The sequence below is a fragment of the Paenibacillus sp. NMA1017 genome, from assembly GCF_058895805.1.
Genome location: NZ_JBZXYR010000003.1, coordinates 692,060 through 749,730 on the forward strand (window position 1 = coordinate 692,060; position 57,671 = coordinate 749,730).

General features: G+C 43.7%; 39 protein-coding genes (1 of these 39 cut by a window edge). 33 read left to right on the top strand and 6 right to left on the bottom strand.

The window, feature by feature from the left end:
- A protein-coding gene (locus tag AC5ELV_RS11975; protein WP_493430360.1) for an S-layer homology domain-containing protein crosses the window boundary here: on the top strand, positions 1-1,132 show its 3' portion. The gene continues 20 nt to the left of window position 1, outside the view; only the last 1,132 of its 1,152 coding nucleotides appear in the window; its start codon lies beyond the left edge, outside the window; its stop codon occupies positions 1,130-1,132.
- Between the two features lie 71 nt (positions 1,133-1,203).
- On the opposite strand, the gene AC5ELV_RS11980 is transcribed toward AC5ELV_RS11975, so the two are convergent.
- Positions 1,204-2,622, bottom strand: coding sequence for a VanW family protein (locus AC5ELV_RS11980; protein ID WP_493430361.1), 1,419 nt, complete (start codon positions 2,620-2,622; stop codon positions 1,204-1,206).
- Positions 2,623-2,846: 224 nt separating this feature from the next.
- On the opposite strand from AC5ELV_RS11980, the gene ftsE reads away from it, so the two are divergent.
- The 9 genes from ftsE to AC5ELV_RS12025 all read left to right on the top strand — a co-directional run bounded on the left by ftsE (position 2,847) and on the right by AC5ELV_RS12025 (position 16,316).
- Positions 2,847-3,533, top strand: coding sequence for a cell division ATP-binding protein FtsE (gene ftsE / locus AC5ELV_RS11985; RefSeq protein ID WP_023990620.1), 687 nt, complete (start codon positions 2,847-2,849; stop codon positions 3,531-3,533).
- The gene (gene ftsX / locus AC5ELV_RS11990) at positions 3,523-4,440 is read left to right on the top strand and encodes a permease-like cell division protein FtsX (protein WP_013312238.1); all 918 of its coding nucleotides are present in this window, start codon (positions 3,523-3,525) and stop codon (positions 4,438-4,440) included. The genes ftsE and ftsX overlap by 11 nt, the downstream gene beginning before the upstream one ends.
- Before the next feature lie 86 nt (positions 4,441-4,526).
- Entirely contained in the window at positions 4,527-5,810 is a 1,284-nt protein-coding gene (locus tag AC5ELV_RS11995; RefSeq protein ID WP_493430362.1) for a peptidoglycan DD-metalloendopeptidase family protein, read from the top strand.
- A gap of 206 nt (positions 5,811-6,016) precedes the next feature.
- Positions 6,017-7,483: a S41 family peptidase gene (locus tag AC5ELV_RS12000; RefSeq protein ID WP_493430363.1), complete on the top strand. Its 1,467-nt coding sequence runs from the start codon at positions 6,017-6,019 to the stop codon at positions 7,481-7,483.
- A 164-nt stretch (positions 7,484-7,647) separates the two neighbouring features.
- Positions 7,648-8,964 (top strand): serine protease, encoded by a 1,317-nt coding sequence (locus AC5ELV_RS12005; RefSeq protein ID WP_493430364.1) that lies wholly within the window; start codon positions 7,648-7,650, stop codon positions 8,962-8,964.
- 177 nt (positions 8,965-9,141) lie between these two features.
- Complete coding sequence (locus tag AC5ELV_RS12010) at positions 9,142-9,699, top strand: class I SAM-dependent methyltransferase (RefSeq protein ID WP_061829955.1); 558 nt, start codon at positions 9,142-9,144, stop codon at positions 9,697-9,699.
- A 275-nt stretch (positions 9,700-9,974) separates the two neighbouring features.
- A complete protein-coding gene (locus tag AC5ELV_RS12015) occupies positions 9,975-10,358 on the top strand; it encodes a hypothetical protein (RefSeq protein ID WP_493430365.1) in 384 nt (127 codons plus the stop codon).
- A gap of 302 nt (positions 10,359-10,660) precedes the next feature.
- Positions 10,661-14,725 carry a glycosyl hydrolase gene (locus AC5ELV_RS12020; protein WP_493430366.1) on the top strand — a complete coding sequence of 1,355 codons (4,065 nt, stop codon included), beginning with the start codon at positions 10,661-10,663 and terminating at the stop codon, positions 14,723-14,725.
- Between the two features lie 193 nt (positions 14,726-14,918).
- Positions 14,919-16,316 (top strand): DNA-binding protein, encoded by a 1,398-nt coding sequence (locus AC5ELV_RS12025; RefSeq protein ID WP_493430367.1) that lies wholly within the window; start codon positions 14,919-14,921, stop codon positions 16,314-16,316.
- An 88-nt stretch (positions 16,317-16,404) separates the two neighbouring features.
- Here AC5ELV_RS12025 and AC5ELV_RS12030 read toward each other — a convergent pair whose 3' ends face one another.
- Positions 16,405-16,785, bottom strand: coding sequence for a helix-turn-helix domain-containing protein (locus AC5ELV_RS12030; protein ID WP_493430368.1), 381 nt, complete (start codon positions 16,783-16,785; stop codon positions 16,405-16,407).
- A gap of 255 nt (positions 16,786-17,040) precedes the next feature.
- Between AC5ELV_RS12030 and AC5ELV_RS12035 the strand changes: the two genes are divergently transcribed.
- Together AC5ELV_RS12035 and AC5ELV_RS12040 are read left to right on the top strand one after the other, a co-directional pair.
- On the top strand, positions 17,041-18,444 hold the full coding sequence (locus tag AC5ELV_RS12035; RefSeq protein WP_493430369.1) for a DNA-binding protein: 1,404 nt from the start codon (positions 17,041-17,043) through the stop codon (positions 18,442-18,444).
- Between the two features lie 261 nt (positions 18,445-18,705).
- On the top strand, positions 18,706-18,933 hold the full coding sequence (locus tag AC5ELV_RS12040) for a Spo0E family sporulation regulatory protein-aspartic acid phosphatase (protein WP_442435443.1): 228 nt from the start codon (positions 18,706-18,708) through the stop codon (positions 18,931-18,933).
- Positions 18,934-19,167: 234 nt separating this feature from the next.
- Here the strand turns inward: AC5ELV_RS12040 and AC5ELV_RS12045 are convergent, their stop codons facing one another.
- Together AC5ELV_RS12045 and AC5ELV_RS12050 are read right to left on the bottom strand one after the other, a co-directional pair.
- Complete coding sequence (locus AC5ELV_RS12045; RefSeq protein ID WP_013312222.1) at positions 19,168-19,983, bottom strand: flagellar motor protein MotB; 816 nt, start codon at positions 19,981-19,983, stop codon at positions 19,168-19,170.
- Positions 19,967-20,794: a flagellar motor protein gene (locus AC5ELV_RS12050; protein WP_493430370.1), complete on the bottom strand. Its 828-nt coding sequence runs from the start codon at positions 20,792-20,794 to the stop codon at positions 19,967-19,969. The genes AC5ELV_RS12045 and AC5ELV_RS12050 overlap by 17 nt, the downstream gene beginning before the upstream one ends.
- Positions 20,795-21,002: 208 nt before the next feature.
- On the opposite strand from AC5ELV_RS12050, the gene uvrB reads away from it, so the two are divergent.
- From uvrB to AC5ELV_RS12065, 3 genes are all read left to right on the top strand, one after another.
- On the top strand, positions 21,003-22,994 hold the full coding sequence (uvrB, locus tag AC5ELV_RS12055) for an excinuclease ABC subunit UvrB (RefSeq protein ID WP_493430371.1): 1,992 nt from the start codon (positions 21,003-21,005) through the stop codon (positions 22,992-22,994).
- Positions 22,995-23,166: 172 nt separating this feature from the next.
- Complete coding sequence (uvrA, locus tag AC5ELV_RS12060) at positions 23,167-26,028, top strand: excinuclease ABC subunit UvrA (protein WP_493430372.1); 2,862 nt, start codon at positions 23,167-23,169, stop codon at positions 26,026-26,028.
- 405 nt (positions 26,029-26,433) lie between these two features.
- Positions 26,434-27,645 carry a hypothetical protein gene (locus AC5ELV_RS12065; RefSeq protein WP_493430373.1) on the top strand — a complete coding sequence of 404 codons (1,212 nt, stop codon included), beginning with the start codon at positions 26,434-26,436 and terminating at the stop codon, positions 27,643-27,645.
- Positions 27,646-27,757: 112 nt separating this feature from the next.
- Here AC5ELV_RS12065 and AC5ELV_RS12070 read toward each other — a convergent pair whose 3' ends face one another.
- Entirely contained in the window at positions 27,758-29,383 is a 1,626-nt protein-coding gene (locus AC5ELV_RS12070; RefSeq protein ID WP_493430374.1) for a nitrite/sulfite reductase, read from the bottom strand.
- A gap of 359 nt (positions 29,384-29,742) precedes the next feature.
- On the opposite strand from AC5ELV_RS12070, the gene AC5ELV_RS12075 reads away from it, so the two are divergent.
- From AC5ELV_RS12075 to galU, 5 genes are all read left to right on the top strand, one after another.
- Positions 29,743-30,987: a S1C family serine protease gene (locus AC5ELV_RS12075; RefSeq protein WP_493430375.1), complete on the top strand. Its 1,245-nt coding sequence runs from the start codon at positions 29,743-29,745 to the stop codon at positions 30,985-30,987.
- A gap of 49 nt (positions 30,988-31,036) precedes the next feature.
- Positions 31,037-32,950, top strand: a complete 1,914-nt coding sequence (locus AC5ELV_RS12080) for a stalk domain-containing protein (RefSeq protein ID WP_493430376.1) — start codon at positions 31,037-31,039, stop codon at positions 32,948-32,950.
- A gap of 193 nt (positions 32,951-33,143) precedes the next feature.
- Positions 33,144-33,584, top strand: coding sequence for a GNAT family N-acetyltransferase (locus AC5ELV_RS12085; RefSeq protein ID WP_328800997.1), 441 nt, complete (start codon positions 33,144-33,146; stop codon positions 33,582-33,584).
- Between the two features lie 425 nt (positions 33,585-34,009).
- The gene (locus AC5ELV_RS12090; protein ID WP_493430377.1) at positions 34,010-36,520 is read left to right on the top strand and encodes a U32 family peptidase; all 2,511 of its coding nucleotides are present in this window, start codon (positions 34,010-34,012) and stop codon (positions 36,518-36,520) included.
- 195 nt (positions 36,521-36,715) lie between these two features.
- Positions 36,716-37,597: a UTP--glucose-1-phosphate uridylyltransferase GalU gene (gene galU, locus AC5ELV_RS12095; RefSeq protein WP_493430378.1), complete on the top strand. Its 882-nt coding sequence runs from the start codon at positions 36,716-36,718 to the stop codon at positions 37,595-37,597.
- An 83-nt stretch (positions 37,598-37,680) separates the two neighbouring features.
- Here the strand turns inward: galU and AC5ELV_RS12100 are convergent, their stop codons facing one another.
- The gene (locus tag AC5ELV_RS12100; RefSeq protein ID WP_493430379.1) at positions 37,681-40,134 is read right to left on the bottom strand and encodes an O-antigen ligase family protein; all 2,454 of its coding nucleotides are present in this window, start codon (positions 40,132-40,134) and stop codon (positions 37,681-37,683) included.
- 145 nt (positions 40,135-40,279) lie between these two features.
- Between AC5ELV_RS12100 and AC5ELV_RS12105 the strand changes: the two genes are divergently transcribed.
- The 13 genes from AC5ELV_RS12105 (at position 40,280) to AC5ELV_RS12165 (ending at position 57,634) form a co-directional block, all read left to right on the top strand.
- Entirely contained in the window at positions 40,280-41,062 is a 783-nt protein-coding gene (locus AC5ELV_RS12105) for an ABC transporter permease (RefSeq protein WP_493430380.1), read from the top strand.
- 12 nt (positions 41,063-41,074) lie between these two features.
- Positions 41,075-42,358 carry an ABC transporter ATP-binding protein gene (locus AC5ELV_RS12110; protein WP_493430381.1) on the top strand — a complete coding sequence of 428 codons (1,284 nt, stop codon included), beginning with the start codon at positions 41,075-41,077 and terminating at the stop codon, positions 42,356-42,358.
- A gap of 15 nt (positions 42,359-42,373) precedes the next feature.
- A complete protein-coding gene (locus AC5ELV_RS12115; RefSeq protein WP_493430382.1) occupies positions 42,374-45,679 on the top strand; it encodes a glycosyltransferase in 3,306 nt (1,101 codons plus the stop codon).
- Positions 45,680-45,691: 12 nt separating this feature from the next.
- Positions 45,692-47,041: a mannose-1-phosphate guanylyltransferase/mannose-6-phosphate isomerase gene (locus AC5ELV_RS12120; RefSeq protein WP_493430383.1), complete on the top strand. Its 1,350-nt coding sequence runs from the start codon at positions 45,692-45,694 to the stop codon at positions 47,039-47,041.
- 15 nt (positions 47,042-47,056) lie between these two features.
- Positions 47,057-47,800 carry a sugar phosphate nucleotidyltransferase gene (locus AC5ELV_RS12125; protein WP_493430384.1) on the top strand — a complete coding sequence of 248 codons (744 nt, stop codon included), beginning with the start codon at positions 47,057-47,059 and terminating at the stop codon, positions 47,798-47,800.
- A 17-nt stretch (positions 47,801-47,817) separates the two neighbouring features.
- Positions 47,818-48,366 carry a dTDP-4-dehydrorhamnose 3,5-epimerase gene (rfbC, locus tag AC5ELV_RS12130; RefSeq protein ID WP_493430385.1) on the top strand — a complete coding sequence of 183 codons (549 nt, stop codon included), beginning with the start codon at positions 47,818-47,820 and terminating at the stop codon, positions 48,364-48,366.
- 97 nt (positions 48,367-48,463) lie between these two features.
- The gene (gene rfbB / locus AC5ELV_RS12135; protein WP_493430386.1) at positions 48,464-49,483 is read left to right on the top strand and encodes a dTDP-glucose 4,6-dehydratase; all 1,020 of its coding nucleotides are present in this window, start codon (positions 48,464-48,466) and stop codon (positions 49,481-49,483) included.
- A gap of 1 nt (position 49,484) precedes the next feature.
- Positions 49,485-50,360 carry a dTDP-4-dehydrorhamnose reductase gene (gene rfbD / locus AC5ELV_RS12140; RefSeq protein WP_493430387.1) on the top strand — a complete coding sequence of 292 codons (876 nt, stop codon included), beginning with the start codon at positions 49,485-49,487 and terminating at the stop codon, positions 50,358-50,360.
- 112 nt (positions 50,361-50,472) lie between these two features.
- Entirely contained in the window at positions 50,473-52,695 is a 2,223-nt protein-coding gene (locus AC5ELV_RS12145; RefSeq protein ID WP_493430388.1) for a DUF6311 domain-containing protein, read from the top strand.
- Between the two features lie 221 nt (positions 52,696-52,916).
- Entirely contained in the window at positions 52,917-53,909 is a 993-nt protein-coding gene (locus tag AC5ELV_RS12150) for a glycosyltransferase family 2 protein (RefSeq protein WP_493430389.1), read from the top strand.
- Positions 53,902-54,300 carry a GtrA family protein gene (locus tag AC5ELV_RS12155; RefSeq protein ID WP_493430412.1) on the top strand — a complete coding sequence of 133 codons (399 nt, stop codon included), beginning with the start codon at positions 53,902-53,904 and terminating at the stop codon, positions 54,298-54,300. Before AC5ELV_RS12150 ends, AC5ELV_RS12155 begins: the two co-directional genes overlap by 8 nt.
- Before the next feature lie 283 nt (positions 54,301-54,583).
- Entirely contained in the window at positions 54,584-57,352 is a 2,769-nt protein-coding gene (locus AC5ELV_RS12160) for an LTA synthase family protein (RefSeq protein WP_493430390.1), read from the top strand.
- 204 nt (positions 57,353-57,556) lie between these two features.
- Complete coding sequence (locus AC5ELV_RS12165; RefSeq protein ID WP_354005523.1) at positions 57,557-57,634, top strand: putative holin-like toxin; 78 nt, start codon at positions 57,557-57,559, stop codon at positions 57,632-57,634.
- Positions 57,635-57,671: the final 37 nt, after the last annotated feature.

Genomic DNA, 57,671 nt, shown 5'->3' on the forward strand with positions numbered 1-57,671 from the left:
TACAGTTACAGGTGTATTGAGTACAGGTCTTATTCTTAGCGCATTCAGCGCAGCGGCAGCAGCTCCCCAAACTACAAATGGTCATTGGGCAGGAGATCAGGTGCAACGCTGGTCAGCCACAGGGCAATTGGACGGAGCGGTGAAACCGGATGCGGCGATCACACGCGCAGAATTTATTGTTCTTTTGAACCGCAGCTTGGGAACGTTCACACAGGAAACTCCAGCGGTGACAGACGTAACATATGCGGGTGGTGTGAAAGTAAACGGTAATGGAAGCAGAACGTTCACAGATGTTCCAGCTTCTCACTGGGCATACAACGAGCTGACAAATGCCGTGAATGCAGGTTACATAAGCGGCTATGCAGATAACAAGCTCAAACCAAATGGTAAGGTAACACGTCAAGAGGCTGCGGCTATCGTAGGCAAAGCTATTGGACTCACTGCGGGTAACGCAGCAGATGTTACTAAATTCATTGACTCCGACAAAATTGGATCTTGGGCGAAGAAAAGTGTAGCGGCAGCTGCGGAGCAAAAAATCATCAACGGCTATCCGGATGGTAAATTTCAGCCACTGAAGTCGCTGACTCGTGCAGAGGCGATTGCTATTCTGGACGCTGCTTCCGGCTACAACCTGAGCCCTGTCGATAATCTGACGACGACTCCTGGTGGAACGGTAACGGATTCCACATACAGCAACGTGACAGATTCCACTTATGGTAACACGTCGACTACTTCTGGCAGCGAAACAGAAGATAGCAGCACAAATACCAGCACAGATAGCACGACTACGAACAACTCTACAACAATAGATACCAACACAGATACCGACACAACTACGGATACGACTACAGATAGCACTACAGACACAGTTGCAACTACGGGAGCACTGAAAGTCAACGATGTGTATGACGGGGAAGGTACAATTACGGGGACAGCTAAAGCCGGTTCCACAGTAACCGCCTATTCCAACGAACTGCCTATCGGTAGTGCAGTAGCCAAAGATGATGGCACATTTAGTATCAGTGTGCTTACTCAAAAAGCGACAGTTAGACTGGTTATCAAAGCTAAAGATGCAGACGGCAATGAAAGTGAGCCTGTAGAAATCTCGGTTTTGGGTAAACGCAGCGAGTAATTTATAGCTAAAATCCCCCTTTCACTCTGTCTGGAACAAATCCAGCTGGCAGTGGAAGGGGGATTTTTCGTTTATTCGCTTATACCGTCCTCGACGATAGACTTCTCCGGTTCACGTGTTTGTGGCTCAGACGAGGTGCTACCGCCATAACTAGCTATAATGCGTTGCTGCGCTCGATACGTATCGCGGCTGATTCGGGTGCGATCTACGGTTTTTCCGTCTACCTTTTTTACCCGGAAGGTTTCTACCACATACCCTTCTTTGCCCTGCCGAAGTACTTGATAGAAGCCGGGGGAAAGTGAGTCATTACGGAGCTTCTTCTCCGGTATGGGAAGTACGCGAACCGTATGGGATTCCAGTTCATACGAAACATTGGACGGAAATGTACCAAAAAATTTTACGGTAAGTGTTCGGTTTTGGATAGCGGCACGAAGTAGCAAATGCTTGCCTGTATTGTTTTTAAAACGAAAATTAATGGACCCTGTAGCAAAAGTTGCATCTTGACCTTTGGGCAGATAGCTGACCGGCAAGGAATGGTTGCGGCGCTCAACAATGTCCAAACCGACTCGCAGCGCTGCATTATACACCGTGCTGGATACCTGACAAATCCCGCCGCCAATGCCGGACTCCAACTGACCGTTCACGATCACTGGGGCTTCACGAAAGCCATGAGTGCGCTCAGCTTTGGCAATCAATTGGCCATAGTCGAATATGTCACCAGGCTTGAGAATTAAACCATCAACGGTGCTTGCCGCTGAATTGACGTTATACACGCGTCCTTCTGAGCTGCTACCGAGACTGGTGGAGAACTGGACGATTTTGCGCTCAATCCCTTCGTTACGCAGACTGTCTACCGAAATTTTCGGCTCCAGCTGACGGAACGGTAATTCCACTCGTACCGGCTCTTCAGAAGCAGTAAAATCCTTGGGCAGCGCCTTTTCCAGGGCAGCGTCCAGTTTGGGCCAATCCAGACGTCGCGCAGAGCGCCCCGGAATATAACGTACCTGATCATTCCCGTCAATCTGACGCAGAGCATTGATAGGCATGCCATATCGTTGCTCCTCCCAATCGGCTCCGAATTGGGCCCTCAATGTCTCCTCCTGTCGGAAAGATGCGATAGACCATTCCTTTTTGAAGCTAAAACGTGTCTGTACACGAGTCCATAGATGCTCCGAGCTGAGCGCCTTCACGGCATTCCGAAATGCCTCCGCTTTATAACGAATCCCTGCTTCCCCGAGTGTAATTTTTATATCCTGTGCACTGCTGTCACTGTCCGTCAGAAGCAGTGGGCGTTGCTTCAATGCATCCAGTTTTTTATCCACCAGCCGGAGAGCGGCCGTTTTATCCATGCTTCCTACGTTGACTCCTCCGACCCTCACTCCCTCCGGCAGCGTTTGTCTGTCGGCGTACAGATGAAGTCCCCCCCACAACATGGCCAGCGCCAGAACACCAGACCATATCCAAATGACAGATAAATGAATTTTTTTCATAATGCAGATGTCTCCTGTCTGATAAGCTTGATAGCGTACTCGTGTGCCATAATATTCATATATATGTGCCAAAAGCAGAAAACTTTCGGTACTATTTAGGTAACAAATTTGTTACAATGATAAACGGTATGATGAAATAGAGAAGTTTTTAAAGGAAATGCATGGAATATGTCGAATGGATATTAGGTTATGCGTAATATGATTAAGCAACGGGAAGTGATCGAGTGATTGAAATGCAGGATGTGTGGAAGACCTATACTAACGGAACCCACGCACTTCAAGGAGTGTCGGTCAGAATTGACCGCAATGAATTTGTATACGTAGTCGGCCCGTCTGGAGCGGGGAAATCGACTTTTATGAAGCTTATTTATAGAGAAGAAGTACCTACCAAGGGGCAAATTTCAGTCAATGGTTTTAATATCGGGAAGCTCAAGCAGCGTAAAATTCCCTACGTTCGTCGTAACATCGGAGTCATTTTTCAGGATTTCCGGCTTTTGCCGCGTTTGACGGCTTATGAGAATGTGGCTTTTGCTATGGAAGTTATTGAAGCTCCCAAGAAGCTGATTCGCAAACGGGTACCAGAAGTGCTTGAACTGGTTGGCTTGAAAACAAAAATGAACCGTGAGCCTGCCCAGCTTTCTGGTGGGGAGCAACAGCGTGTAGCGATTGCACGGGCGATCGTGAACAATCCTTCCGTGATCATTGCCGATGAACCTACGGGAAATCTGGACCCCGAAACATCGTGGGAGATCATGCAGTTGCTGGACGAAATTAATTTTCGGGGCACGACCATTGTGATGGCGACCCACAATAAGGACATCGTGAACTCCATGCGTAAACGCGTGATTGCCATTGAAAATGGCAACATCGTAAGGGATCAGGTAAGAGGGGAGTACGGATATGACTTTTAACACCTTCTTACGTCATGTGCGGGAAGGTTTCAAAAACATATTCCGCAATGGCTGGATGTCCGTGGCATCCGTCACCTCGATTATTGTGTCATTACTTATATTGGGCGTATTTATCATGCTGGTGCTCAACGTCAATTCCCTGGCTGATCAGGCAGATAGTCAGGTGGAGGTTAACGTATTTCTGGAGCTAAATGTAGAGCAGAACATGCGTGAAACACTGCAAAAGGAAATCGCGGCGATGCCAGAAATCAGCAAAACGACCTTTGTGACTAAAGCTCAGGGTTTGGAAGAGCTGCGCAAAGATTTGGGCGACAGCGGCAAGGAACTGCTGGAGGGTTTTGACAAGGACAGCAATCCACTGCCGGACAAAATTGTGGTAGAGGTTATTGAACCAACAACGGTTCCATTTGTAGCTGAAAAGATTGAAAAGCTGAATACGTTGCATCCAGAGAAACCGATTTTAAAGGTTCGTTATGGAAAAGGCACCGTAGAGACGCTCTTTACGATTACGAAGCTCATTCGTAATGTAGGCTTTATTTTCGTTGCCGGACTGGCAATCATGTCCATGTTCCTTATCTCGAATACGATTCGCGTGACCATATTGGCACGACGCAGAGAGATTGGCATTATGAAGCTGGTCGGTGCGACCAACTTTTTTATACGCTGGCCGTTTTTTATCGAAGGCGCGCTTATTGGTCTTATTGGTTCCCTTATTACCGTAGGTATTTTATTTACTGGCTATCAGCGTTTGCTGACCGCTGTTCAGGGCGATATAGCTCTGAATATGTTGAAGCTTATGCCACTTGAAGGCATTTGGATTCAGTTGAGTGCATTGCTGATTATTCTGGGGATGCTGGTCGGAATTGTTGGCAGTACCCTGTCCATGCGCAAGTTCTTAAAAGTATAAAGAAGCGTTGGCTGGACGTCGTGGTCGATATAAATTAGTACGGGGAAGCCCGGTGTTATTTTGCGATAAAGGATGGGGAGTGCAAGTTGAAAAAAAAAGGATCTGTGTTGGCCGCTACCTTGGTAGCCGCATTGCTAATCCAGCCTTCTGACGGATATGCCAAAAACATGAGTGAAATCAATTCGCAGCTGAACCAATTGGAAAAGCAGGCCCAATCTGCCAAGCAACAACAGGAAAAGGCTGCTCAAGATAAACAGTATGCCCAACATTACAAAAATAAAACCGTGCAAAACCTGAAAATTGTGCTTGCTCAGATTAACAGCGTCAGTGATCAGCTAACTCGTGTTGCGGTTCAGATTGATCAAACGGAAGATAATCTGCGTGCAACTAAAAAAGATTTAGCTGAGGCCATTGATCGTATCCAGTCACGGGAAAAAATGCTGGAAACTCGCGTGCGCTTGATGTATACGGATGGAACTGTCTCATATATGGATGTGCTTATGTCTTCGTCCAGTTTTAGTGACTTTCTCAGCCGGGTAGATTCCCTGAAAACGATCGTGGAGCAGGATCAAATTCTGTTGGACGAGCATAAAAAGGACAAGGCACTGGTCGTAAGTAAGAAGAAGCAGCTGGACACAGAATATAAAAATGCCAAGAAGCTGTATGCGCTCAAGCAGGGCGCCAAAGCAGAACTGGATTCGAAGGAGAAAGAGAAGCAAAGACTGATTTCCAATTATGATCATGATATTGCGGAGTCAGATGAAATCAGCGAAGAGCAAAATGATATGCTGGTAGCCCTTGCGAATAAACGTGTGGGTCTGGTGCAGGAGAAGAACAAGCTCAGAGCGGAGCAGGCTGCCAAAGCCGCACGCGCCAGAGCGGCTGCACGTGCGGCTGAAGCCAAACGATATGCATCTTCTTCCTCAGGCGCCGCCTCGAATTCCAGCCATGCGGCAGCCAGTACGTATACGGGTGGATCAGGTACGTTGGCTTTACCTGTATCTCATTACAGACTCTCATCTACTTTTGGCATGCGGGTACATCCGATTACCGGCAAGCTTAAAGGCCACACAGGTATTGATATGGCGGCTCCGCAGGGAACCGATATTCATGCAGCTGAAGACGGTGTGGTCATTGTTGCCGAATGGTGGAGTGGCTATGGAAATACGGTTGTGATTGACCATGGAGACGGGCTATGGACCCTATATGGACACATTCGCAATGGTGGTACGGTGGTTCATACGGGACAGACTGTGAAACGTGGTCAAAAAATTGCAGAGGTTGGTTCGACGGGCAATTCCACAGGGCCTCACTGTCATTTTGAGGTGCGTGAAAATAACAAACCTGTAAATCCGATGAACTATTTATAGTAGATAAGGTAAGCCCTATTTATAGCCATTACGGTTGTAGATAGGGCTTTGCTGTAATGGTTAATATCCGATGAAGAACATGTGCATTGAGACACGGAGTAGGATACAATTAACATATTCCGTACAAGCTAGACGTATACTTCGTGGATGGACATGCGTTGTAAGGCAATAGGATACAAGATAATGAGAAGGCGGTGGACGATTAGATGTTGAAAAAAAGTACAGCGATACTCTTGATGGTGATCGGGCTGCTTGGCGGCAGTTTGCTCACTTTTGCCTATACTGGAACGACTACAGTAGGGAACAGCGCTCTGGGCGAAGGACTGCTGGCGAGTGTAACAGGTAGCAGTTCTACCTCCAGAAGTGATATCCGCAAAATCGAGACGGCGATGGACCTGATTCAGGGACAATATTATCAGGATGTGGATCGTACCAAACTGGTGGATGGAGCGATCAATGGTATGATGGATTCGCTCGGCGATCCATATTCCTCTTATATGGGTAAAGAAACTGCACAACAGTTTGAGCAGTCCATAGAGGGTTCTTTTACCGGGATCGGAGCCGAAGTAGCAGCCGAAAACGGGAAAGTAGTTGTAGTCACGCCAATTAAAGGCTCCCCGGCAGAGAAGGCAGGGTTACGCTCTAAGGATATTATTTTGTCTGTTAATGGTGAAACACTGGACGGATTGGATCTAAACAAGGCCGTTTCCAAAATTCGTGGACCTAAGGGCAGTCAGGCGAAAGTCAAAATTCAGCGCAGCGGCTCTCCTGATCCGCTCGAATACACGATTACCCGTGACAACATTGATATGGAAACTGTAACGGCTCATATGGAGAGCGACGGTGTAGGCGTCATCACGATCACCCAGTTCTCCTTGAATACAGCAGAACGTTTCAAGGAAGAGTTAGCGAAGCTCGAAAAACAAGGGCTTAAAGGGCTCGTCATTGACGTGCGTAATAACCCGGGCGGCGTGCTTTCCGTGGTCATTGATATTGCACAGCAATTTGTACCTTCTGGCAAAACGATTGTACAAGTGGAAGACAAGAATCAGAAGCGTGAAGAAGAGAAATCCAAAGGTTCACGCAAAAATTATCCTGTGACTTTGCTAATGAATAAAGGTAGCGCAAGTGCGTCCGAAATTCTGGCAGGTGCTCTCCAGCAATCAGCGGGCGCTGTGTTGATCGGGGAAAATTCCTTTGGTAAAGGTACTGTGCAAACCAGCTATGACAAGCAAATGGGTGACGGCAGCCTGCTCAAAATCACGATTGCCAAATGGTTAACACCAAATGGGACGTGGATTCATAAAAAAGGAATTAAGCCGAATATCGCGGTGGAACAACCAGAATACTTCACAGCAGCACCGCTGAACAAGGAAAAATCCTTGAAATACAATATGAATAGCAGTGATGTGAAAAATGCACAAATCATTCTGCAAGGATTGGGTTACAAACCAGGTCGCGAGGATGGCTATTTTGACAAAGTAACTGAAAGCTCAGTTATTGCTTTTCAAAAACAAGCGAAGCTGACCGCTAGCGGCATCATTGATGCGAAGACAGCAGCAGCGATGGAAGCCAAGCTGATTGAGAAAATTCGTGATCCGAAAAATGATAGTCAACTCAAGCAGGGGATTGAAGAGATTCGAAAGGAAATGAAGACAAGCGCAGCGAAATAATAATGAGGCTACAACAAGGGGGCTGGAAACAGCCTCCTTTCATATTGGGATTTATTTGCAGTCTGTCGGTTTGTCTTCCCTACGTTGGCAATTTCATATAGAATAAATGGATATGAAATGTACGTGATCCGCTATACAGCGGGCCAGGGGCATAAGGAGTGTGAATGGACTTGGAATGGGCATTACAATGGGGATGGAGCGTCTTGAATGCTTGCTTGTACCTGCTTTTGCAGCCGTTTTATTATATCTCGATACTCATTGTCGCACTTGGTTATCGTCGGCAGATGCTGCTGGAGCGCAAGCTATTTCATACCAAAATGCATAGCTGGGCTGCAGAGACCTGGCGTGTCGTATGGAGTGGTTTGCTTGCTGGAATGGCGCTATCTGCTCTGGGAATGTTCGTCAGCGTGCATCTGAACTCGGCTTCCATCGTGTGCCTGTGGGTAGCGACATTACTGCTCATGCTGGTACGCGTCCGTTACCTGTGTCTCGCTTATTCAGTAGGTCTGCTAGGTGTGGTTCAATTTTTTCTAAACGTGGCCAGTGGCTGGCAACCTGGGGGAGCGCTCGGAACATCAGTAGCAGCTATCCGCGGTTTGGATATTCCAGCACTGTTGGTGTTGGTCGCCGTGCTGCATGTGGCTGAGGCGCTGTTGGTTCGCTGGCAAGGGGGGAAAGCTGCCACTCCGCTGTTTGTTGAGGGCAAACGGGGAAGATTGGTTGGCGGTTATCGTATGGAAGACCTCTGGCCCATTCCGTTGTTATTGCTGGTACCGGCTCAGGGAGGATTCACGCTTCCCTGGACACCGTTGTTCGGCGGCGATGCCGGAACGGGGTATATGCTGGCAGCCTTGCCAGTCCTGATGGGCTTTAGCAGCGTGACACTAGGCCAGCTACCACGACAGAAGGCGGTACTTACTTCGAACCGCTTGCTCCTGTACAGTGTGGCTTTACTTCTGCTGAGCTTGCTGACCGCGTGGTGGAGTCCGCTGATATTGCCCGCAGCGTTATTCTCCTTTCTGGCTCATGAGGCGCTAATCTGGTATGGTAATATAGAGGAAAGTCGTCTTAGCCCAATGTTTATCCATCCAGAGCAAGGGATGCGTGTTCTCGCTGTGCTGCCAGACAGTCCAGCGACAGCCATGGGCATACTGCCGGGTGAGGCCATTTACCGCGTGAATGGAGTTGTTGTGAACACCCGTGCCGAGTTACACCAGGCCTTGCGGATCAACTCTGCTTTTTGCAAGCTGGAGGTACGCAATCTGCAAGGCGAGAGCAAGTTTGTGCAGCGAGGCATGTACGATGGTGATCATCACCAGTTAGGGGTTGTGCTTGCACCGGATGCAGACGCGAGCTGGGCCGTATCCATACAGCCGGCCTCCATCTATCGGATTGTTGCCATGCACATAGGCGCACGACAACGTAAAGCTGGACAGGCATCGCAGGCAGAGGGTACACATTTGGACACCGTAGACAAATAGATGTTGCAACAAGAGGGTAGTCATTATTTGATTAGAGTCGAATAAGGCTACGCTCTTTTTATATGCCGACAGTAGCCTGCTTGAAATCAATATTCTGATCGGTATACAATGAATATGTAATATGAAGCATTGATTAACCGAATGCCTATCATGTGTGTCAAGCAGGGAGAGAAGAAGATGAACGCGATTCACTTTATTCGAGAGTACATCAGGCATCCACGCAGCGTAGGCGCTGTTATACCCAGCTCAAGACAGTTGGCCAAACAAATCGCCACACCGATTTACTTTGACAAAGCATCGTGCATTATTGAATATGGTGCAGGAACCGGTGTGTTTACGCAAGAGCTGATTTTGAACAAGCGTCCAGAAACGCTACTTTTAGTGATTGAAGCTAATGAATCGTTTTATAAAACATTACAAAGCAAGTACGGACACTTGGAGAAGGTACACATCATTCACGGATCGGCTGAGCATGTAGCTCAGTATATACGACAGTATGAGGTCCCTAAAGTGGATTATGTTGTGTCAGGGCTCCCTTTCACCAGCTTACCCGCTGCATTATCCAGCCTCATTTTGGGACAAACGGCTGAGGTTTTAGGTCAGGAAGGCAAATTTATTACGTTCCAGTACAGCAAGGTCAAACATAATTTTTTTCGCACCTTTTTTGCTGACATTCAGATTAAAAAGGTAAACTGCAATGTCCCTCCCGCTTATGTGTTCACTTGCAGCCTGTAACCTTGCAGCTATGTAGAGGATTAGAATAAATACGAATGTGAATATACGGATAATTATGAGAAGACTTGGTCAGCGTCATTAAAATGCTGAAACGGTCTTTTTTTGTTGTACACTTTCATAGATATATAAGATAAGGGGATATGTTAAAAAGCAAAATTCATTTAAGGAATCATATTTTAAAATGGGGCTTAACCTATATATTACATAAGATGGAACCTGCTAGATTTTTGTAAGATTCATGATAAATCTGAACTTTTGTAAAAGGAGATTTATATATGGTAAAACCGCTAATATTCATGCGTTGGTGTGAGTACTATGAGTTAAGTGACCGTGAGACGGACTTTGTATCTTTTTTTATGATGAATTTCTCGGCTGCCCGTTCAGGCAATCAACCGAAGCTTAAGGAGCAGTTTGTTGAAATTCAGAAAAAAACCTTTCCTGAGTACCCGTTTGATATTACCCCGGAAGAACTGGATTACTCCAAATTCGAAGGCTTGATGAAGCAAGTGTTGAAAATTCATTTTGACACAGCCGAGCTGCTATACTCCTTTTATCTCCAAAAGCTGTGCGCACCTTTGGCAGAATACATTTTATCCACTGGAGAATCAGAGCCTGCACGCATCTATTATAAGCTTATTCAAAAGGATAAAGTACGGTAGGGAAGACGAGTGTGGATGAGCAAGAGCTATTGGGATACTCAAGCTATATGGTTATTTAAGAAATTAATACTAGTTAATTAAAATAATAGTTAAAAATGTCAATATACCTTTGTGTTAAGGTAATATTATAAATCCAGTTTCAAAGAAAGAGGGTGTTGTCTTCGGCTGGAACATTTAAAGCACGGATAGGACGCTGCAACGGAACGATAAGCTCGTTTGGGGACAGGGAAGGGGCCTTAAAGCCTCAAGGAGTGGCATTCGTATGGGTGCCGCTCTTTTTAAATTGAAGGGAGGAAAGCGGCATGAAGGCGAAAAATTGCAGGGGTATTTTGTCCAAGCGTTCCAAATGGCTGCCGGTCGTCATGGCATGCACGATTATGGCAGTGGGGGCTGTACCGGCTCCAGCTGTAGTTCACGGTCAAACGGCAAAGACTGTTACTATTAAGGTCGATACATCCAAGGATCGTAAGCCCATTAGTCCTTATATATACGGTACGAATCAGGACTTGGCCGGGGATGAAAATCTGACTGCCAGACGACTTGGCGGCAATCGAATGACCGGATACAACTGGGAAAACAATATGTCCAATGCAGGAAGCGACTGGAAGCAGTCCAGCGATAGCTATTTATGCGACAACGCCGGATTGACAAAAGCCGAATGTGAAAAGCCAGGTGCGGTCGCAACCTCGTTTCACGATCAATCGCTGAAGCTTGGCACATATTCTTTAGTCACACTGCCGATGGCCGGTTATGTGGCCAAGGATGGAAACGGAAGTGTGCAGGAAAGTGAAAAAGCTCCTTCCGCTCGTTGGAATGAGGTCGTAAACGCTAAAAATGCGCCGTTTCAATTGCAGCCTGATCTGAATGACAATCAGGTTTATGCCGATGAATTCGTCAACTTTTTAGTGAAAAAGTATGGCTCTGCTTCAACAAAAACAGGTGTGAAAGGATACTCGCTCGACAATGAACCTGCTCTCTGGTCGCATACGCATCCACGCATTCATGGTGAAAACGTCGGAGCGAAGGAATTGGTGGATCGGTCGGTAAGCTTATCCAAGGCTGTCAAAGCGGTTGACGCAGGTGCGGAGGTTTTCGGTCCGGTTCTTTACGGTTTTGGCGCCTATAAGGATCTTCAAACTGCACCTGATTGGAACTCTGTAAAAGGCAACTACAGCTGGTTCGTGGACTATTACCTGGATCAAATGCGCCTTAGCTCGCAAGCTGAAGGCAAGAGATTGCTGGATGTTTTCGATGTCCACTGGTATCCCGAAGCGAGGGGCGGAGATATTCGAATTACAGATGAGGTAGGGAATGACGAGACGAAGAAGGCCAGAATGCAGGCGCCTCGTACCTTGTGGGACCCGACCTACAAGGAAGATAGCTGGATCGCTCAATGGAACAGTGAATTCTTGCCTTTACTGCCTCGATTGAAGCAGTCGGTAGATCAGTATTACCCGGGAACCAAGCTGGCCTTGACCGAGTATAGCTACGGTGGCGAAAATGATATTTCTGGCGGTATCGCTATGACCGATGTGCTGGGTATCTTGGGCAAAAACGACGTTTATATGGCAAACTACTGGAAGTTAAAGGATGGTGCCAACAACTACGTTAATGCCGCTTACAAGCTTTATCGCAATTATGACGGAAAAAGCTCTACTTTCGGGGATATCAGCGTTAATGCGCAAACGTCGGATATTGTTAATAGCTCGGTGCACGCTTCCGTAACGGATGCATCCTACAAAGAACTGCACCTCGTTGTCATGAATAAAAGCATGGACAGTGCATTCGATGCCCAATTTAATCTTTCCGGTGAGACGACTTACGGTTCCGGTAAAGTATGGGGCTTCGACAAAAATAGCTCGCAAATTAAGGAAGCAGCGCCCATCACGCAAATTTCAGGCAACCGCTTTACCTATACAGTACCACCTTTGACGGCTTATCACATCGTGTTGACTGCTGGTAATGATACGTCTGTGCCACCTGTGGAAGGTCCTGATAGCTTTGCGCTGAGGGCTGAGGCGGGCGATGGGAAAGTCGATTTGTCCTGGGACGCTTCCAGCGGAGTTGTAGGTTACAGCGTACAGCGGGCAACGGTTGAAAACGGTCCTTTTGATGCTGTAGCATCCAACTTGGTCGAAACGTCCTATACGGATACGAACGTAACGAACGGTACTTCTTACTATTATAAAATAACCGCAAAAACAAAGACAGGAACGAGCGAATCCAATGTTTTGAAAGCGGTTCCGCGAACGCCTGTAGACGGACAGGATCGCTATGAAGCCGAAGATGGCACGCTGAAGGGAACCATTGTAGAATCCAGCGGGACCGGCTTCTCCGGTACTGGTTATGTAACTAATTTCCACAATGCAGGGGATTCCCTGACGATGACGATCCAGGCAGAGGCGGCAGGCTTGTACAAACTTACAATTGGCTACCGTTCTCCTCATGATGACAAACGCACGAATTTCTCTTTAAACGGCAAAGCGTCTGGCGAGCTGGTACTTTGGAAATCGGCTGATTTTAAAGAAACCTCCGGTGGTAAGGTTCTGTTGAATGCAGGGGCGAATACGATCGGTTTTGAAACAGGCTGGGGCTGGTATGATATCGACTACGTCAAGCTGGAGCCAGCTGCTGACCGTCCACCACATGCGGTAACCAAAACGCTCATCAATCCGAATGCGACAGTAGAAGCAAGAGCATTGATGAACTATCTGGTTGATCAATACGGGAAGAATATGCTTTCCGGTCAAGAGGAAATAAACGAAATTGATTGGCTTCAAGCGAATGTAGGTAAAAAGCCGGCTATTGCGGCACTTGATCTGATTGACTATTCCCCAAGCAGAGCGGAACGCGGTCTTAGTTCCACAGAGACGGAAAAGGCGATTGCATGGGATAAGCAAGGGGGCATTGTTACCTTTGCATGGCACTGGAACGCGCCGAAAGGTCTGATCGATACGCAGGGAAAAGAATGGTGGAGAGGCTTCTATGCCGATTCGACTACATTCGATATAGAATATGCGATGAATCATCCAGAGTCTGAAGATTATAAATTGCTTATTCGCGACATTGATGTGATTGCAGGGCAATTGAAGAAGTTGCAGGATGCTAAAGTTCCTGTCCTGTTCCGTCCTTTGCACGAAGCGGAAGGCAAATGGTTCTGGTGGGGCGCTAAAGGTCCTGAACCTGTTAAAAAATTATATATTTTGATGCACGACCGTTTGACAAATGTGCACAAATTGAACAATCTGATTTGGGTATGGAATTCTGTTGCTCCCGACTGGTATCCAGGGGATGAGTATGTGGATATTTTGAGCTTTGACTCTTATCCGCAAGCAGGCGACTACAGCCCGCAAATTGCAAAATACGAAGACCTTGTTACATTAGGCAAGGACAAAAAGTTAGTTGCCATGAGCGAAAACGGACCTATCCCGGACCCTGATCTGATGAAGGCGTATCAAGCTCACTGGAGCTGGTTCGCTACATGGTATGGGGATTTCCTGAGAGACGGCAAACAAAACAGTCTTGAGCATCTGAAAAAAGTGTATAATCATCCGAACGTCATCACGCTTGACAAGCTCCCGACGAACTTAAAAACGTATGGCATTACCGAGCAGCCATCAGTACCGGGCAGCTTCACGCTGAACGCAGCGGGCGAAACGGCGAAAGTAAAGCTGAGCTGGACAGCATCGGCGAATGCGACGAGCTATGAAGTGAAGCGTTCGACGGCTGAAAACGGCGCGTTCGCCACCGTAGCGAGCGATGTATACGGAAGCAGCTACACCGACACAGCTGTAACGGCAGACACGATGTACTATTACCAAGTCGTAGCGAAGAACGATGCAGGTCAAACGGTTTCGAACACGGCTAGCGCAGCGCCCAAAGCGGATACTCAGCAGCCGACAACGGGATTGGTGCTCCAGTATCGCACAGCGGATACAAATGTAAATGACAATCACTTGAACCCGCATTTCCAAATTTTAAACAAAGGTACAGCCTCTGTACCGATCAACGAGTTGAAAATTCGCTACTACTACACGATCGACGGTGACCGTGAGCAGACATTCAACTGCGACTATGCGATGCTGAGCTGCTCGAAGCTGAATGGTAAGTTGGTTAAAATGGATAAAGCCGTAACCGGCGCTGATTATTATTTGGAAGTCAGCTTTAACTCGGATGCAGGCGTGTTAGCACCTGGAGGAAGCACGGGCGGAATTCAAACCCGTATTCATAAAACAGACTGGTCGAACTATAACGAAAGTGACGATTACTCGTATAAAGGCACGCAGACTTCATTCGCCGATCATACGAAAGCTACGTTGTATCATAATGGCGTACTTGTTTGGGGAACCGAACCGGCAGCTAATTAAAATCATATAAATACCATCGCTGCAATGAGCAGGGGGATTTTGTATCCTACCTGCTCATTTTTTTGTACAAAAACCCTCCAAGAGATATGTTTGATTATTATATTCAGGTTTAAGAAATCACGAACTAAAATTACCTCATAATGTTAGAAGAGACGAAAAATATAATTTTTTAAGTAAAAAGAGGGGGATTGGAATGAAATATACACCTACGATCCGCTCGAAGATAGAGACAGAACTAAAGCAGAGAGGCTATACATTTAGCAGCTTCAGTAAAGTATCTGGAATTAACCGTGGTATATTTAGCACCATGCTTAACAGCAACCCACCCAAGCCGATCTCGGTTCGGCAGATGGACTTGATTACCAAGGCACTGGGATATCCCGAAGGCTGGCTGTATGAGCTATACATAGATGAATGCTTTTATGAGGGAAAAGGACACTGGAAACGGATTAAGCCTTTTTTATTACGTTGTGTAGAGTTAGGGAGGGAAGACTGTATTCAAAAGGTATTGTCGAGACTGACCGAGGACTTGTCCTATGTGTCGACGATATTTGAGCTTGCAGAAGAACTACACGAAGCAGGTAAGAAAAAGGAATCTATCCCCTTTTATGAGTGTGTAATTGAAAACGAAAAATATTACCACTCGGAGCGGTTGGCAATCTGCCAGTATCGTTTGTTTTGTTATTCTCTGAATACTGACTTGGATAATAATCGGCAAGCAACTATAAAGTTTGCACCGTTTCAGAGGAATCTTCCCGAGAATTACCAACTAGACGCGTTGTTAAAATTGACTAATGCATATTTCCAATTTTATGATTATGAGGCGGCTATACACTATGCGAAGGAACTTGAGGTACTAGTCACAAGCATTTATTGGCATCAAGCTCAAGCGAGGGCGAAAAAACGCGAAGTTACACGTTTAAATACAGAAAGACATCTAATCGTTTATTATGGTCAAGCCTATTTAATGCAGGGAAATTCCTTTGAAAAACAAGGACTATATGAAACTGCTATGAAGTTCATACCTTACTATGAAAATCTAACTGGATTTGAAGGTCTGGATGAGATTGGAATGATAGAGGCGCAGAAATTCGAAATATGGGGAATAGCAAACCGTTTGAATTTAGAAATTCTGATGGGGGATACGGCTAGTTTGCCTGCCTATGTTGAACTTATTAGAAATAATCCTCAGGAAATATTACTTGGACTATTGACCATTATAGAATCGGCCAATCATTACAGTTACTCAGTAGACGATACTCTGGTTCTTTTTGCTGAGAATATTAATGAATTTAGGGAGCTGCGTACAAATATTTCGTATTATCATACAAATAATGATCTGCTGACATATTCTCGTTTTTTTCTTGAGCTTAGTCGATACTATTTCAGTAAAGGAAGCTATACCGAGGCAATAGACAGTATGCTGATTAGTTTAAAAGCCTCCTCAGAGTTAAACGATAAGAATTACTTTATCAAGTCCATCACGCTATTGTTTGAGAAGTATAAGGATCACTCGACCGAAGAACAACGGACAGAATATAAAAAAGTGATACAAGCAGTGGAAATTAGTATGAGGCAAATGACCTCTTAGAGCAAAAAAAGGGCTATGTTTCTCTACCTAGAGTAGAAGAACACACAGCTCTTTTAATTTTTCGTGCATGTTAATCGAGTGAAATTTACTATTCCTCATGTGTATCAGGGGTGTCGGAGTTACTCTCCAAAAGCTCGCTTTGTGAAGAGGTGAACAGTTCCTTCAATATGCGATAAGCTTTATTTTGCCCCGCTTCATTCTGCTGGGAAAGGATATGAACGCATTCCCAAATCCAGGGTTGACTTTTGAGTTTTTCATATGGATTATAGTCAAAAAATGCGAATACGTTTGTGTCCAGTGCCTCGGCTATCTTCTCCAAAGTTTTGATCTGCACATTGACCTCACCACGTTCCAACTTCCCTATATAGGAGCCTGTTGAATCGGATGCTTCTGCCAGTTGCTCTTGTGTAATATCACGCAATTTTCGAAATTGGCGAATTTTCGTTCCTATGAGTTTCGTCGTTTCCATAGACCTCCACACTCCTATAGTATGAGTGTAGACAAAGGTAGATCAGGCGTGGAGGTAATTGAATTACCTGAATTATGTACCTTTTAGTCTTTGTGAGAACTATTTAATAAACATCAAATTCCAAAATATATTAAAACAGTGTAGAAAAGGGGTTGACCGTCATCCAATTTATTCATATAATTTCTAGTATATTGTAATTGATTGTCGAGGAGGGTGATTTTTTAAAATCATCTGAATACGCCGGGGGTGTTTTTATTGGAAAATGCAACCACGATCCGTTCGGAAATTGAGAAAGAACTAAAACTTGGTGGCTACACTTTTAATAGTTTTGGACAAGCTACGGGGCTTAACCGGGGCATATTTAGTGCTATGCTTAACGGCAATCCGCCTAAACCTATCTCGGTAAGACAAATGGACTTGATTACCAAGGCGTTTAATTATCCAGAGGGCTGGTTGTATGACCTGTATGTGGATGAATGTTTTTATGATGGAAGACCACATTGGAAAAGGGTCAAGCCGTTCCTAATTCGTTGTGTTGAAGTGGGAAACCTGCGATGCGTAGAGAAAGTGCTCTCACGCTTAATGGAAGATCTTAACCACATTCCAACAATCTTTGCTTTGGCAGAGGAGTTGTACGAAGGGGAGAAGCTGCAAGAGGCAATTCCATTCTATGAATGTGTCATTGAAAATGAAAAGTATCAGCATTCTGAGAGATTGGCGATAAGCCATTATAAATTGTTTGTTGCTTCTGTGGGTCAAGATCTGGAGAAAAATTTGGAATCTGTTCTGAGATTTATTCCTTATCGCAATCGCCTACCAGAGAGTTATCAGCTAGATGGGCTTTTAAAAATTATCAATATATATTTTTATCTACATAAATGGGACAGCGTAGAGAAGTATGGAGATGAGTTGTGTACTCTCGCCAAAACTGTTTATTTAAATCGATATGAAAATAATAATACTAAAAGACGTGTTAAGGACGAATTTAAAACAGAGAAAAATCTTGTTTTTTATTACGGATACGGATATTTATCTAAATCTACAGCTCTCCAAAAAATGGAGAAATTTGAGGAAGCACAATCTTATATTAAATATTATGCGGATTTAAGTTGGTTCAAAGGACTTAACTCAGAAGGCGAGCAATATGTAAAGATGTTCAGTCTTTGGGCAAAAGCAAACTCTTATACACTTGATATGCTTTTAGGAAAAAGAGATGTTTTAGTAGAATATATTTCTTTTCTCAATCAACATCCGGAAGAGAAATTATCTGGTCTTTTAACTATCTTGGAATCAGCTAACAAATATAACTTCTCGGTAGATTATGTACTTGAAAGTTTTTCAGCAGAGATTGATCAGTTCAAGTTTCTTGATGATGTAAAGAATAGAAACTATTATTGTTGTTTTTTATACCAAAGGGCAATTTATGAGTATAAAAGTAATAGCTTGGAGAAAGGAACAAACTATGTTCTGGACTGTCTTGCACTTTCATTAACTAGTCGGAATGATAGTGACTTTAAACAATGTGTTGCGTTGTTTGAGGTTTACAGAGAATTTGCTACTTATGAACAAACAAAGAGATACGAAAATATAATTAAGGAGGTGAATATCTATGAAAAAAGGTTATTTGGTGGTACTAGCCTTAGGTATTCTATTTTTTAGTATATTCCCTTTCTATAATCCAAGCAGTGTAGGAAGTTCTAATGGAATTATATTATTTAATCATGGCATGGGTTGAATTTGTATAGATGTGTATAATTCATAGAACAGAATCACTGTTCTCGAAGCCAATTCATTTGAATTGGCTTTTTTGATTCATCCCGTTAAAGGGATGAATTGGGTTTTATTATATTTTTAACCTGTAGGGAAGGTATCAGCTTGTAAACTAATGTAAATACCACACCGAACAGGAGGTTTATTGATGTGAAATGGCAACAATTGGAGGACTGCATCGAAGAAAAGCGGAAGGAATTAAATGATTTGGCGAATGAGGTGGGATTGAAGGATCGACGGGTGTTAATTAAGTCCATGGAGTTGGATCGACTCCTTAATAAGTACAGCGACTGGAAATATAGCTATCGTAGACAACAGAGCATACCCCAAAGTTCACAAATACAAGAGAAGCAACACGAGCTTGTCCTATCTTATTGATTTTCAAGTATCATGACAAGATAAAACCTAACTTCACCAGGGCTTCTAATACATAGTGGGATATAGAATAAACAAAATAATCTCTATTGCATCTCGTACGCCGCTCTTATCCACGTTGTTCGTACGGTTTATTGTTCTGCGTCTACATCAGAGGGGAAGCCATGTAACATGAAGATATGTATCTAAAAAACCTCCCGATTCACGTTATTGCGTGACTCAGGAGGTTTTTGGGTTTTACTGTTGAAGTTGGCGTAGTACGGTGATTTCGACACGGCGGTTTTTTTGTCGTCCAGCTTCGGTGCTATTGTCACCAACTGGCCGGGTATCTGCATAACCCGCATACTGAAATCCTGAGGGTGAAAGTTGCTCTCTGTCGAGAAAGAATCGGAGTACAGATAGTGCCCGTGCGCCGGAAAGCTCCCAGTTGTCCTTATACGTCGATGAGTTCGAGGAACGAGTGAAAGGAATGTTGTCCGTATGGCCCTCAATGCTAATCGGTGTTTTCAAATCTCGAAACAGACTGGCCAACTTGGATAGTGTGTTGGCAGAGCCTTGTTTGAGTGCAGCTCTACCTTGATCGAATAAAAAGCGGTCATTCAGCGTAATGACAATACCACGCGGCTGATCTGACACAAAAATCTGGTTTTCCAGCTTGTTGTCCGTAATATATTCTTGAATGACACCCATTAAATTTTGCAGCTCTTTTTCCTGCGTGCGGAATGCTTGTTCACGTTCGGTTAGCTTTGTCGATCCAGCTTCCTTTTTATCGGCTGCTGGTTGCTTGGTCGTGGGTGGATTCTTGCTGGTGTAACGATCGGCAGTACCTGTAATGCCCGAACCTTGCTCCAAAATAGAATCTCCCTTGTGGAACGTATCCTGGAGGGATTGAACAACGACATCATATTTTTTAGCATCCAGACTACTCATGGCATACATCACAACGAAAAATATGAGCAGCAGGGTAATCAGATCGGCATAGGTAATCATCCAGCGGTCACGATGGTCTCCGCCGCCTCCTTGACCCCCACGGCGCTTACCGCGCGCTCTCATGGAAGTCCTCCTTTGGAGAAGCGTCCTCTGTGCGTGAGCGACGAGGCGGTTTGCGATCTATATTTTGCTCTGAGCGGATAAAGAACTCCAACTTTTTGCGCACAAGCTTTGGATTCTCTCCGTTTTGGATAGCCAGAATTCCTTGCAGCAGCAAATCCATCGTGATAATTTCACTCTCACTGACTGCTCTTATTTTGGATGCGATGGGCAGGAAGATCAGGTTGGCGCTAGCAACGCCGTATAGTGTTGCGATAAAAGCAACAGCAATGGACGGACCAAGCGCAGTAGGCTCGGTCAGGCTGCCCAGTACATGGATCAGGCCCATGACAGTACCGATAATCCCCATCGTAGGGGCATAACCGCCTGCGGATTCGAATATTTTGGCGTACCCTTCATGTTTGTGTTCAATGGCATCTAACTCAAGCTCTAAAATCTGTTTGATCTGCTCCTGCTCGGTGCCGTCGATGACCAACTGAAGACCTTCACGCAAAAATGCATTCGGATGCTCTGATGAAGTACGCTCTAGCGCAAGCACACCGGATCGGCGTGAGGTGGCAGCCATGGAAACCAAATCTTCTATATATTGCTTCGTAGGATTCTCCTCACGGCTAAATGCCATCCGTAGAGCGGTGGGGATCGTCTTCAGCTTGGAAGCTGGGTAGCTGATTACAACTGCGGCGAAAGTTCCCCCAAATACAATTAGAGCCGATGTACCTTGAAGCAGCCCTGTAAATTCGCCACCTTCCCATAAGAAGCCACCGATTAATGCTATGATTCCTGCGATGATGCCCAATACGATGGTGATATCCAAAATTTAATTCACTCCTATTCAAGACTTATCGTTTGCATCCACGGTAAGAAAGAGGTATAATACGGGAACAAACATTCTTATCCAACCATATTTCCCAAGTATCATTGCTCGGGAAATATCGACATAGAGTAACAGATAAAGACGTTAAAGCTCGACTGGTGTAAAATCATGATGTTTCCATTTTAGACGATAAGGGTGATGCAGGGCAATGAGTGATATCGTTGTTAGCGATAAGACTTTTGAAATTCAGTCGGAATTCCAACCTCAAGGCGATCAGCCTCAGGCCATTTTTGAATTGGTAGAGGGAATTGCAGAAGGAAAGAAGCATCAAACGCTATTGGGTGCTACGGGAACAGGTAAGACGTTTACCATCGCACAGACCATTGCCAAATTGAATCGGCCTACGCTGGTTATTGCACATAATAAGACTTTGGCTGCTCAACTGGCGAGTGAGTTTAAAGAGTTTTTTCCGAATAACTCCGTCGATTATTTTGTCAGCTACTATGATTATTATCAACCGGAAGCATACATCCCGTCTTCCGATACGTATATTGAGAAGGATTCCAGCATCAATGAGGAGATTGATAAACTTCGCCACTCAGCGACAAGCTCTCTGTTTGAGCGTCGTGACGTTATTATTGTAGCGAGTGTCTCCTGTATTTATGGTTTGGGTTCCCCCAAAGAATATTCAAGCCTGCTGCTTTCGCTTAGAGTCGGCATGGAGAAACCCCGCAATCAGATTTTGTCCCGCTTGGTCGATATTCAATATCAGCGGAACGATATCAACTTCGTGCGGGGTACTTTCCGTGTACGGGGGGATGTTGTTGAGATATTCCCGGCTTCCCATGGGGAACACGCTATACGTGTAGAACTGTTTGGGGATGAAATTGAACGAATTACCGAGATTAATGTGCTTACGGGTGAATTGATCGGTGAACGTGATCATATTGCCATTTTCCCGGCATCTCACTTCGTTACTCATGAGGATACGATGAAGGTAGCATTGGTCAACATTGAACGTGAACTTGAAGAGCGGTTAGCAGAGTTGAAGGAGCAAGGGAAGCTGTTAGAGGCGCAACGTTTGGAGCAACGTACCCGCTATGATATCGAGATGATGAAAGAGGTTGGCTTTTGTTCCGGCGTCGAGAATTATTCAGGTCCACTGACATTCCGCGAGCGAGGAGCAACACCATATACGCTGATGGATTATTTTCCGGATGATATGCTGATCGTCATCGACGAGTCCCATGTTACATTGCCACAGATTCGTGCCATGTATAACGGTGACCAAGCACGTAAGAATGTACTGGTGGAACATGGTTTTCGTCTGCCATCTGCATTGGATAATCGCCCGTTGAAGTTTGAAGAGTTCGAGGACAAGGTAAGTCAGATCGTCTATGTATCGGCTACTCCAGGACCCTATGAGATGGAGAAATGCGAAACGATGGTACAGCAGATTATTCGTCCTACCGGGCTTCTTGATCCAATTATTGAGGTGCGTCCGAGCAAGGGGCAGATTGACGATCTTATTAATGAAATACGGCTTCGCATAGAACGTGAAGAACGGGTGCTGGTGACCACACTTACGAAGAAGATGTCTGAAGATTTGACTGACTATTTAAAAGAAGTAGGCATCAAGGTTCGGTATATGCACTCCGAGATTAAGACGTTGGAGCGGATGGCTATTTTGCGGGATCTTCGTCTAGGGACCTTCGACGTGCTAATCGGGATCAACTTGTTGCGGGAAGGCCTTGATTTGCCGGAAGTATCGCTGGTCGCGATTTTGGATGCGGACAAAGAAGGCTTCCTGCGTTCTGAGCGCTCTCTGATACAGACGATCGGACGGGCAGCACGGAACAGTGACGGTCGTGTTATTATGTACGGCGATAAGATTACCGATTCTATGGATAAAGCGATAAAGGAAACGGAACGTCGTCGTGCGATCCAAATTCAGTATAATGAAGAACATGGGATTACCCCGCAAACGATTCGTAAAAAGATTCGTGATGTTATTGAAGCAACCAAGGTGGCAGAGTCTAAGAATGATTACCTTCCTAATGAGACGGGTAAACTTTCCAAGAAGGAGCGTCAATCACTCATTCAGCGTCTGGAAGCAGAGATGAAAGACGCCGCCAAGAACCTACAGTTCGAGCGGGCAGCCGAGCTGCGTGATGCTTTGCTGGAGTTGCGGGCTGATTAAACATTGAGAATAAGCTAGAAGCAAAACATATGAAAATAAAAAGTTTGATTGCTTTGCTTTTAAAAATAGTGAGGGCGGCCTATGCGGTCGTTCTCTTTGCGATATATCACTTCCATGGGATAATCCAATGCGATATAGCATGACGTGAACTACGGTTAAGGAGATGAAACATTTGGCGAATGAAAGCATCATCATCAAAGGCGCACGCGCGCATAATCTCAAAAATATTGACGTGACGATTCCACGGGACAAATTTGTCGTCCTGACAGGGCTTAGTGGCTCAGGTAAATCGTCACTGGCTTTCGATACGATCTATGCGGAAGGACAGCGACGGTATGTGGAATCTTTATCTGCGTATGCTCGTCAATTCCTCGGGCAAATGGAGAAACCAGACGTTGATTCGATTGACGGTCTGTCTCCTGCCATTTCCATTGATCAAAAAACGACAAGTCGGAATCCGCGTTCTACCGTCGGAACGGTTACCGAAATCTATGACTACCTGCGGTTGTTGTTTGCCCGGGTGGGTCATCCTCACTGTCCTGAGCATGGCATTGAAATCACTTCACAGACCGTTGAACAGATGGTAGACCGCATTTTGCAGTATCCTGAAAAGACAAGACTGCAAATTCTGGCTCCGTTGGTATCCGGCCGCAAAGGTGAGCATAAAACACTGTTCACGGATATAGCCAAGCAGGGCTTTGTGCGGGTACGTGTGAATGGCGAACTGCGTGAATTGTCTGAGAAGATTGAGCTGGAAAAGAACAAGAAGCACTCGATTGAAGTGGTCGTAGACCGGATCGTAGTCAAGGAAGATGTGCGTGCGCGTCTGTCTGACTCTATTGAGACGGCACTGAATCTTTCAGGTGGGCAGTTGCTTGTAGACATTATGGGGCAAGAGGAGTTGCGGTTCAGCTCCAACTTTGCATGCCCTATTTGTGGATTCAGCATTGATGAACTGTCTCCAAGAATGTTTTCCTTCAATAGTCCGTTCGGTGCATGTCCGGATTGTGATGGGTTAGGAGTTAAAATGGTGGTTGACCCTGATTTGCTCATTCCCGATCCTGAAAAAAGTGTGGAGGATGGGGCGTTTCAGGCATGGAGTGGGGGAACTTCCACTTATTATCCTCAATTTTTACAGTCAGTATGCGAGCACTACGGTATTCCACAGGACATTCCTGTTAGTCAATTGACGACAGAACAAATGAACCTCATTTTACATGGAACGGGTGAGCAGAAGATCCGTTTCCGCTATGAGAATGATTTTGGTCAACGTAAGGAAGCCTATGTGACCTTCGAGGGGATTATCCCAAATCTGGAGCGGCGTTATCGTGATACGGCTTCTGAGGGTATACGTGAATTTATTGAAGGCTTTATGAGTGCAAAGCCATGTAACACCTGTAAGGGACACCGACTGAAAAAAGAAAGCCTGTCGGTAACCATTCAAGAGCGTAATATTGCTTATGTGACAGCTTTGTCTATCGGTGAAGCCTCAAACTTTTTCCATACACTGGAGCTGAGTGAGAAGGAGAAGTCGATTGCTAATCTCATTTTAAAAGAAATTAACAGCCGACTGGGATTCCTCGTTAACGTTGGTCTGGAATACCTGACTTTAAGCCGTGCGGCAGGCACATTGTCAGGCGGTGAGGCACAGCGTATCCGACTGGCGACACAGATCGGGTCCAGTCTGATGGGTGTGCTTTATATTTTGGACGAGCCTAGTATCGGGCTGCATCAGCGAGATAATGACCGTCTGATTAGTGCTTTGGAGCATATGCGGAATCTTGGCAATACCTTGATCGTGGTGGAGCATGACGAAGATACGATGATGGCGGCGGACTATATCATTGATATCGGGCCGGGAGCTGGAATCCATGGTGGGATGATTATGTCGCAGGGGACCCCGCAGGAAGTCATGGAAGACCCGAATTCCTTAACCGGGCAGTATTTGAGCGGACGCAAGTTCATTCCGGTCAATACCGAGCGGCGCAAGCCTGCTGATAAGTGGCTGGAGATTCGCGGAGCCAAGGAGAACAATCTCAAAAATGTGAATGTCAAAATTCCGTTGGGTGTTTTCTCAGCTGTTACTGGTGTATCCGGCTCTGGAAAATCGACGTTGGTCAACGAAATTTTGTACAAAACGTTGGCGCGTGATCTGAACCGGGCGAGAGTACGTCCAGGGCAGCATAAAGAAATTCGCGGGCTAGAACATATCGAAAAGGTTGTTGAGATCGATCAATCGCCAATTGGCCGTACACCTCGTTCCAATCCTGCAACGTATACTGGTGTATTTGATGATATTCGTGACTTATTCTCGCAGACGAACGAGGCCAAAGTACGAGGCTACAAGAAAGGCCGCTTTAGCTTTAACGTTAAGGGAGGCCGTTGTGAAGCATGTAGAGGCGACGGTATTATCAAGATTGAGATGCATTTTCTGCCGGATGTGTACGTTCCATGCGAAGTGTGCAAAGGCAAGCGTTATAACCGGGAGACCCTGGAGGTTAAATACAAAGGCAAAAGTATTGCCAATGTGCTGGAGATGACGGTAGAGGATGCGACGGAGTTTTTTGAAAATATTCCGAAGATTCATCGCAAGATTCAGACGCTGATGGATGTAGGTTTGGGATATATCAAGCTGGGTCAGCCTGCGACTACTTTGTCTGGCGGTGAAGCACAGCGTGTGAAGCTGGCCTCTGAATTGTATCGTCGCAGCACAGGTAAAACCATTTATATTTTGGACGAGCCGACAACCGGTCTGCATGTTCACGATATTGACCGATTATTGACGGTGCTGCATCGTTTGGTTGATTCAGGAGAGACGGTGCTGGTCATTGAACATAATCTGGATGTGATTAAAACAGCCGATTATCTGATTGATTTGGGACCGGAAGGCGGAAGTGGCGGTGGAACGATCTTGGCTACCGGGACACCGGAGCAACTCGTGAAAGTCGAAGAATCCTATACAGGTCGATACTTAAAGCCGATCCTTGAACGGGATACAGAGCGTAGCCAAGCGCTTCAGACAGTCGATCTATAGATACCGTTTAACGTACGCTTTAAAAGCCCTGCACAGGCAGGAAGGCAGAATACGAACTACTGTATTGATGCCTTCGCCTTGGCAGGGTTTTATTTTTTTTGTAAAAAAAGAAAACTTTTATCAAATTCCTGCGTTAAAGCATGTGACACGTAGTTTACCAAGCGCTGGAATAATAAATCTATACGTATATTCATCGACAGAAAGTCTCTGAGTAGTCTCTAAATTTTGGAGTTTTGGATGTTTAGGCTCGGACTTGAAGAGGTAAATATATAAATCGTCATAGCATCATACAAAGTTCCGTGCCCACGTGACACCATTACAAGTTGAAGCGAAACCGTCTCTAGTTTTATCACATCTAAGGTTCATACAACATCTCTGAGGAAGTCATGAAGGGAGCTGGAACGCTTGAAGGTTAAGCAAAGTAGAGTTTTACGTACACGTGTGTATACATGGGCAGCAGGAGCTGCTTTGGCGGCATGCTTGATGGGATATAGTGCTGCACCGTCCTATGCTTCCGAGGTGTCCGAGGCGTTTGTGCCCAAACAAGCCGAAATCGAAACAAGTGCGGCCATTGGCAGTATTAAGGATTTAGGAAACGCTCACAATTACATTCAACCCACAGCGAATGGTGGGTTTTTAACGCTGAACGTCGAGGACGATACAGAAGCAAGTGTAGTACACGTCACATATGGCAAGCTGGACAGTTCTGTGGAGGCTGTATGGAAACATCAGCAGGACCTGAACGTACAACCTGGAACAAGCAGCAGGGGAGTCCAGCGGGAGACGTCGGATGGGGGCTTGCTGTTTCTGATTGATTATACAAAACCGAACGGAATACGAGATTTGCAGGTTTCACGATTGGACGAGGATGGAAACGCCTTGTGGTCCAAAACATTACCCACAGATGGCTTGATATCTCATAGGCAGGATTCTCAGGTTGGTTTGGAGCCGCTGGAGGATGGCAGTTTCCTGGTCTCCTATCTAAACCTTGCGGAGCAGTCCTTCACTGTAATCAAATACACTGAAACTGGCGATATACAATGGAATCGAACGACGGCCGGAGTGACCTCGGGTTGGCTGGTCGGCAATCACAATGGATATTATGCGCTTTTGAACAGCTCAGATGGTCCCGTTGGGGTACAAGCAGATGTATATGGTCGCGATATCCGTGACATCCATCTGGACTTAGGATCAGGTAAAGAAATTACCGCGGTACGTGAGTTGCCGAGCGGTCATATTGCTGTAACAGGGCTTAAAGGAAACAGCAAGCGTACACAGGTGCTAAGTAATGGTCTGCAATTATTTAGTAATACAGAGGACTACGCGGCTGACCGGGTGTATCTGCCTGAGGAGCAGTTGTATGTCCAGTTCAGTGATCAATATGATCCATTGGGTAAAACCACGAAGATGCATGGTATCACCATTACAGGCTTGAAAGGAAACGGTACGAAGGTGTGGGAAACGAGGACTCATTATAAGGAGGATAATTCCTTCGGCATCCGGTATGATACGGGATTGATATATAAGATACCTTCAGGCTACGCGGTGGTGACATCTACAACAGGCGCTCATAAACCTACAGTACTCGATTTTGCGAAAATATTGATACCGGAGTAATCCGGTGTCTTTTTTTGTGAAAGTGAGGGAAACGATATTGCCGGGCTCTATGACGATAAGAAACAGCCTGCTTGTATATGTGATACAAGCAGGCTGTTAATAGACTCTATATTTAGGATGCAACATGGCTGGACTGTAAAATAGAAGACAGCTTTTCCTGGAAAGTCGGAATACCTACACGCTGTACATATGCGTAAAAGCTTTCGCCAGCGCTCCTGTTTTCTTTGTAGAACAGAATGAGCTCTGCCAGTACAGGTCCAACCTGATCCCCGCGTACGCGACCTTTGAGCGCCTTGTTGAACTGGGCGCCTGCTCCAAGCGCTCCGCCGACAGCGATGTCGAACGCGTCGACCAAGCCTTCCGGTGTCTTTATGAGCGAGCCTTGCAGACCAATGTCCGCAATATGCTTTTGACCGCAGGAATTCGGACAGCCGATAAAATGAATGCGCACCTTTTCATCCAATTGTACGTGCTGATCCAAATACTCGGCAACGTCAACCGCCCGTTTTTTGGTTTCCACAATCGCCAGATTGCAAAACTCATTTCCTGTGCACGATACCGTACGACTCATAAAATGCTTGGGCTGAGGTGTCAGGCGTTGCAGCACGGGAGCTTCCAGTAGTTCATCCACTTGGTCATTCGGCACGCCGCTCAGCAAAATATTTTGCGACATCGTGGTACGAATCTGGCCATCGCCATAGCGGTCAGCCAGGTCGGCCAGTTCATACAACTCGTCAGCACTAAGACGACCGACAGGCACGTTCAGACCGACATAGTTCAGGCCTTTTTGGGCTTGAGGATGCACACCGTCAAAATAGGCGGCTTGCCAGCCAATCGTTTTGTCCTCGCCTCGTCCGGGCATTTCACCGATGTACTCGGTGAGCTTAGCCAGAAATTTGTCCGGGCCCCAATCGGCAACGAGGAATTTCAAGCGGGCATGGTGCCGCTTCTCCCGATAGCCATAATCACGGAAAATGGTGGTGACAGCAATAGCAACCTTCAGCACTTCCTCAGGGCGAACAAACAAATCCAGCGACTGTGCCATATGCGGCTTGGCGGACAAACCTCCACCAACCATCACATGGAAGCCGATCACTTCTTTTCCGTCGAGGATCTTGGTAGCCGGAGTGAAGGACAGGTCGTTAATTTCAGCCTGTGCATTGTTGTACGTATTACCGGAGATCGACATTTTGTACTTGCGCGGCAGGTTGGAGAAGTCTCGATTCAATAAGAAAAAACGGTTTACTTCATCTACAATCTCTTGGGTATCCACCAATTCATTGGGATCGATGCCAGCCAGCGGATTACCAACAATGGTACGCGGGCAGTCTCCACAGGCTTCAAAGGAATACAAGTTGACTTTTTCCAGTCTTTCGAAAATATCAGGCAAGCTTTCGACCGTCAGCCAGTGAAATTGAATCGCCTGGCGAGTGGTGACATCCACAAGACCGCGTCCGTATAGCGCGGATATGTCTGCCAATGCATGTGCCTGTGCTGAAGTCATAATCCCTGTGTTGATGCGGACTCGCATCATGAAATGACCATCTTTGGGCTTTTGCTGATATACCCCAGCCCATTTGAAACGGTCCATATCGTCCGCAGAGATCGAGTCATAGCCCTCGTTGGCATAGTTTTCGATAATGGTACGGATAACGTCGAGACCGTCCTTTTCCAGCTTGACCAACTCGAATTTGTTAAGCTTATCGGGATGAGCGTTCCAGATTGGTTCGTAGGCCATTCTTTTAACCTCCTTCATGTGCTTATTTATACTTTAGTGTTTTGGATAGAGGACTCATGATTTTATTCTTTATTTCCGACAATAAAACTAAGATATAATGTGATGGTATCATAGTTGGTTATGCCCGTAAACGAAGGAATGACCTAAACGGTATAACGATTATTTATCGTTTTTGCTTATTTTTTTGATATAAGGATTTGGAAAATTTATAATATAAATAGCATGAGAGGACAGGGATGTAGCAAACGGCGCCTTTTAGAAAAAGATAGGGCTTAAAGCGATTGTATACGTGTCCCCTCTATGGTAGATTTGGACTAACTGATAGAACAGGGTCATGTAAGAGAGGAAATGGTGAGTATATGCGTAAGATGGGGAAAAGGGCAGTTGTTCTGGCTTTGGGCAGCGCTCTATGTGTTTCTGGAACGGCAGGTGCAGCCAGCAGTGGAACTGCGTTAAAGGCCAAAGTCATTAATGGTGGGGTCTATGTTAACGTAAGCGATATGAATAAAGCATTAGGAACCAGCGGCGCATATAACAGCGCAAATGGTACATATACGTTATCGGCCGATCGTGTGCCACAGGTTGTTAAAAATGTATCTCCTTCTGTGGTCGGTATCATTGGCCGTTCAGCCACGGGAGAGACCGTAGCGGGAGGAGATCGCTACAATCTGGCTCACGGCACGGGTGTCATCATTCGTACAGATGGATGGATTGTGACGAATGCACATGTTATCGAAGGATTAGGTGATGCCGTGGTCGTAACCTCGGACGGAAAATCTTACGGAATCACCGACAGCTACAGCGATCCGATCAGTGATTTGGCATTAGTCAAAATCAAGGCAAGCGGCCTCAAACCCGCCACCTTGGCAGCTTCAACGAACAGTCTACAGGTAGGTGAGCAGGTAGTGGCTATTGGTACGCCTATATCCTTTTCACTTCGCAATTCGGCAACCTCAGGTGTTGTTAGCGGGCTGAACCGTGGTGTCAACGCTGCTTATCGTTTGATCCAAAGTGATACCGCGATCAATCCTGGTAACAGCGGCGGTCCGCTGGTCAATCTTAAGGGTGAGGTCATCGGGATTAATACGATGAAATTCTCGGCGGTCGGCATTGAAAATATGGGTTTTTCGATTCCGTCGGATACGGTGAAATATGTCATCGGCCAATTTTTCAAATACGGAGAGGTTCGGCGCGCCAGTCTTGGCCTGGGTCTGGAAGAGAGCTGGTCAGCTATCGTCGGATTACCTACTGAGGATCCTTTGAAAGTTACGAAAATTACTTCAGCCAATGCCGTTCAGGCCAAAATCAAGGAAGGCGATGAGCTGTATAGTATTAACGGTAAGCGTGTAGCTTCAGCCATTGACGTCAATGAGCTGCTTAAAAACTATCAACCGGGTCAAACGGTGAGTGTACTTATGCAGTCGGACGGTGATATTGTGAAGCGCAAGCTAGTACTGACACAGGATAATGGTGAAATCTATGAGTCCATTCAGTCTGGAGAAGATGGTGAAGATTCGAACGGTTCGGAAGCCGCTGAAGATGGCGGCATAGCGCTTCCTAAGGAAACATCGGAGCCAGCTCAAGGGGCAACTACTGGAAAGTGAACAATAACGGCTCTTGAATCTATAAAATAAAGCTAAAGGGAGATTTACTGTGAAGCATATTCAAAGAAAAATGATGCGTAAGCTGGGGGTCGGCGCTGTCGCATTGTCCCTTCTGCTTTCCGCTTTGCCAGCAGTTGCAGCAGATCATGATAAAACCATGCTGGAATTGCGGTTGCAAAGCGGCAGCAATACAGCCATCGTGAACGGCCAAAATGCCAATATTACGAAGCCCTATTCCAAAAGTGGTGCATTGATGGTTCCGGCGGGTGTGTTTAAAAAGGCATTTAACAGCAAAATTCGATTGGCTGAAGATAATGTGGTTAAAATCACCAGCGGAACTCATGTTGTGTCGCTAACCATCGGTAGCCGTACAGCATGGGTGAGAGGTCACAAGGTAACACTTCCAGCTCCACCGGAAATGTCATCAGGTATCCTCATGGTGCCTCTGCGTCAAGTAGCAGAAGGGCTTGGCGGTAAGTTGGAGAAGAACGGTGCCGGCATCATTATTCGGATGGAAGCACAAGAAGAGGCGGGCACGGTAGCTGAAGAGACACCGAACATTGATAATGATGAGGGCAAGACACAGATCGGGAACAGTTACTATGATTGGTCCATGAACTATCCAACAGGGCTCGTCATCGGTCAGGGAGGTGGAGATGAGAGTATCTCCACTTTTATGGATGAGAACAGTGCCTACTATATGGAAGTGCACACAGCGTCACAGCCGGTTCCACTGAATGCGGACGATCTGTTGCAACAATTAGTGCAGGCAGCCAAGGAAACGGGAGAAACTGTGATCGATCGAAAATCCTTCCCGAAAGCGAAGGTACCTTATGCTCGTGTCATTACGAAGGATGGGGACGGCGTATTGTGGGAAAATCGTCAGTACTATGACAACGGACGATTGTATGTAGTTTATTTTTCCGATGCTAAAGCAACGAATTATAAAGATCTGGCCCAGTATGCGGGACTGCTAAATTCCTTCAAAACCTCCTTTAATGCGCAGGATAAAAGTATTAAAGACTTGTCTACTGTTGTAGGAGGCACACGCGAGGCAGGGAATCCAGACTACGGTGTGTCACTCAGCATACCCGCAGGCTGGAAAATGGACGATCAACGGATGCAATATGAAAGTAATGATGGATCGAGCTTCCGCATGAAAATAACCTCGGCTCCAGCGGATGGAAAATTGGAGAACTGGGGCCAGCAACTGCAAAAATGGCTGAGCGATTCTTTTGTGTCTACGGCTTATGAAGCACAGAAGACGTATCCGCTGGAGGTTGCAGGCGTTCAAGGGTTAGTACAGGAGTACCGCTATAATTTTGGCGATGGATGGGTCAAAGAGTACAATGTGCTGATTCAGCAAAATGGATACCGCTATTTGGCTGAATACGCAGTGCCTGAAAAAGTAAGCAAAGGAAATGATCAGTTCAACGCGCTCATTTCCTCGCTTCAAATCGATTTTCAAACCGTAGCGAGTAACTTTGGACAGTTGGAAGAAGACGACTATTTGACGGATAAAACGAAAACGGTCAAAAAGACGTCAAAAGCCTATGAATATACGGTGAATATCCCACGATATTGGACCGCGATTAGCGATCAATTTGAATTGGGTGATGTAGAGTACCAGTTTACCGGAGGACGTTTTTCCGTCAAAATCGACAACGACCAGTCATTTGAACTAACGGTATCCCAGCTCAAGGACTTCTATGATAAGCAAGCAAAGAACTACAAAAACCTCAAAGTTGAGGAAGTTAAGGACGTAACGTTTGCTGGTGTTCCGGCAGTGTCCTTTACATTCCATCGTATAGAGGAAGGCATTGGCTACACAGGCCACCAACTGGTTTTGGAACGTGACGGAAAAACGTATACTGTGACAACGACATTAAATGATGCGAACAACACGGCTGTACAGTCTAACGCACTGGATTCAACGTTGAATTCGTTTAATTTTGTGAAGTAGAAGGTGTAGGTAAAAGATTAGCGAGGTTGTGGGGGAAGCGCTATGCGTGCCATTTGATCCTACGATCGCTGACGCTTCTTCGGATTCAAATGGTCCGCTTCGCTGGCGCCGCCATAAGACTACCAATCTTATAATGAGTGAAGTAAGCACTAGGGAAGTCTATACGGATTTCCCCGTATAGGAGGAATCCAAAATGATTACGCTAAAAGCAGTCGACAAACATAATTGGGAAGCATGTGCCGAACTTAAACCGACACCTGAGCAAAAAAGATTTATGGTATCTAACCTTTTTTCGATTGCGGAGTGTCAGTTTTTAGATGGATTTTTATCTAAAGCAATTTATAATGATGACGAATTAATTGGTTTTACAATGTATGGTTTAGACCCGGATGACGGAAATTACTGGGTTTACCGATTTATGATTGACGAAAGATTTCAAGGTCAAGGTTATGGCTACAATGCGATGTTGCTGGTTATCGACGAAATAAGGAAAGCCAGTGATAGGACGGATGTTATCATGATTGGGTATAAACCAGACAATGAACTAGCTAGAAAGCTATATAGTAAATCAGGCTTCAGGGAGAAGGGAATATCACCCTGGGGAGAAATGCTTGCGAAGTATAGGTTTGCCTAGTTAATGATAGGATGACTCACCTCCAAAGCACCGCTTGACGGGATTGGAGGTGTTTTTAGTATTATTTTTTAAAGGAATCGCTTGGAAAGTGTAGAAGCTTAGGTCGCAGTCTGGTACACTAGATTAGTTACAAGATAAGAATAATTTCTGCCGCAGATGTTTGTGATGCGGATTTTTTGAGTTGGATGCGATTCAGGCAAGGGACCGATGGTTCAGCGTGTGAATGATCGGACAAGATGATAGAGACAGATAGGTTTAAAAAATAAGATTCTTAGTAGGTTTCCATATCCCTGACTGAACATAACCAGCTTTGGAATGAGTGGATGGAACATTAATGAGATTATCAAGTAAGCAGCATAGCTGCCCTGAAAACAACGATGCTCCAATGAGGGACCATTCGTTTTCAGTATATAGGGAGGGCAATAATGAAATCAGCAGTACGAAGAGAAGATGTCGAGCTTCTGGCACCAGCAGGTGACTGGGATTGTATGCGTGCGGCGGTAGCGAACGGAGCCGATGCGATCTTTTTTGGGGTGGAAAAGTTCAATGCACGGGCACGGGCGAACAATTTTCGCATGGATGAACTGCCCGAAATTATGGCTTTTTTGCATAGCTACGGGGTTAAGGGCTTTTTGACTTTCAATATACTGGTATTTGAAAATGAGCTGGAGGACGCTAAAGAGCTGGTTGATGCCTGTATTGATGCTGGTGTCGATGCCCTAATTGTTCAGGATATGGGCTTGGTGAAAATGATTCGCGACATTTCGCCGGATTTTCCGATCCATGGTTCTACTCAAATGACGATTACCTCGCCGGAGGCAGTAGAATTCACGAAGCCGTACAATATGGAACGGGTTGTGCTGGGGCGTGAAAATAATCTAAAACAGATTCAAAAAATTGGCGATCAAGCGAGACTTCCGATGGAAGTATTCGTGCATGGAGCGTTATGTGTATCTTATTCAGGCCAATGCCTGACTTCAGAAATGTGGGGCGGACGCTCTGCAAACCGTGGTGAGTGTGCACAGGCATGCCGTTTGCCTTACGATCTGATGGTGGATGGAGAGCAAAAGCCGATGGCGGATGTAACGTATTTGCTGTCACCTAAGGATCTAGCAGCGATTGACTTGATGCCTGAACTGATCGACGCGGGTGTTGTTTCTTTTAAAATTGAAGGGCGACTGAAAACACCTGAATATGTGGCAAATGTGGTTAGCAAGTACCGCAAGGCCATTGATAAGTATTTTGATGGCGATACGTCCAAGACCAGCAAAGAAGATATCCGCGAGCTGCAACAGAGCTTTTCACGCGGCTTTACGCACGGTTTTCTCGAAGGAACCAATAACAAAAAGCTGGTTGACGGTACGTTCCCGAAAAGCCGGGGGGTGTATTTGGGCCGAGTGGAACAAATCCTTCGTGATGGCGTGGTGTGCCGTATTGATGCACCGCTCAAGCGTGGCGATGGTATTGTATTCGATGCGGGAGATCCCACGCAAAAAGAAGAAGGCGGACGCGTATACGATATCCGTCGCAAGGGCGTGAAGATTGAAGGCGAAGCCGGGGAAGGCTGGATCATTGACATCGTAGCGGGACGCAACGATGTCGATCTGCGCCGTGTACACGTAGGCGACCGTATTTGGAAGACCAACGACCCGGCGCTGGACAAACGTCTGCGCCAGTCGTACGACACCGACAAGCCGTACCGGGTCTTCCCGGTACATGTGCGAGTCAGCGGCTCCCCAGGGCAGCCGCTGTCGACATGGTGGACCGACGTGCAGAAGGGCACAACGGTCCGCGTGGACTCTGAGCTGGAACTCGAAATTGCCCAGAAGCGTCCGATGACGCATGAACTGCTCGAAGAGCAGTTCGGCCGACTGGGCGGAACGGTGTTCCAGCTGGAAGAGCTGGACGTCCATCTGCATGGGGACGTCATCGTGCCGATGCGCGAGCTGAACGGTATCCGCCGTCAGGCGGTGGAACTGCTCGCAGGCGAGCGCCCCAAACCGCCCGTGTACACGAAGCGGGCGGTCGAGGTGTATGACGATGCATCGACTCCGGCATCGTCTGTGGCACGCGGTCAGGCAGAGCTGACCGCGTTGTGCCGCAGCCTCCCTCAGGTGGAGGCTGCGCTCGAGGCCGGCGTGGAGTTCATCTACGCCGACTTCGAGTTCATCAAGCAATTCCCGGCAGCTGTAGAGGCTGTGCACGCTGCAGGCCGCCGAATTGCGCTGGCGACCCCGCGTATTCACATGCCGGGTGAAAATGGCTACCACAACAACATCTTGCGCCTGAAGCCGGATGCTGTGCTGGTACGCAATCCAGGGGCACTGTATTTCTACTTGCGACATCGGTTGGAGAACCCGGACGCACATCACCCGCAATTGATTGGTGACTTCTCGCTGAACATAGCCAATCATAAAGCGGCTGATCTGTTCCTGGATTCCGGCTGCGACCTGGTTACGCCGTCGTACGATCTAAACATCCAGCAAATGGTCGATATGCTCAGACGTACGCGTACCGATAAGCTGGAGATCGTGATCCAGCAGCATATGCCAATGTTCCATACTGAACATTGCGTATATTGTACCTTTATGAGTGAAGGCACCGACTACACCAACTGTGGTCGCCCTTGCGAGGATCATCGCGCATCCCTGCGTGATCGAATTGGTATGTCTCATCCGGTCCGTGTGGACGAAGGCTGCCGCAACACGGTATACAACGCGATTGAGCAATCCGGGGCGGAATACCTGTCCAACTTCCTGGAGCTGGGCGTGTCCCGTTACCGCGTGGAGTTTTTGGAGGAGACACCGGAGCAAGTGCATGAGGTTATTGATCTCTATAACCGTGCCCTGCGCGGAGAAATCAGCGGAACACAAGTATGGAAGACGCTGAAAGCGACGAATCAGTTGGGTGTTACACGTGGGCAACTGGTGAAGTAAATAACTGTATATTTGTTCGGGAGCCAGAAAGATTCCGGCAGCATAATATATTCATATAGAAACCAAGTGATTAGAAGACATGTTCTCTTTGAGGGAAGATGTCTTCTTCTTTAACCTATCAAATTCATCTATCTTCCTGTTATAATCATAGACAGTATATCTATCCGTTATATTGAAGACAAAGGAGTTTAACCTATGAAAATCCGTAAAGCAATTATCCCTGCTGCGGGATTAGGGACCCGTTTTCTTCCTGCTACGAAAGCGATGCCAAAAGAAATGCTTCCGATCATAGACAAACCAACGATTCAATTTATTATCGAAGAGGCCGTAGCATCTGGCATTGAGGATATCATTATCGTTACTGGTAAAGGTAAAAGAGCAATTGAGGATCACTTTGATTACTCATTCGAGTTGGAGTATAATCTGACTTCGAAAGAAAAATGGAACCTGCTCAATGAAGTGCGTAAGCCATCAGAGATGGCAGATATCCACTATATTCGTCAAAAGGAACCTAAAGGGTTGGGGCATGCCATTTGGTGTGCACGTAAGTTTATCGGTGACGAACCTTTTGCCGTCCTTTTAGGGGATGACATCGTTGAGTCGGAGAATCCATGCCTCAAGCAGATGATTGACGTGTTTGATGAGTATCAGCGTTCTGTAGTAGGTGTCAAACAAGTGGATTGGAACGAGGTACATCGTTACGGCATAGTTGAAGGCCATGCACTTACTTCCAAAATCTCTGAGGCGGAACGGTTGGTGGAAAAGCCTAAGAAGGAAGAAGCAACCTCCAACTTGGCGATCATGGGACGTTATATCTTGACGCCTGATATTTTTGATATCCTGGGTCAGCAATCGGCGGGAGTAGGCGGGGAGATTCAGTTGACGGACGCATTGTCCAAACTGGGAGAAAAGAACCCGATCCTGGCCTACGAATTTGACGGTAATCGCCATGACGTTGGCGAGAAATTGGGATTCATTGAAACTACTATTCATTATGCTCTGCAGCATAACGAAATCAAGGATGAAGTATTGGCCTATATGAGACAGGTTATTGAAAAGATTGACCAACAAAAGTAGACATCTCACCAAACCTTACTTTATCAAAATAAAAAAGAGACTACCGGATGATATAACATCATCTGATAGTCTCTTTTTCTATACTATTTCTCCGATTTTAACTGCTCAATTTGCTCCTTCTCCTTCGGGGCAGCCTGAATCAGTTTATTATATAAAGCTTCGTCGTTTTGACCCTGTTTTTGAAGGGCGGCAACGTAATAGCGAGCGACCTCACGATTCGTAGCATCACTTAGGTCGTCCTTCAGGCCTTTTTTGAGGATGTTGGCAGCCACTTCAGGCTTACCCGATACAAATTGAATCTTACCTGTATTCAACGCAATCGATGGAGTGATCTCCCAAGATCGGCCTGTGAACTGTGTAGGAGGCAATGTCTTCAAATGAGCAATACCATCCAGAATGCGTCGATAAGCACTCATCCCAGCATTAAAATATTTTTTCTCATTAGCTGTGTCGTTGGCCAATCGAGCTTTATTGCCAAACTCAAACGCTTGAGTAATCAACAAATTGTGCCAATCCAGATCCCAGTTGAAGTTAGTACGGTTATTTTCCAAAATGGCAAATGCTTTATCATTGTTTCCTTTGGCTTGCTCCAGTCGCATCTTGATAATCAGCATATTTTTATTGTACGGCTCTTCCTGCAGCCCCAGATCAACAATGGTCATACCGCCTGTATAGAACTCCTCGCGTTTGGTTTGCTGATAGACCTGATAATACATACGACTCAAGCCTACAATAGAATCAATATGAGTTGGGCGCAAATTTAAATCTTTATTGTAAGCAGCTTGTCTTTGTTCGAAAGAATTGCTGCTTTCCAGAACTTTGGCTTCTCTAGCAGCACTGCTGGCTTGTATAAAGCGCAGTCCTACAAATAGAAGCACAATGCTGAGGATACCTATAACGATGCTGTAAATCGGACGGAAGCCCTCAGACTTCATCGCCAAGCGTTTTACAGGCTGTGTATTCATCGCGGCGGCCATACCGCCCAACCCTATAAACACCAGCATGCCCATGAACACGTAGCTCATATTAAAGTCCAGCAGACTGTGAAGCAGAATGGACATGGTTAAGATCAGGTACAGGAAGTGACTATCCCGATTTTCCTCATCCTTCTTGATGTACCCTTTAATATATTTGTAGAAAATGTAAAGAATGAACGCCATGAAGATAATAAATCCAAGAATACCGACTTCCACCAGATACTGCATGAAGAAGTTGTGTGCCTGGCGACTCGTATAACCGTAGTCTTGGTATTTTTCATACAACGTAGCCCAACCACCGCCGCCTGCTCCAATCAAAGGATAATCAGCAATCAACTTGGAGGCGTCACGATAAAAGGTTATACGTTCCAGCACACTATGCTGTTGGAAGTTGATATTTTCCAGACGTGTCTCCACATTGGCTGGTAGAAAACTTCGTAGTCCTGTACCAATGAGCAGGAACGCAACAACACCAATCACGACCACAGAGCCAACAGGTAGCCAAAGATTAGAGAGTTTGCGTGAAGCCAGACCTTGCAGTCCTTTTTCCAGACGATGGCTTAGGAAGCTTTGTATGAGCCATAAAACAAGAGCAGTCACAGCAGAAGCGGCAATGAGCAGTCCCCAGGCCTTGGCAGCTTCTACACCATTGTAGGTTTGAATAAGCTGTAATCCCCAATTTGTAATAGGGCTCAAAATAACAAGTGAAGCCACGCCCGCAATTGTGCAGTGCAAAATCCATAAGATTTGTCGCGCAGGTTTGAAAAACAAAAGTAACAAAACAAATACAACTGGCAGCATAATAAGACCACCGCGCGATAGAGTCAGGAACAAAGATACCAGAATAGGCACCAGCATAAAGGCGTGAGTTGCTTTTCCATACCACGTCTTTGACTTCATCAAACAAAAAACGGCTGCGAACAAAAACGCCATCAAAAATGCTGCATACGTATTTGCATACTGGAAGACAGATGTGAGACGCGGACCGTTAGTATCCACCTTTATCGCATCAATGTATCGATTATTGCTTACCATCGACGAGAACCAGTCTACTAACCGTCCTGCCAATACCCATTGTCCAAACCAGTTAATGAACCCGAAGCCTATAATAAGATAAGCTACGGTCATAATAGCTGTTTGGATGATTCGGTTGCTCAAGCGATCTCGCAAAGCGTACAATGTTATGATGAACAACGAGGCATAGATGCACTCCACTACCACCATGTTCATCGCGAGATAATGAGAAGCAGCGGGAATCAGCGAGATCACGTACGTCAGCGGGAGCAAAATAACAAGCACCGCTAACCAGTCTCTTTGATCTTCCAATTTGAATTTCTTATAATAGGTTACGATTCCTAAAATCAATAGAATCGTGCTGATGATCAAAGCCCAATATAAAGGCTTCTCAAAATCGAGCATTTGCCCATTAAAAAGTGCAGCCTGGAAGGGGGCCCAAGCTAAGAACAGAATGATACCAACAATTAACACCCAAAATATAGCCGGCCTTTTATCGTCACGGGTCGACGTTTTGGCCTGTTTCCCGTATACTGGATTCGACAAGGTTTACAATCTCCTTTTCTTGTAGATACGTCAATATTTTAGCACAGGGGCTTCATACTATCCACTCGTGCATTGAATAGAGGCGTAAGCCAAAATCCGAATATTACTTAGTTCAATATTATAAATGTAAGTGGGGAAGTACCATATGTGGGCAGAATTTATAAAGACGCAGAAGCTAATTATTAGCTTATCCAAAAGTGATTTCAAAAAAAGGTATCTGGGCTCTTACCTGGGAATGATATGGGCCTTTATACAACCGCTAGTTACTATTCTTCTGTTCTGGTTTGTTTTTCAGGTGGGTTTCAGGTCAACGCCAGTTGATGACGCACCGTTTATTTTGTGGCTTATATGTGCCATGATTCCATGGAACTTTTTTTCCGAGGCTTGGCAGACGTCAACCACGTCTGTACTGGATAACAATTTTTTGGTTAAAAAGGTAGTTTTTAAGCTGGAAATACTGCCGATTATAAGGATTTATTCCTCCTTATTTGTGCATTTGTTTTTTTTGGTCTTTCTTGTCGCCATGTTTGCGGTGTACAAGTATGAGTTTACGGTATACTATTTCCAAATTTTTTATTATTTGATAGCTACCTTCTTGTTGACAGTTGGATTATCGTGGATTACAAGTTCGATTCTGTTATTTTTTAAAGACACATCTCAGATTGTTGCTTTACTGGTCCAGTTTGGGTTTTGGCTTACTCCTATTATGTACCCGCTTAAAATGATCCCGGAAAAGTACAGCTTCTTATTCAAGTTAAACCCTATGTACTATATAACGGATGGTTACCGAAGAATCTTTATTTATCGGCAGTGGTTTTGGCAGGATATGAAGTTAACCATATATTTTTGGGTGGTGACCCTCGCCATACTTGTTGTAGGGTACTTTCTATATCGGAAGTTAAAACCTCATTTTGCAGATGTCATATAAGGAGTAATATAGATGGAAAATTTTGCAATTCAGGCCGAAGGCCTTACCAAACAATATAAGCTTTACAATAACCCTACAGACAGACTTAAAGAAGCGTTGCATTTATCCAACAAGGCGTATCATAAGAAATTTATAGCCTTGGATCAGGTCACCTTTCGCGTCCCCAAAGGAGAGTGTTTGGGAATTATTGGCAAGAATGGTTCTGGTAAATCAACCTTGCTCAAAATGATTACAGGTGTACTGACGCCTACTTCCGGTTCGTTACAGGTCAAAGGTACTGTATCGGCTCTGTTGGAACTCGGAGCAGGTTTTAACCCCGATTTTACAGGGATGGAGAATATTTATTTGAACGGGACCATTATGGGATTCTCCAAAGAAGATATGGACAGCAAGCTCTATGAAATTCTCGAATTTGCTGATATTGGGGAATTTATTAATCAACCTGTCAAAACCTATTCAAGCGGAATGTTCGTACGTCTTGCGTTTGCTGTAGCCATTAACGTAGATCCAGACATTTTAATTATTGACGAGGCACTAAGTGTAGGAGATATTAGATTTCAGCAGAAATGTTACCGCAAAATAGATGAAATAAAGAAGACAAAAACCGTTCTGTTTGTTACCCATGATATGTCAGTCATCAACAAGTATTGTGACCGGGTGATCTGGATTAACGAAGGTAAGTTTATTGAAGAAGGGGATCCTAAAGAAATCTCCAAGAAATATCAGGCTTTTATGATCGGAGCAGATTTTAAAAAAATAGACCTGGATGTACTATCAGATTCTGAAACTGAATTTGGCGGCTCTTCAGAAGCGGAAATGGTTGATCCTCTGCAGGATAAGCTAGACATGATGGGTGATGATAAAGCACTTATTACTGGCATATCGCTCAATGATCCCGCTACTCATCATAAAGTAACGTTCGTAGAAGCGGAGCAAAATGTACAGTTGCTCATTCGAATTGATATATTCGAAGTGATTGCCAATCCAATTGTCGGTTTTTCAATTAGAGACCGTCTTGGAAACATTATCGGACAAACCAATAGCTATATTTTAGGGATGGAGCTTGAGTCGCTTTCTCCCGGAAAAGGCTATGTTTTCTGTTTTGATTTCCGTTTCCCCAGTTTGAATCAGGGGCAGTATACTATATCACCAGCAATTGCTTCAGGTACACAACAGGATCATAAGCAGCATAGTTGGGTTCATGATGCATTGGTTCTTGAGGTTTTGCCAATTGGGTATGATTCGCTGAGTGGTGTACTTTATTTAAACGATGTCTCTTTCTCAGTTATCGTATAGAAAGTAGGGATTATATTGGATTTTACAGGGGAGCGTTTTATACCTCAAGAATCAGATAAGGAACTAGAAATAGAACATATTCAGCGGTACAGCGTACTCAAACAACTGGTTAAGGGGAAAACTGTACTGGATGCGGCTTGTGGGGAGGGATACGGTTCTTATTTGCTGTCGGATTCGGCTGCTAGGGTTGCGGGAATAGATATCGATGCCGCTACAATTAGACATGCAAGCAAGGCTTATCCGAAGGACAATCTTGAGTATTATGTTGCAAGTATTGAACGCATGCCTTTTAAGGATCACTCCTTCGATGTCATTGTTTCCTTTGAAACACTGGAGCATGTTGATGAAGAACTGCAAATGCTTTTTCTGAAAGAGGTTAAAAGATTGCTGAAAGAGGATGGAACGTTTGTCGTTTCAACCCCCAATAAAAAATACTATTCGGATTTGAGGGAGTATACCAATCCCTATCATGTAAAAGAACTTTATAAAGATGAATTTTCTGGCTTTCTGAATGGTCATTTTAAGCATGTTAATATTATTTCCCAGCGGTTTGAGGTTGTTTCGCTTATGAACGATTCTTCTTCCAACGGGGCTTTTGCCTATGTCTGGGAGCCAGATGACAACCATGAGATCAATGAGAAGTACATGATAGCCTTTTGTTCCAATTTAGCTGAGCATGCAGAGCCAATGTTCTCTGTTACGACATATCCTGACAAGTACCAAGAGTTAAATGAACGGATTTTTAGCTTGCAGGATGAAGTTGAAGAGAGAAACAAACATATCGCTGTGCTCGATCAGGAGTTGACCTTTTTGAGAGAGAAATTTGCAGAGCATGACCCTCTCAAAGAAAGGCTACACCATTTGGAATCTGAAAGAAATGAAATAAATGATCAGCTCGCCAGTTATAAAGAACAACTGGCAACGGCACTAGCAACCTGGAAACAAAAGGAACAAGATCTTGAACGCAAGCATGAGCAGCAGGTTGAGAAACTGAACCATAACATTCAGATACAACAAGATAAATTCAATAATAAAATAGAAAATCAAAAAGGACATATCGAACTTTTACTTCAGCAGGAAAGAATTCTCCATAATATATATCATTCCGGTGGCTGGCGTTTGCTGCAAAAATACTATCATTTTCGGGACTGGCTGGTCCCTGCCAACAGCAAACGACGTGTAATATCGAAACTGGCTGCAAGAACAGTCAAGCATCCTAAAGTTATGCTGTCCGCACTTAACAAGTCTAACCTAAGGAAATTAAAATACTATATTAAATCCGAAGATAGTAGTCGACTTGGCAGCAGAATTGATACGTATGTAGGACGATTTGTAGAGGAAGAGGCTCCAGTTGTTGAGGTGGGGGAAATGGACAATGTCCATTATGAGTATTTGGTATTTCCTGAAATTAATTCCCCTAAGGTTTCTATCATTATACCGGTTTACAATCAATGGAAGTACACCTATTTGTGCCTTGCATCTATTTTGAAAAATACTAATGATGTATCCTACGAGATCATTATTGCCGACGATATGTCTAACGATGAGACTATCAATATAGCTAATTATGTAGAAAATATCAAAGTAGTCCGAGATGGTGTAAACCGTGGGTTTCTTCTTAATTGTAACAATGCAGCCAAAGTTGCAGAAGGAGAATATTTGTTCTTTCTCAATAATGACACGAATGTACAGAAGGATTGGCTAAATTCTCTTGTGGAATTGATTGAATCGGACCAAACTATCGGAATGGTTGGCTCTAAGCTGGTATATCCAGATGGAAGACAGCAAGAAGCTGGTGGGATTATCTGGAATGATGCAAGTGGCTGGAATTTTGGACGCCTGGATGATCCATCCAAGCCGGAATACAACTATGTTAAGGAAGTAGATTATGTTTCTGGTGCAGCTATTTTGCTAAGGCATAACTTGTGGAAAGAGCTCAAAGGATTCGATGAACGCTACGTTCCTGCTTATTTTGAGGATACGGATATTGCTTTTGAAATCAGAAGACTGGGCTATAAAGTCATGCTGCAACCGCGTTCCGTTATTGTTCACTTTGAGGGTATTTCACACGGGACGGATACCGGAAGCGGTATTAAAAGCTATCAGATAACCAATAAAGAGAAGTTTAAAGAGAAATGGAAGGCAGAGCTTGCCAAGGATCATTTTGATAATGCAGAGCATCTTTTCTGGGCGAGAGATCGCAGTCGCTACAAGAAAACTGTGGTTATTGTGGATCACTATGTGCCGCACTATGATAAGGATGCTGGAGGAAGATGCACGTTTCTTTATACTAAATTATTGTTATCCATGGGTTTCCACGTAGTCTTTATTGGTGATAACTTTTTCAAGCATGAGCCTTATACCACAAAGTTGGAACAAATGGGCGTTGAGGTTCTTTACGGTAACGAGTACGCCAAGCATATTAATCAGTGGATCAAAAATAACAGACAGTATATTGATTATGTATATTTAAACCGTCCGCACATTTCAGTTAAATATATAGACGTTTTTAAAAAGCATACACACGCAAAAATTATATACTTTGGGCATGATCTGCATTATATACGTGAAATGAGAAACTATGAATTAACCCATAATCCCAACCTGTTGAAATCCTCTGAAGAGTGGAAGAAGACAGAGTTTGAATTATTTAACAAAGCAGATGTAATACACGTGGTTGGGACATATGAACAGAAGTTGTTAGCTCAAGAATTGGCTGGCAAGCCAATCCGTAATATCCCATTGTTCCCTTATGAACAGTCCTATTCGGCTAATCATTCGATTAACGGATTTGATGCCAGAAAAGATCTGGTGTTTGTAGGAGGTTTCAACCATTCACCTAATTATGATGGAATTATATGGTTTATTAATGAAGTTCTTCCTAAAGTCAAGGAGAAACAGCCGGAAATCAAATTGTATGTCATAGGTTCCAATCCTCCGGATGATCTGCTGCAGCTGAGCTCGGATCGCATTGTAATAACTGGCTACGTAACGGATCAAGAGCTCGAACAATATTATGCATCTTCCCGTCTGGCAATTGTGCCGCTTCGTTATGGAGCAGGGGTAAAGGGTAAAGTGATTGAATCACTTTACTATCAAGTCCCACTGATTACTACCTCGATTGGCGCAGAGGGTCTGCATAGTGCAGATACGATAATGAAAATTGCTGATCAGGCACAGCAATTTGCCGACTGCATTACACAATTATATGTGAATGAAGTCGAGTGGACTGAGCTTTCTGTAAAATCTGGTCAATATATTGAACAATATTTTACGTTAAAAGCTGCAGAACAGGTTATTTCTCTGGATCTTACACAATAGGAGTAATGAATAATGATTAATGTTGTACTTTGTGGAGGGAATGGTACTAGATTATGGCCACTTTCCAGAACACTGTTCCCCAAGCAATTTAATAAGCTTATTTCCGACCAATCTTTATTTCAAATGACGGTTGAAAGGAATAAAGAGATTTGTAAGCAGACGTTTATTGTGTCTAATCAAGAGCATTATTTTCATGCAGTCAACCACCTTGAAGAAGTTGGGCACACAGATTCCCTATTCTTGCTGGAGCCGATGGGGAGAAATACTGCCCCTGCTATCGCTCTGACTTGTTTGGCATTGGGGCCTAATGATGTACTGCTAGTCACTCCATCTGATCACATTGTGAAAAACAAAGAGAACTATTTAGAGTGTATCCGTAAGGCTGAGGAATTTGCAGAATCGGATTATATGGTTACTTTCGGAATCACACCCCACTATCCAGAAACCGGTTATGGCTACATTGAGGCAGATGGAAGTACGGTTCTCTCCTTCAAGGAAAAGCCAAGCTCCGAGCTTGCCCAGCAATATATTAAGTCTGGTAATTTCCTGTGGAATAGTGGCATGTTTATGTTCAAGGCAGGGGTCTATCTGGAGCAGTTGCGGCTGTATGCCCCGGATATATATGAAAGTGCAGTTACGGCATTTAACAGGGCTCACTTTGATGAGGGAGTGTATAGGATTGCTAAGCAGGACATGGAGGCTATACGGTCTGACAGTATCGATTATGCAGTAATGGAGAGAAGCGGAATCGTAAAAGTCGTTGCTGCGGATATTGGTTGGTCTGACCTCGGAAGCTTCGAATCTCTTTATCAAGAGCTTCCTCAGGACGAGCACCAGAACACGGTTACGAACCATCAGGTCCTCATCAATTCATCGGGAAATTTGGTCCATTCCAGTAAAACGGTTGCGTTAGTCGATGTAGATGACTTACTAATCGTGGATACAGATGATGCGTTGTTAATATCACGACAAGGATCCTCCCAAAAAGTGAAGTATGTTGTTGAACAGCTCAAACAGGAGGATTCAGAACTTTGTGATGTACATGTCACCTCTTATAGACCGTGGGGACATCATACGCTACTGGATAGCATGCCTAATTATAGAATTAAAACAGTCATAGTTAAACCGGGTAGGGAAATAACAGCCCAAAAGCATTTTCATCGCAATGAGCACTGGATCGTAGTAAGTGGAACGGCACTCATAAAAGTGAATGGCGAGGAATCTTTGTTGCGCCCTAATGAGTCTACATTTATCAGAGCGGGAGACGAACATTCAGTCAGTAACCCTGGGAAAATTGATTTAAATCTGATTGAGGTTCAAGCGGGGGAATACGTTAGTGAAGATGATATTATGACATTTTGAAAGGTGTGAAGATCGGTGAAAGGTATTATTTTGGCTGGAGGCACGGGGTCTCGTTTGTACCCTTTAACGAAGGTAACAAATAAGCATTTACTGCCAGTGGGTAAGTATCCAATGATTTTTCATTCGGTGAATAAGCTTAAGCAGGCGGGGATCGTGGATATTCTAATCGTAACAGGTAAAGAGCATATGGGAGATGTCGTCAACTTATTAGGTAGCGGTTATGAAATGGGTGTTACATTCACATATAAAGTTCAGGATGAGGCAGGTGGAATTGCGCAAGCACTCAATCTGGCTGAGCATTTTGTCGGTTCAGATCAAATGGTTGTGATTCTCGGTGATAATGTTTTTGAAGATGATATAGCGTCTTTTGTAGAGAATTTCCGTGTTCAGAAGCAGGGAGCCAAAATCTTGCTGCAGCAGGTAGAAGATCCAAACCGTTTCGGTGTGGCTGAGCTTGAAGGAGACTGTATCATTTCCATTGAAGAAAAGCCCAAAAAGCCCAAAAGTGACTTTGCCGTTACTGGAATCTATATGTTTGATCATCAGGTATTTGAAATCACCAAAACATTGAAACCTTCTTCACGTGGTGAACTTGAAATCACAGATGTCAATAATGCATATATTGCTAAAGGTACATTGACATTTGATGTTCTGCAAGGATGGTGGACGGATGCAGGTACACATGATTCTCTGGCACGAGCGAACGAACTGGCACAGGGTCTTGTTTTTGGTGAGGAATTTGGTAAATTAAAGCTGTAAATAAAGGAGGCAGTCTAGTGCAGGTGATACCATTGAAGCTTGAGGGGGCTTTTTTACTTGAACCTGTGGTACATGGGGACCACCGTGGTTTTTTTATGGAAAGTTATAATGAAAAAGTGATGAAAGAGCATCATATTAACTATTCTTTTATACAGGATAATCAGTCCTTATCTGCTGAAGCAGGGATTATTCGCGGTTTGCATTATCAGCTAGCTCCTAAGGCACAGACGAAACTGGTACGTGTATTAACGGGGGCGATCTATGACGTTATCGTTGATATACGTAAAAATTCACCAACCTTTGGTCAATGGGTCGGCGTCATTTTAAGTGAGCATAATTATCGACAACTGCTTGTTCCACAAGGTTTTGCACATGGGTTTTGTACACTGGCGACGAACACACAAGTAGCGTATAAAGTAGATGAGTACTATTCGCCTGAGCATGATCGTGGAATACTGTGGGATGATAATGCGTTAGGAATTGATTGGCCTGTGTCCAAGCCGATTTTGTCGGATAAAGATAAAAAGCATCCTGTTCTTGCTGATGCAGATCTCAATTTTGTATAAAAAACCCGAAGAAAAGAACACTTGTTTTTACAATAAAGAGCGACTTGTTTATATACAGATAGGATCTGCGGCATATAGATCGTTTAGGAGGTTATTTATGAAGCTTCTGGTTACCGGCGGTGCCGGATTTATTGGCAGTAATTTTGTGATGTATATGCTAAAACAGCATCCTGACTATGAAATTGTGAATGTGGATGCGCTGACTTATGCGGGAAATCTTGAAAATCTTAAATCTATTGAGCAGAACCCCAAACATTTTTTTGTTAAAGCAGATATTACTGATACACAGGCTATCGACCAATTAATGCAGCAGGGAATAGACGTAGTGGTGAATTTCGCGGCAGAATCACATGTGGATCGGAGTATTCTGGAGCCGGATGTATTTGTGAAAACTAATGTACTAGGTACACAGGTATTGCTGGACGCTGCCAAAAAGTATGGAGTAACCAAGTTTGTCCAAGTATCCACTGATGAGGTGTACGGCTCACTCGGGGCGACCGGATTATTCACAGAGGAGACGCCCCTTCAACCCAACAGTCCCTATTCCGCTTCCAAAGCGGGGAGCGATTTACTGGTTAGAGCGTATCACGAAACATTTGGCCTACCTGTCAACATTACCCGTTGCTCCAACAACTATGGTCCTTATCAGTTTCCTGAAAAGCTGATCCCACTGATGATTTCTCGTGCACTTAGCGAACAAACACTTCCGGTATATGGGGATGGATTGAATATTCGTGATTGGCTATTTGTTGAAGATCATTGCAGTGCTATTGACCTTGTCATTCATCAGGGGAAATTAGGTGAGGTGTACAACGTTGGAGGAAATAACGAGCGTACAAATGTCCACATTGTGCAAACCATTCTGGAAGAGCTGGGCAAGTCGGAATCCTTAATCGCTTACGTTCAGGACCGCCCAGGACATGATCGTCGTTATGGCATTGATCCGACTAAAATGATGAATGAACTGGGCTGGAAGCCTCAACATACCTTTGAAACGGGAATTAAGGAAACCATTCGCTGGTATCTGGAGCACCAAGAGTGGTGGACACGTATTCAATCGGGTGTATATCAGCAATATTATGCCAAACAATACGGGTCTCGTCTGGGGGATGCGTAACATGAAGATTTTGGTCACTGGGGCTTCCGGCCAGCTTGGCACAGACGTAGTCAAGGTTTTTCAAGAACAGGAACATGAGGTTTTTGGCTATGACCGGGAACAGCTGGATATAACAGATCTGGAGCAGGCAGTAAAAATTGTTGCGCAGCATCAACCAGATGTTGTTATCCACTGTGCAGCGTATACGGCAGTGGACGCAGCAGAGACTGATGTAGACTGTGCGTACCAGGTAAATGCTGTGGGGACCCGCAATATGACGTTAGCTGCGGAAAAGACTAGTGCTAAGCTGGTCTATATTAGCACAGACTATGTGTTTGATGGAACATCGGAGGAGCCTTATCATGAATATGATAATAAGAACCCTCAAAGTATCTATGGTAAATCCAAACGAGCAGGGGAGATTCTTACCCAGACGCTATCCTCCAAATATTTTATTGTCCGTACCTCCTGGGTGTATGGCTTACATGGCAATAATTTTGTTAAGACAATGCTGAAACTTGGACAGGAAAAACCGAAACTTCAGGTTGTAAATGATCAGAAGGGCTCGCCTACGTACACTGTAGACCTTGCCTTGTTCCTCGCTGAATTGATTCAAACCGAGAAATATGGTGTCTATCATGCCTCAGGAAGCGGAGCTTGTACATGGTATGAATTTACGAAGGCTATTTTTGAAGAAGCTACCGATGTTTTGGGAGTAGGAATAACCGCACAACTCGAGCCTTGCACAACAGACCAATTTCCGAGACCGGCAGCACGCCCGCGGAATTCTGTTATGAACCATATTGCGATCCGTAGTAATAAACTACAGGATTTTCGTTCATGGCGTGACGGACTACATGCTTTCATGAAAGAACTGAAAACAACAAGTCAATTCTAGGTTTAATTCTAAATCTTATCATTTCAATCGGATTTAAACACTTAAAGAAGCTTCTTTTCCGAGCTTCTTTAAGTGTTTAGTGAGCAATATTAATCTATACATCGGAGGTATCATGAAATATCAGTCACTAGGTTTAAGAGTCACTTTCATTGTAAGTTGTATTGTTGTTACATCCATACTTTGGAGGCAGAATAGCTATTATAACTTTCCTATTTGGCTTTGCATGATGCTAAGCTTAGGCATCTATATACTGAATATGAAATCTAATGAATTGACTGCAAATTATAAAGATATTATTTCATTACTGGCTAGTGGTGTATTGGGAGCTATATTTTTTATATGTATTTTAGGTATTAAGGTTCTCGATCCAACCAATGTAAATTGGCTACTAACCCGTGACGATCCTGCGCAGCATTTTTTGGGATGGCATTTCTTTAGAAGCCAGAATTGGGGGTTACCTCCAGGTGTCATTGATAATTTAAATGTTCCTAAAGGCACAACATTAACCTTCACTGACTCCATTCCGCTTTTCGCTTTTATATTTAAACCGTTCGCCTCACTCCTACCTAACATATTCCAGTATTTTGGGATTTGGATTTTTATTAGCTATATACTTCAAGGTATAGCTGGATGGTTCTTGTTGAAAAAAATTACAAATAATCATTCTCTTCAAATTTTAGGAGCTATGTTTTTTATTTTGAGTCCTATTATGCTTTGGAGAGCCTCGGGGCATGAGGCTTTGATGGGGCACTGGATCATATTGTTCTCTTTATACTTGTATCTGAGTAGCTATAAGCACTGGAAATGGCTGGTATCTATTTCCCTAAGTTTGCTTATTCATCCTTATTTATTTTTTATGGTTTTTATACTGTTCATTGTTAAATTAGTAGAGTTGTTTATACTTCATATCAATACGATAAAACAATGTGTAATGTATGCTTTAAGTGCGAGTATTCTCGTGGTGTTTATTCTTTGGCTTATCGGCTATTTTTATATTGGGGCCTCGGGTTCGGCCGATGGCTATGGCTTTTACTCAATGAATGTGGATTCGCTTTTTAACCCCCAGGGCTGGTCTCAATATATATTTAAGGATCTACCCAACGCTACAGACGGACAATACGAGGGTTTTAACTATTTAGGAACAGGAGTCATCCTTCTTTTGGTTAGTGCTTTTTATATCGCTATTAACCAGAAGGTGAATTTTCCATTTAAAAAGGCATTCTCTTTAATCGTAGTATGTGTTATTTTCGGATTGATTGCTGTAACTCATACAGTCACTTTCGGTTCCCTAACTCTTTTAAAGATCCCTTTACCGGAATTAGTATTAAAAGTGTTAGGTATGTTTAGAGCCTCCGGGCGCTTTTTCTGGCCAGTTAATTATTTAATCCTATTTACTATTCTGTATTTAATTATCAAGCATACCAGAGCTAAGAGTGCAGCAGTGCTTTTAGTCTTGGCCTTAATCATTCAATCTGTAGACCTATCAGGTATATTTAAAGCATATCATTCCATATATGCGAGCGAAGTAGCGGTGGACAACCCGTTGAGTTCCAAAATGTGGGCTCAGATTGACGGGGATGAGTATAGGAATTTGGTGTTCGTACCTGTAGATGTTAGTAAACAATTTGTTGCATTTTCAATGTTGGCTGCAGAGAAACACATGACTGTAAACTCTTTTTATATTGCTAGAGAAGAAAAATCAAGAGCACAGTATAAGCAAACCTTACTAGATAATTATCAAAATGGGAAATGGGATGTTCATAGCGTGTATATTGTTAGTGATTCTTTGAAAAGAGTCACTTTAGAGCACAAGGGAATTAACGATCTTTTTATTGCTGTGGATGGATTTAATGTATTAATCCCAAATGGGAAACTTGACAAGAATTTATTTGCTTACAGTAATCAGGAGCAAAACGATCAATATAAGCTTGGGGAAACCGTTGCTTTTGGAACAGATGGGAAATCTGAACGTTATAAACTAGAGGGCTGGGGACCAACAGAACAAGATTGGACCTGGACTGAGGGAAAAGAAGCAAGTTTGAGTTTTTCAATAAAAAAACCTGAAAAGGATCTCAATGTATCGATCCAAATGAGCCCACTTGTAGGCGGAGAATTGAAAAAACAAAGAGTACTGATTTATGCAAATGGGCAGAAAGTGGAGGATACCTCCATTGATTCCTATAACAGCTATCGTTTCTCGATTCCAAAAGATATGATGCACTCCCGTCTTGTTTTAACCATTCAGACCCCTGATGCAACATCTCCTAAAAACCTGGGAGTTAATCAGGATGGTAGAACAATAGGTGTAGCAGTAAAATCTGTAAAAATTGATTAGGGAGCTAAATCCGGTTTGTGAATTCAATGTGATATCTGAATCAGGTTGTAATAAATATTTAACTTGGATGCTAAGCCTGTCTGTTCAGCAAACATATTATTTTAAACAGGCAGGTATTTTGCTTTCTAGTACAATTATACTAGGTAAATATAGAGTGACTTTGTAATAATATATACTCAGACGGAGTCCGTTCTCAAAGAAAAAGGATTGGGGCGTTTTTTTTGAATAAATTAATTTCATTAGTGATACCTGTCTATAATGAAGAAGAACATATCGAATCTAGTATTGAGAATATAAGTGAAGTGATGATGAATATTGGATATAATTTCGAAGTAGTCATTATTGATGACGGTTCTAGAGACAGTACTTGGAGAATTGTGGAGAGCCTAACTAATAAAAGTCCCCATATTAGAGCTTTTAAATTTTCAAGAAATTTTGGGAAAGAATCTGCAATATGTGCCGGGTTAGAGCAAGCGCTTGGGGATGCCGTGATTATAATGGACAGCGATTTACAGCATCCTCCAAGTCTAATTTATGAAATGATTTCATTGTGGGATTTGCATGAAAATGACTTGGTTGAAGCTGTTAAGAAAGACAGAGGTAGAGAATCTTTTGTTAACAGGGTAGGGGCTAATATCTTCTATAGTATTATAGATAGACTATCGGGCTATACATTAAAGGGAGCTTCCGATTTTAAACTATTAGATCGAAAAGTCGTCGAAGCCTGGAAAAAAATGGGTGAGCGTAACATCTTCTTTCGGGGTATGGCGGCATGGCTTGGATTTAAAAGTACTGAAATCTATTTTGAAGTACCCGCCCGGGTGGCCGGGAAAACGAATTGGTCTATTACTTCGCTCATTAAACTAGCTGTAAATGCAGTAGTTTCCTTTTCATCCATTCCGTTGCGTATCGTTACTATATTCGGAGGAATCTTTTTAGTTTTGGCGGCTATCCTCGGTGTTCAAACACTTGCTAACAAAATAACAGGTCACTCCGTTACAGGGTTTACCACTGTTATTTTATTAGTATTATTTACAGGAAGCATCTTAATGATTTGTCTTGGAATAATCGGAGAGTATATAGCTGCAATCTATAAAGAGGTTAAACAACGTCCAAGATTTATTATTTCTGAAGAGGCTTACGGAGCTAATCGTTCGGCAAATTTTGAATTTAGAAAAAGAAGCGAGACATCAAATGAAAATATTCATGTATAGTGAGCAAATACTAAAGTTCGTCAGGTACTCGGTGGTCGGTGGCTTAGGTGCCATTGTTCATGTATTAACAATAGTAGCTTTGGTTGAATGGCTGCATATACAGCCTATTGTCAGTTCTATATTAGGTTTTCTCTTAGTATTAGTTATGTCTTTTTATTTGAATAAGACCTGGACTTATAAAATAGCAAATAAAAATAGATCGCAGTTTGTTAGATACAGTATTGTATCCCTGGTTGGGCTGGGATTAAATATATTAGTACTTTATATAACCGTTAATTTGCTTCACTGGCCTTATATTCTTGGTGTCATATTAATGACCATTGTAGTCGCTCTAAATAACTTTATTTTGAACCAAATTTGGACTTTCAAGGTTGCTGCAAAAGCAGAGTAGATTATTATATAAAATTATAGAGCTATGAGTGTTTTTTAGTGTACTTGGTTAGTCTTACGGACTCTCTATAGTACTTAAATTCATTCATGGTTTTTTTGTATTCATCGTAATCAAATTCACAGGTTACAAATTGTAATATAGTAACTAGCCAAACTGAATGTGTGCTGAATATTTGTAGAGTTAATTGACAGGGTATAGGTACTAAAGTACTATTGAGTTTATACTATTTTGTCGAATAAAGATAAAACACACATAATTTTATTACAGAAAGGTAACAAAAACCATGTTCGCGAAATGTTTAGTTAGATTGATATTAAGTCTGGTATTAGTAAATGTTTTAATCATTCAAATTGATATTGATGGTCAAGCCGTAGCCTCCAGACTTACAGATAAGAAATCTGTTGAGGCTATCATTCAAGATAGATCGATACAGGAAATTGATTTATCCCAAATTAAAAAAAATGAAAAGTTAAGCTTTTCTATTCTTTTACAGAATACAGGACAAGAAAACTTACAAAAAGGTGATTATTACTTAACTTACAGGTTAATGGATGAAAATGAGAGGGTTTTACTTTCAAATGGGGAAGTTACAGAGTTTGACCAAGATATCCCAGCTGGTAAGTCCAGAATATTGACCACAAGTATTGCGATTCCAGACCAACGAGAGTTTATTGCTAAGAAACTGACTTTGGATTTCTTAGTTCTGGATAAAAATGAGGAACAACTCAATAATTCTAATATTGAATTGAGTAGAACGAGTATACAAACAACCCAAAACTACAGCTACATAATCACAAACCATCAATCGAATTTGATAGCATTTACTGATAATATTCATAAAACCGATATTACCTTTAAAAATACTGGTTCAGCTACATGGCATGTAGGAGAGGATATAAGCTTTTCTTATCATGTTATGAATTTAAATCATGAATCTATTATTTTCGATGGCATTCGTACACACTTACCCAAAGAAGTGAAACCGGGACAAGAGATCAGGTTACCAGTGAATTATTCATTACCTCAGAAGCACGGGGATTATATTGTTCATTGGACGATGGTGAAAGAAGGAGAATTTTGGTTTGACGTACCTAATGGGATAGGTGAACCTCTATCAAATATAAAAAAAGTGAATCCTATTATGCTTTACTCGTTATACTTCCTGGGAGGATATGTGTTGTGGCTATTAATAAAGTCTATTCAGCTCAAAACATTTGCATTCAAGCCTACAAATAGAGGGATTTATAACGGCTTAGCCCACCGTGCTGATACCCTATGGCTCTTTTGCTCCCTTTATTTGAAAGTAAATTGGAGTACCTTGCAAGTTATTAACCAGCAAGTAATAGTGTACCCTGCATATGTTATCAGCATAATATTGATTATCTGCTTATTGTTAAACTTAATACGAAAATGGAGAGTTCGTTTTTTCACTGTCATTTTAGTGAATATAGCTATAAGTTTACTTTTGTTTGCAGATTTGGTTTATAACAATTATTTTAAGGATATTCTCACAGTTGCTTCTGTTCAGAATGCAACTCAATTGTCAAGTGTTTCAGAAAGCATTAGAGAACTTCTAGATTGGCAGTATATCTTGTACCTATTTTCTGATTTCTTGGCTATTATTCCGATTTATTACTTAATTAGAAACCCTGTTTCAATTTCTTGGAGAAGCCAAAAAAATGTCGTAATCTGTGCAGCCACTGTTGCTATCCTCGTATGGTCTATATACTCTCTAACTCCAGTGGTAAAAGGGGAAAATTATACGGCAAGATATCAAAACAAACCGATTGCACAAGATCTGGGACTTCTTAATTATCACTTGTTTGATATGATTTCCTATGTGAAGAATAAATACTTCCAAGGTTCGATAAAAGACAGTGATTTTGAGGAAGTCAAAGAATGGATTAAAGATAAACCAAGCCTAGTAAAAGATAGTAACTTTGGAGTTGCAAAAAACAAGAACGTGATACTTATTCAATCAGAAGCATTTCAGGATTTTCTAATTGGGCTTAAAGTAGACAATAAGGAAATCACGCCGAATATTAACCGGTTTGTGAGTGAAAGTACCTACTTCTCCAACTTCTATGACCAGACAAACACAGGGCGAACCTCAGACGGGGAGTTTACAGCTCTTAACTCTCTGTACCCGTTAAGTAGTGGCTCTGTTTACACTACTTATACTGATAATAATTATAATGCATTACCCGCAATCATATCAGAGTATGGGTATCATACGTTTTCTGCCCACGGTTATGATGGGGCATTCTGGAATCGAATCCATATGCATTCGATTTTAGGATTTGATAAATCTTATTTCAAAGAAAATTTGGATAGCAGTGAAATACTAGGTATGGGTATCTCTGACAGATCCTTTTTTGTTCAAGCGATTGAAAAGATGAAGGAGGAGAAGGAGCCGTTTTTCGGGTTTCTAATTACGCTAACTAATCACCATCCATTTACGGAAACACTTCCTGATAAGCTACAATTTTCAAGCCCTGAACTTAAGGGAACAATGGTGGAAAAATATTTGAATAGCGCACATTATGCCGATCAGGCTTTTGGTGAATTCGTGGATAAACTCAAGGCAGCGGGAATGTACGATAATACTGTAATTGCTTTTTACGGCGATCATGACTCCGGTATTAGTCTTAGCGAAATTGCTAAGGTAACCACATATACAGATACATCTGCCGATCAGGTCCTTTCAGATAAGGTACCATTTATTGTTCATGTTCCGAATGTCCAGCCTCAAGTTATCAAGACGAATGCCAGTCATTTGGATATTACTCCAACGTTGCTGTACTTACTAGGAATAGAGCATGACAAGAATGTTTTTATGGGGGGAAATATTTTTGCGACACAAAAGGAGCGTTCTGTTGCATTCCGTAATGGAGATTTTATAACGAACGGATTAGTAAGTGTCAGTGGGCAAAATTTCAAGCTGGACAACAATAGTACCGAGCCTGAAAAGATTAGAAAAGAGATGAATCATAAAATAAAAATATCGGATCTCATTTTAAAATATAATCTCATTTCTAAGTTGTTAAATTAAGCTGAGCTGCGAGATTATATAAATAGCTAAACATCCTAGACTAGAGTCCTTCCGTAAATGGGGGACTCTTTGAATATTTAATCGAAATCTCATCGAATGCGTGTTCCTTTATGGAAAAATATAGTATAATTGAAACGTGCAACCGATAGAGCTGGCAAGGGCGGTCGGCTAACTCTCCCGAGAAGGGGGGTGAAGCCTGTGACAGTGTTTGAGGCGCTCAGTTTAATGCTGACGTTCGGGGCGTTAATCGTCACACTGTTAGAGTTTAACAAACGAAAATAGACCGCCCCCGCAAGGAAGGGTCTATTTTCGGCCTGAT

What these genes read in the sequence shown, in the direction of transcription:
- AC5ELV_RS12025 (WP_493430367.1), top strand. Translation starts at nt 14,919, where the DNA reads ATGAAATATACACCTACGATCCGCTCGAAGATAGAGACAGAACTAAAG.
- AC5ELV_RS12145 (WP_493430388.1), top strand. Translation starts at nt 50,473, where the DNA reads ATGAAATATCAGTCACTAGGTTTAAGAGTCACTTTCATTGTAAGTTGT.
- AC5ELV_RS12030 (WP_493430368.1), bottom strand. Translation starts at nt 16,785, where the DNA reads ATGGAAACGACGAAACTCATAGGAACGAAAATTCGCCAATTTCGAAAA.
- rfbD (WP_493430387.1), top strand. Translation starts at nt 49,485, where the DNA reads ATGAAGATTTTGGTCACTGGGGCTTCCGGCCAGCTTGGCACAGACGTA.
- AC5ELV_RS11980 (WP_493430361.1), bottom strand. Translation starts at nt 2,622, where the DNA reads ATGAAAAAAATTCATTTATCTGTCATTTGGATATGGTCTGGTGTTCTG.
- AC5ELV_RS12120 (WP_493430383.1), top strand. Translation starts at nt 45,692, where the DNA reads ATGATTAATGTTGTACTTTGTGGAGGGAATGGTACTAGATTATGGCCA.
- AC5ELV_RS12105 (WP_493430380.1), top strand. Translation starts at nt 40,280, where the DNA reads ATGTGGGCAGAATTTATAAAGACGCAGAAGCTAATTATTAGCTTATCC.
- AC5ELV_RS12020 (WP_493430366.1), top strand. Translation starts at nt 10,661, where the DNA reads ATGAAGGCGAAAAATTGCAGGGGTATTTTGTCCAAGCGTTCCAAATGG.
- AC5ELV_RS12010 (WP_061829955.1), top strand. Translation starts at nt 9,142, where the DNA reads ATGAACGCGATTCACTTTATTCGAGAGTACATCAGGCATCCACGCAGC.
- AC5ELV_RS12110 (WP_493430381.1), top strand. Translation starts at nt 41,075, where the DNA reads ATGGAAAATTTTGCAATTCAGGCCGAAGGCCTTACCAAACAATATAAG.
- AC5ELV_RS12090 (WP_493430377.1), top strand. Translation starts at nt 34,010, where the DNA reads ATGAAATCAGCAGTACGAAGAGAAGATGTCGAGCTTCTGGCACCAGCA.
- galU (WP_493430378.1), top strand. Translation starts at nt 36,716, where the DNA reads ATGAAAATCCGTAAAGCAATTATCCCTGCTGCGGGATTAGGGACCCGT.
- AC5ELV_RS12160 (WP_493430390.1), top strand. Translation starts at nt 54,584, where the DNA reads ATGTTCGCGAAATGTTTAGTTAGATTGATATTAAGTCTGGTATTAGTA.
- AC5ELV_RS12000 (WP_493430363.1), top strand. Translation starts at nt 6,017, where the DNA reads ATGTTGAAAAAAAGTACAGCGATACTCTTGATGGTGATCGGGCTGCTT.
- AC5ELV_RS12005 (WP_493430364.1), top strand. Translation starts at nt 7,648, where the DNA reads ATGGACTTGGAATGGGCATTACAATGGGGATGGAGCGTCTTGAATGCT.
- uvrB (WP_493430371.1), top strand. Translation starts at nt 21,003, where the DNA reads ATGAGTGATATCGTTGTTAGCGATAAGACTTTTGAAATTCAGTCGGAA.
- AC5ELV_RS12075 (WP_493430375.1), top strand. Translation starts at nt 29,743, where the DNA reads ATGCGTAAGATGGGGAAAAGGGCAGTTGTTCTGGCTTTGGGCAGCGCT.
- ftsX (WP_013312238.1), top strand. Translation starts at nt 3,523, where the DNA reads ATGACTTTTAACACCTTCTTACGTCATGTGCGGGAAGGTTTCAAAAAC.
- AC5ELV_RS12070 (WP_493430374.1), bottom strand. Translation starts at nt 29,383, where the DNA reads ATGGCCTACGAACCAATCTGGAACGCTCATCCCGATAAGCTTAACAAA.
- rfbB (WP_493430386.1), top strand. Translation starts at nt 48,464, where the DNA reads ATGAAGCTTCTGGTTACCGGCGGTGCCGGATTTATTGGCAGTAATTTT.
- AC5ELV_RS12045 (WP_013312222.1), bottom strand. Translation starts at nt 19,983, where the DNA reads ATGAGAGCGCGCGGTAAGCGCCGTGGGGGTCAAGGAGGCGGCGGAGAC.
- AC5ELV_RS12015 (WP_493430365.1), top strand. Translation starts at nt 9,975, where the DNA reads ATGGTAAAACCGCTAATATTCATGCGTTGGTGTGAGTACTATGAGTTA.
- AC5ELV_RS12155 (WP_493430412.1), top strand. Translation starts at nt 53,902, where the DNA reads ATGTATAGTGAGCAAATACTAAAGTTCGTCAGGTACTCGGTGGTCGGT.
- AC5ELV_RS12085 (WP_328800997.1), top strand. Translation starts at nt 33,144, where the DNA reads ATGATTACGCTAAAAGCAGTCGACAAACATAATTGGGAAGCATGTGCC.